The following is a 56,776-nucleotide window of genomic DNA, read 5'->3' as shown; positions in this document are numbered from 1 at the left end:
GGGCCAGCGATCTTCGGCGTCTCGCCGGTCACCGACATGCAGGGCAACCACGCCGGCAGCGTCGAGTTCGGCCTGGATTTCGGTCCGATGCTGGTGGCGATGAAAAGCGCCTACGGGCTGGAATTCACCTTCTTCGTCGAGGAAAAACCGCTGCGCGACTTCGCCTCCGGGGTCGACCCGGCGGTGTTCAGCGAGCAGAACCGTGTCGGCCGCTTCCTGCGGCTTGAGACGACCAACGGGGCGCTGATGAGCGATCTGGCCGGCGACGCCGACATATCGGTGGTCAACGAGCCGGTGACCTACGCGCGCGATTCCCAGGGCGTGCCCTACGGGGTGCTGCTGATCCCCTTGCGCGACCGTGCCGGCCAATCGCTGGGCGTGATCGCGGCGGCTCGCGACTTTTCCGGCTCGCGCGCCGCGGCGGGCCGTTCGCTGGTCTGGCAGGCCTGCCTCGCAATCTTCGCCATCGTCATCCTGGCCGGCGCCATCATCACCGTCATCCGCGGCTTCCTGCTGCGGCCGCTGCAGGTCGTGGTCGATCGTTTCGTCGGCCTGTCGAGCGGTGGACAATCCGGCCCGGTCGCCGGCTCGGAACGTTTTGCCGCCGAACTTCAGCCGCTGGTCGAATTGCACAACCGCGTGGCGGCCAAGCGCGCCGGAAAGCCGGCCGAATGAGAACGCTCCTCTTCGCGTTGGCCGCCTGGCTGCTGGCCTTGGCGGGACAGGCCGCCGCAGATGCCAGCCTGCCGATGGACAAGGGTCTGCCGGTGCGCGTCAAGGCGGCGATCGGCTATGTCGGGGTGTCGGGTTTCGACGAGAACGCCGCGAGTTTCAAAGGCGTGGTCGACATACGCCTGCGCTGGGAGGATCTGCGCCTGCGCCGTCCCGCCGCCGAGGCGAACGACCCGCCGCGTGTGCTGCGCGGCGACGAGGCGCTGGCCGAGGCGAAACGCATCTGGGTGCCGGACACGACGATCGCCAATCAGGTCGCGGAAGCCGCCCCTGCCGAGATCGGCCTGCGCATTTTCCCGGACGGACGGGTCGAGATGCTGAAGCGCGTCTCCGGCGAATTCTCCACCGACTACGACGTCTCGCGCTTCCCCTTCGGCAAGCAACAGTTGCAGGTGCGGCTGGCGCTGCGAGCCGAGACGGCCAATCAGGCGACGCTTGCCTTCGACCAGGACGATCTCGACTTCAGCCGGCCCTCGGCGGAAGCGAGACTCGACGGCTGGACGCTGCGCTTCGTCAACCTGGCGGTCAGCGCCGAGCCGGGCTGGTACGGCGCGGCACACGCCACCATGACCGCGTCGCTGGAGGCGGTACGCCATCCCGGTCCGGTCATCGCCTCGATCTTCATCCCGCTGCTCGCCTCGCTGCTGATCCCGTTGCTGGCGGTGTGGCTGAACCGGGTCGAGGACGGCGCCTTCCAGATCGAGACGTTCGAATTGGTCAACATCATCATCGGCGGGCTGTTCGCGGTGATCGCACTGAATTTCACGGTCAATTCGGTCTACGAGGTACTGGAATCCGGCGACAATCCGATCAACCGGCTGTTCGCGCTGAACTATGTGACGCTGGCGATCAGCCTCGCCGTCAACGTGCTCTTGTTCCGCTTCGGCGTCGTCGAGCGGGCCTTCGGCGCCTACGTGCAGGAGCAGTTCTATCTCTTCCTGGTCTGGGCGATCCCGCTGCTGGTGTTCACCACCGCCGCCTCGATCATCCTGGTGGCGCTGGCGTGACATCTGACATCCGGAGGACCGGCCGCGCAGCGAACGAGCCGGGCGGCGGCGGTCGAAGCCGTCACCGTCGGGTCAGGAGAACAGCGTCCTTTCGCGTTCGACCGCCTGGGCGATAAACCCCGCTACCGCCTGGATGCGCGACAGGCCGCGCATCTGCTCGTGATAGACCAGCCAATAGGCGCGGCGGATCGGCGCGATAGCGGCGACAGACACGAGTTCCGTCATGGCGCGGGCGACGAAGGTGTGCAGGATGCCGATGCCGGCGCCCGCGCGCACCGCCTCCGCCTGGCCGAGCGCCGACGAGATTTCGAAACCCGCGTTCCAGTCGCGACTGAACTCGGCGGCGTAGTCGAGCGTCGGGTTGATGACGAGGTCATGCACGTAGCCGACCAGCCGGTGGGCGGCGAGATCGGCGGTGTTTTGCGGCAAACCGTGCTTTTCCGCGTAGGTCTTCGCACAGAACAGGCCGAGCGTGTAGTCGACGAGTTTTGCTGCCACCAGCCTGCCCTCGCTCGGACGCTCGGTGGTGATGGCGATGTCGGCCTCGCGCCGCGACAGCGAGAACGAGCGCGGCACCGGCACGAGCTGAATCTTCAATTCCGGGTACAGTTCGGTGACGGCGCCCAGCCGCGGCGCCAGGAAGGCGACGCCGAACCCGTCTGGCGCGCCGATGCGCACCGTACCCGACACCGCGTCGCCCTCGCCGGCCACCTCGGCACGGGCAACGATCATCTCGGCTTCCATGCGCTCGGCGACTGCAAGAAAACGCTCGCCAGCCGGCGTCAACTCGCTGCCGGTGGTCAGCCGGCGGAAGAGTTTTGTCCTCAGCGCCTCCTCGAGCGCCGCGATCCGGCGCGACACGGTGGCGTGATTGAGTTCAAGCCGGCGCGCCGCGCCGAGGATCTGCCCGGCGCGGGCGACGGCCAGGAAGATGCGGACGTCATCCCAGTTCATGGGATGGTGTCGGATGGAAAGGATTGCGCTCCTTCGCACCCCCCTCTGTCCTGCCGGACATCTCCCCCTCCAGGGGGGAGATTGGCAGTTTCGCTCCCCCCGCCACTCCTGCAACGTTGACGACTGGCGAAACCAAAGTGGCAAGCCAATCTCCCCCCTTGAGGGGGAGATGTCCGGCAGGACAGAGGGGGGTGCGAAGGAGCGCAAGCATCAAATCCGCTATATGCGAAAATTCGCAACCGATCAAAGTGGTCTATTATTTCCTGCACAACGGCTGCGATTTCCCTCGCGTTGCCATTTGCCTGCCGAAGCGTGACAATGCGGCCATACCCCAGGGAGAGAAGCCATGATCGAATACGGGCATTTCATCGGCGGCAAGCATGTCGCCGGCACCAGCGGCCGCAGCCAAGACGTCATGCAGCCGATGGACGGCACGGTGCGCGGCACCGTCGCGCTGGCCTCCAAGGCTGAATTGCGCGCCGCCGTCGAGAACGCCAAGGCCGCGCAGCCGGCCTGGGCCGCCACCAATCCGCAGCGCCGCGTGCGCGTGCTGATGAAGTTTTTGGAGCTCGCCAACCGCGAGTACGATTCGCTGGCCGATATTCTGGCCCGCGAGCACGGGAAAACCATCGCCGACGCCAAGGGCGACATTCAGCGCGGGCTGGAAGTCGTCGAGGTCTGCATCGGCGCCCCGCACATGATGAAGGGCGAGTTCACCGACGGAGCCGGCCCCGGCATCGACGTCTATTCCATGCGGCAGGCGCTCGGCGTGGTCGCCGGCATCACCCCGTTCAACTTCCCCGCCATGATCCCGCTGTGGAAGATCGCCCCGGCCATCGCCTGCGGCAACGCCTTCATTCTGAAGCCTTCCGAGCGCGACCCCGGCGTGCCGCTCAGGATCGCCGAACTGTTCATCGAGGCCGGCCTGCCGGCGGGCATCTTGAACGTCGTCAACGGCGACAAGGAGGTGGTCGACGCGATCCTCGACGACCGCGACGTCAAGGCCGTCGGCTTCGTCGGCTCGACGCCGATCGCCGAATACATCTATTCACGCGGATGCGCGGCCGGAAAGCGCGTTCAGTGCTTCGGCGGCGCCAAGAATCACATGATCATCATGCCCGACGCCGACATGGACCAGACGGTCGACGCCCTCATCGGCGCCGGCTACGGCTCGGCCGGCGAGCGCTGCATGGCGATCTCGGTGGCGGTGCCGGTCGGCAAGGACACCGCCGATCGCCTGATGGAGAGGCTGATCCCGCGCGTCGAAAGCCTGAAGGTCGGTCCCTCGACCGACAGTTCCGCCGATTTCGGCCCGGTCGTCACCGCCCAGGCGCTGGAGCGCATCAAGGGTTATGTCGACACCGGCATCAAGGAAGGTGCCAAACTGGTCGTCGACGGCCGCAACTTCAAGATGCAGGGCTACGAGAACGGTTACTATATGGGCGGATGCCTGTTCGACGACGTGACCGCCGACATGCGCATCTACAAGGAAGAGATCTTTGGCCCCGTGCTGTCGGTGGTGCGCGCCAAGAATTACGAGGAAGCGCTGCGCCTGCCAAACGAACACGAGATGGGCAATGGCGTCGCCATCTTCACCCGCGACGGCGACGCGGCGCGCGACTTCGCTTCCAAGGTGCAGGTCGGCATGGTCGGCATCAACGTGCCGATCCCGGTGCCAATCGCCTATTACACCTTCGGCGGCTGGAAAGGCTCGGGCTTCGGCGACCTGAACCAGCACGGGCCGGACGCCTTCCGCTTCTACACCAAGACCAAGACCGTCACCTCGCGCTGGCCGTCGGGTGTGAAGGAAGGCGCGGAGTTCGTCATCCCGACGATGAACTGACCGGGTCATTTGACGGCTCGCCAACGAGTTGTTCCCGATACAAGCCACATTTTAATCGCCGGAGCCTCACCGCTCCGGCGTTTTCGTCTCGGACAGATCGCCGACGTTCACGCAAATGTGCTTGCGCGCATTTTCGCCGCATCCCATATATTGGACATAACGGGAACATAGAGTTCTCGCTATCGAGACAGAAAGCGCAGGGGAGAGCGCGATGACGATGTCTAAGCCGGCCCAAAACGCTTCGGCGGGGTGAGTTTCCTCCTTCCGCCGTGCGAGGGCGGCCAAAGGAGGTGCCTTATGGCACGGGTGGTCGGTTGGACGAAGGCGCTGCTTGCGGCAGCCTTTATCGCGGTAGGCACATATACGGCGGACGCGCAGTACGTGTTCTGCACCGGGCACGGCAACCTGGTCGCGCAACTCGGCGAAAAGTTCCAGGAAAAGCAGCTAGGTGTCGGGACAATCGGCCAGGTCGCGGTCATGGAGATTTTCGTCGCCGAAACCGGGACATGGACGATCGTCATCACCGATGTGACCGGCAGAAGCTGCATTGTCGCCGCGGGCGACAATTGGGAGAATTCGGTTGTCTTGTCCGGCGACGATGTTTGAAGTCAGGCGCACAGCGCCAACGGCGACGCACGTTTCGGTGAACAGCAGCGGATGCAGGCACTGAATTTGCCCTCCAGGCGTTTCGCCGATACGGCCGCGCAAGCCATCTTTGGTTTGTGGAAGCACCCCTTCGCCTCGTCGGATCATCAGTTTCCATCGACCGGTTCGGCTTGCCACACGCCCTTTCTCCCTTTGCGGGCCTCTTCCTCCTCGGCGCGGTAGCGGTCCTTGCCGGCAGGTGTCAGCGCATAGCCGGCGGCGGCAAGCGTCCCGCCGAGATCTTTCTCGTTGCGCACGCATTCGACCAGCATGAAGCCGTCCTTCTCGCCGAGCGGCGCGCAGCGGATCGGCTTGGCCCTCAGCAGCCGGCTGAGCGCCACGCGTGCCTTTAGCCCGCACGCCCAGCGCTGGCCATCCGGGTTCTTGCAGGTTTTTGCCGCGGGCACGGGTTCGAGTTCGGCGAGGCGGTACTTCTTGCCTTCCTGCACGAAGCTGACGCTGTCGACGACGATGTAGGGAAGCGTGCGTTTCAGACGCAGCGGATAGCGGGCAGCTTTGGCCTCCGCCTGCCGGGCATTGGTGTCGGGCAGGCGTTCGAACCGCTGACTGCCGCGGTCGATCCGCTTCGGCGCATCGGACCACAGCGGATCGGACGGATTGGCCGCGCTCTGCGCCACCGCCGGCGAGGACGCTGCGCCCAGGTACGCGGCGACAAGCAGCAGCCCGGCAAGATAGTGCGTGCGCGGTATCGGTTCGGGGCAATTCATGATGAACCCCATGACCGCGGTTGCGGGAGGATTTTTGCTCACAAGTTCGTCTTCCCGACTGTCGTTTTTTCGGGACGTGTTTTCGCCATGGTCGACCCGCTGGCAATGGGCGAACAATAGCAAACGACCGGCGCCGGAAGAAGGCGCGCCGAGGCGATCCGCGGCTTCAACTACGCCGAAACTTTGGCGGGCCGGAAATCCGTCGCTGACATCGCTTCCGATTTTCAAGAAAAATGCGTCGCTCTTGTCGCACTCATACGGCCAATCACGCCATTGCCCTCGCGGCATGATTTCGCTATGTGCCGGGGAGACCTTCGGAGGGACAGCATGGCCGACCAAACCCCGACCGGACCGCTCGAGCTGGGCGCCAAGATGGAATATGCCGAGCACGAAAAGACCTACAGGTTGTTCGTGCAACTGGCGAAATGGAGCACGATCGTCTGCGTCGCGCTGCTGGCGGCAATGGCCTTCGGCTTTTTTGCCGGCGGCGGCTTCTTCTCTTCGCTGCTCCTGTTCATCATTCTCGTGGGCGGCGGCGGATATGTGCTGCGCGACATGCCCGCGCATATCACCTGACAAACCCGTTCCCGCCTGACGATTTCGTCCGCGGCCGATCGTTTCCGCCGCATGGAGGGGCAACGTTCCAACCGGAGGGATTGAGGCGGTGGGACAAGTCATTTTCGTACCCAAGGAAGTCGACGCGGCGGAACCGCGTGTCGGAGCTTCGCCGGATACGGTGAAGCGGCTGACGGGATTTGGCTTCGAGGTGATCGTCGAGACCGGCGCGGGCCTGGGCTCGCGCATCCTCGACGCCGACTTCCAGGCTGCCGGCGCGGCCATTGGCAAGGCGGCCGACGTGGCCAAGGCCGACGTCGTGCTGAAGGTCCGCCGGCCGACGGCTGCCGAACTCAAGGGCTACAAGCCCGGCGCCGCCGTGCTGGCGATCATGGATCCCTACGGCAATGACGCTGCCCTTGCCGACATGGCCAAGGCCGGCGTGACCGGTTTCGCCATGGAGCTGATGCCGCGCATCACCCGCGCCCAGGTGATGGACGTGTTGTCCAGCCAGGCCAACCTCGCCGGCTACCAGGCGGTGATCGACGGCGCCGCCGAATACGACCGCGCCATGCCGATGATGATGACGGCGGCCGGCACCGTGCCGGCGGCGAAGGTCTTCGTCATGGGCGTCGGCGTCGCCGGTCTGCAGGCGATCGCCACGGCGCGCCGCCTCGGCGCCGTCGTGACGGCGACCGACGTGCGCCCTGCGGTCAAGGAGCAGGTGCAGTCGCTCGGCGCGAAATTCCTGGCGGTCGAGGACGAGGAGTTCAAGGCGGCCGAAACGGCGGGCGGTTACGCCAAGGAGATGTCGAAGGAATACCAGGCCAAGCAGGCGGCGCTGACGGCCGAGCACATCGCCAAGCAGGACATCGTCATCACCACGGCTCTCATTCCCGGCCGCCCGGCGCCGAAACTGGTCTCGGCGGCGATGGTCGCCTCGATGAAGGCCGGCTCGGTGATCGTCGACCTCGCGGTCGAGCGCGGCGGCAATGTCGAGGGAGCCAGCCCGGGCGAGGTGGTGACGACGCCGAACGGCGTGAAGATCGTCGGCCACCTCAACGTGCCGGGCCGGGTCGCGGCATCCGCCTCGCTGCTCTATGCGAAAAACCTGTTCGCCTTCCTGGAGACGATGATCGACAAGGCGAAGAAGGAGCTTGCCATCAAGCGCGACGACGAACTGGTGAAGGCGACCATGCTGACCGATGGCGGAAAGGTCGTGCATCCGAACTTCGTCAAGGCGGTAGAAGAGCCGCATGTCGAGCCGCCGGCGATCCCGGCGACGATTTTGGTCGCCGAGGCAAGCGACAAGCCGGCACGGGCGAAGAAAGCCGCGTCGAAAAAACCCGCCGCGCCCAGGAAGCCTAAGACCGGGGGGACCGCCTGATGGACGCCTTGCAGAAAGCCCTCGAACAACTCGATCAGGCAAGCGAGGCGGTGAAGCTTGCGGTTCAGGATCTCGCCAATGCGCCGGCGGCGGCCGATGCGGCTGGCGACGCGGCGCATGCGCTGTCGGGCGGGGCAATCGACCCCTTCGTCTTCCGCTTCGCCATCTTCGTGCTGGCGATCTTTGTCGGCTACTACGTCGTCTGGTCGGTGACGCCGGCCCTGCACACGCCACTGATGGCCGTCACCAACGCCATCTCCTCGGTGATCGTGGTCGGCGCGCTGCTGGCGGTCGGCATCTCGGCATCGGGGCTCGCCAGCGGTTTCGGCTTCGTCGCCCTGATGCTGGTGTCGGTCAACATCTTTGGCGGCTTCCTGGTCACCCAGCGCATGCTCGCCATGTACAAGAAGAAGGAGAAGTGACGTGAACGAGAACGTCGCCTCCTTCCTCTACCTCGTCTCCGGCATCCTGTTCATCCTGGCGCTGCGGGGCCTGTCGCATCCGACCACCAGCCGCCAAGGCAATCTTTACGGCATGGTCGGCATGACCATCGCGATTCTGACCACGCTGGCGCTGACCCTCGACACGCTGACCGCCGGCGGGGCCGGTCTGATCCTCGTCGGTCTCGTCATAGGCGGCGGTGCAGGCGCCTATATCGCCCGCCGCATCGCCATGACGGCGATGCCGCAACTGGTCGCCGCCTTCCACAGCCTCGTCGGTCTGGCCGCGGTCATGGTGGCTGCCGCCGCGATCTACTCGCCGACCAGTTTTGGCATCGGCGAGATCGACGACATCCATAGCCAAGCGCTGGTCGAGATGAGCCTCGGCGTCGCCATCGGCGCCATCACCTTCACCGGCTCGGTCATCGCCTTCCTGAAGCTCGACGGCCGCATGTCGGGCAAGCCGATCCTTTTGCCGGCGCGCCACGTCATCAACATCCTGCTCGGCGCGGCGCTGGTCGCCCTGATCGTGGCGCTGGTCGTTACCGAGAGCACGACCATCTTCTGGCTGATCGTGATCGCCTCGCTGGCGCTGGGCGTCCTTCTTATCATCCCGATCGGCGGCGCCGACATGCCGGTGGTAGTGTCGATGCTGAACAGCTATTCCGGCTGGGCGGCGGCCGCACTCGGCTTCACGCTGGGCAATCTGGCGCTGATCATCACCGGCGCGCTGGTCGGCTCGTCCGGCGCCATCCTGTCGTACATCATGTGCAAGGGCATGAACCGCTCCTTCATCTCCGTCATCCTCGGCGGGTTTGGCGGCGAGACGGCGGCTGCCGCCGACGACGGCATCGAGCGCACGGTCAAGCAGGGTTCGGCCGACGACGCCGCCTATCTGATGATGAACGCGCAGAAGGTGATCATCGTGCCCGGCTATGGCATGGCAGTCGCCCAGGCCCAGCATGCGCTGCGCGAGATGGCCGACAAGCTCAAGGCCGCCGGGGTCGAAGTGAAATACGCCATCCATCCGGTCGCCGGGCGCATGCCCGGCCACATGAACGTGCTGCTCGCCGAGGCCAACGTGCCTTATGACGAGGTGTTCGAGCTGGAGGATATCAACTCCGAGTTCGCGCAGGCCGACGTGGCCTACGTCATCGGCGCCAACGATGTGACCAACCCCTCGGCGCGCGACGACAAGTCCTCGCCGATCTACGGCATGCCCATCCTCGACGTCGACAAGGCTCGCACCTGCCTGTTCGTCAAGCGCTCGCTCGGCTCGGGCTACGCCGGCATCGACAACACGCTGTTCTACAAGGACGGCACCATGATGCTGCTCGGCGACGCCAAGAAGATGACGGAAGAGATCGTCAAGGCGATGGATCACTGACCGGCTGACAAGCCGAAATCTATCAAAACAGCCCGGCCACCGCGCCGGGCTTTTTGTTGTCATTGCGTGAGACCGGACAGCTTGTATATCCGCTATGGCGGATATACATTTCACGATCGTGTATCCAAGGAATTCGTCGCATGAAAGTCTCGCGATGGGGTAATAGCCTTGCGGTTCGCCTACCCGCCGCCGTAGCCGAGGCGCTCGACCTCAAAGAGGGTGATGAGATCAAGTTGTCGGTCATCGACGACCACGAACTCGGTGTAACGCGCAAGCCCCGCAAGGAGGAATTGCTGGAGCGCTTGCGCGCCTACCGCGGTTGGCTCCCTGCGGACTTCACGTTCGACCGTGAAGAGGCCAATGAGCGGTAGTTTTTTCGACACGAATGTTCTGCTTGGCTTAGCATTCCGGGAGGAGCGAGACGCGTCGAAAGTGCTCGGTCTCCTCGCCGGCGGCGGTTTGATCAGCGTTCAGGTTCTGAATGAGATCGCCAACGTTTCCCGCAAGAAGCATCGAAAACCCTGGCCTGAGATCATCGATTTTCTCGGGCTCGTTCGTGAGTTTCTGACTGTGGTGCCCGTAACCGTCCAGATACACGAACAAGGTCTCGAACTCGCCGAGAAGCACGGCTTTTCCACCTACGACGCCATGATCGTCGCAGCGGCGTTGACCAACGATTGCGATACACTGTGGTCCGAGGACATGCATCACGGGATGATGGTCGCGGGCAGGCTCCGGATATCCAATCCGTTCAAGGACTGATTGAGGCGCCTTTCTATCGCTGCGCCTCGGTCGCCATCCTGTAGGCCAGCCCGGCCAGCACCGTGCCCATCAGCCAGCGCTGCACCAGGATCCATAGCGGGTTCCTGGCCAGGAACAGCGCTATCGAGCCGGCCGCCAGCGCGATCATGGCGTTCACGGTCACGCTGATGACGATCTGCGTCGCGCCCAGCGCGAGAGACTGCAGGAACACGTTGCCCAGCGCTGGGTCGATGAACTGCGGCAGCAGCGACAGGTAGACCATGGCGATCTTCGGGTTGAGCAGGTTGGTGATAAAACCCATCATGAACAGCCTCTTCGCGCCGTCCCTGGGCAGGTCGCGGACCTGGAACGGCGAGCGGCCGCCGGGCCGGATCGCCTGCCAGGCCAACCACAGCAGGTAGGCCGCGCCGGCTAGCCGCAGGGCGTCGTAGGCATAGGGCACGGCGAACAGCAGCGCGGTGATGCCGAAGGCGGCCGCGAGCATGTAGAAGACGAAACCCAGCGCCACGCCGCAGAGCGAGATCAGGCCGGCCCTCGGCCCCTGGCTGATCGAGCGCGACACCAGATAGATCATGTTCGGGCCGGGCGTCAGCACCATACCGAGCGCGATCAGGGCGAATGCGACCAGGTTTGTCTGCTCGGGCATGAAAATCCTTTCAGGAAGCGGAGGTCGGCGGCAGCCGCCAGGCGGCGACGCACCCGACCACGCCGAGCGGCAGGAAGGCAAGGAACAACCATGAGGCCACGCTTGCCGCCGTCTCGCCGCTGAGGCCTTGCGAGAAGCCGGATGCGTTGGCGACGATGCCGCAGGTCGCGGCGCCGACGGCATAGCCGATGCGCTGCATGGTCGGTATGGCCGAGGAGGCGATCGTCTGCTCGGACGGCGGCGCGGAGGCAACGATGATGCGCGTCACGAACGGCCAGGCGATGCCAAAACCGCCGCCTTGCAGGATGGCGCAGGCGAGGATCAGCGGGATGTTGCCGGCCGGCACGGCGTAGGCGAAGCCGGCGACGCCGCCGGCGATCATCAGCGCGCCGGCCAGCACGATGCCGCGCTCGCGCTCAGGCGGGGCGTTGGCGACAAGGATCGACAGCACCGACCAGGAGATCGATTCGGCGGCGATGATGTAGCCCGTGGTCAGCACCGGTATGCCGTGCAGGCTGGTCAGGATCAGCGGCCCATAGACGCCGAAGGAGCAGGTGGCGACCGAAAACGCGGCGACCATGATCAGGCCGTTGCCGAGCGGCGTCTTCAGGTTGAACGGCCGCGACGGAAAAAGCCGAGCGGCAGGCAGCCTTGCGTCGAGCAGGAAGAACAGCGCAATGCCGCCTAGGCCCGCCCCAAGCAGCAGCGACGAGCGCAGCGGCTCGACCTTCACGCCCGCCAGGGCGATCAGCACGACGCTTGCCGCCATCACGGCAAGGGCCGCGACCGGGAAACGTGGCAATGCCATGCCGTCCGAGCGGCGACGCGTCGCCGCCGGGCCGCGCAGCACGACAAGGCTGGCGAGCGCGGCGACGAGGCCGCCGATGACGAACACGCCGAAAGCCCAGCGCCACGAAAGGTACTCGGAAAGCAGCGCGCCGAGCATCGGCCCGCTGAAGGCGGCGACACCCCAGATCGCGGAAATCACGCCGAAAAGCTGCGGCCAGATGTTTTTGGGGAACAGGCGCTCGACCGAGACGAAGGCCAGCGACACCAGCGCGCCGCCGCCCAGACCCTCGACCACACGGCCCGCGAGGAAGATGGGCATGGACGGCGAGGTCGCACAGATCAGCGCGCCGGCGGAATAGAGCAGCGCCGCGACGACCATGTTGGTGCGCAGCGAGACATAGCTGGTCATGCGCCCGGCCGCGGCGCCGGCGGTGATGGCGCCGATCTCGTAGACGGCGAGCGACCAGCCGACCAGTTCCACACCCGACAATTCGCCGACCATGGCCGGCATGACGGTCGCCACCATCGTCTCATTGGTGGCGTGAAGGAGAATGCCGAGGCAGATGAAGCAGAAGCGGGCAAGGTCGCCGCTCGCCCACAACACCCGCCAGTCGACTCGTACCGCCGTGCTCTCCGCCACGTCTTGCTCCCTGTCAGTGCGTCCCGCCGACGCAGTGACGGGCTGATAGGACCTCAACCGGAGTTGAGGTCAAGGGGCTGAAAACGGCTCTCGATTGTGGCAGGGCGGGCGGACCGATAACAGCGGCCGTCAAGGTCGGCCGCCCTATGGCGCCTTCGGATCCCCATCGAGGGATCGGAGCTCGAACGGCGCAAACGCCGGGGACAGTTTACTTAATTCCGCCTGCGCCAGTCTTGAAGCGCCGCGTCTTTCCGCGGAATTAAGTAAACTGTCCCCTGTATGCAGCCGCCTTCGCCGCCAGGCCACGAAAAAATCCGTGTTGGCCGTCAATCCTTCGCTTTTCACCTCCAGCAGGCGTCATTCAGGACGTGTCAGGCGATTCCAGCGCGTAGACGGCCAGCGCGTGGGCATGCGACAAAATTTCGTCGATCTCGCGGACGTTGCGGGGATGGACGGCAGTCGGATCGTAGCGGGACAGCCGGCCGCCAGGCGGACGCCCGCGCCGCAGCGGCGAGACGCGCCGGAACCGGACCGTGCCGGAAGCTTGTTTGTCTCCCGCGGCGCGGGTTTCCCTGTCCCGCGCACGTGCCGCCTCGTTGCGCGCCTTCCAGCGGGCGAACCGTTTGGCCTGGCCCGGCAGGTCGTCGAGAGCGAGGCCCAGCGCCTCCAGCCGCAGGGAGAGCCGCGCCGCGTCGACCGGGTCGTCGGGCGATGGCGGCGCAGGCAGCGGGCGGTACTGCGCGTCGAAATCCAGCGACATGATGCGCGGCACGCTGCGTGCCGGCACATGGCGGCGGCGGACACGAAACGGATTTTTGAGCGGATCGAGCAGCGACAGGTTTAGGACGCGCGGGCGGGCGGCGCGTTTGGCGGCGGCTCGCTTCGCCGCTTCGGCGCGAGCATGATCGGCATTCGACATGGTGACGGCGATGCCGAGGCTGCGCAGGATCGGCTCCACGGATTTGGACTTCGGTTTTCGCGGGCGAAACGGCGGCAGGGTCACGACGAGTCCCCGGGCCGCAGCGATGATCAGCCGTCGCGCCGCGGATTCGGCCGGACGCAGCAGTTTGAGGATGGCGCGGTGGAGATGGCGGGGCAGGCTAAGCGCCGGGTTAAATGCCGGGGACAGTTTACTTTTTTCCGCCTGTGCCTGGTTCTGAGCTCCCGCGTCCTTCTGCGGAAACAAAGTAAACTGTCCCCCAGCGCCCAGTCCAAAACCCAGTTCGGCCATGCCGACAAGCATGGCCAGCAAGCGCTTCAGCGCCTCCCAGTTCTTGTCGATTGCCGGACTTCTCTCCATTGCCGCCGCCTCCTTTCCTGCACACAGGCGACGGGAATTATGGCTCCGTCGGGAGGGAGGGAGGGGGGATAAGTCTTGGGAAAATAGTCTTGAAGGATGCTGACAATGGCCGCTCTGTCGAGCTTCAACAAGCGGTTGCCCCTCTCGCTCCCCAGGCGGACCGGACGTGTTTGCGCAAGCCGTCAGGCCGGTTGCGTGATCATGCAGGAACGTAGGTCAACCTGATCACGCCCTCGCCTAGGCGATCGCCGGCCACAAGGCGGAGGGACGGCCGGGAGCCGGCGAAGAATGGCTTGCCGCGACCAAGCACCACGGGGTGGAAGTAGAGTCGATACTCATCGACAAGGCCAAGCTCGGTCAGGCTTCGTGCGAGTTCCGGTCCGGAAACCGCAATCTCCCCGACGAGTTGAGCCTTCAGGCCACGGATCACCGCCACGATGTCATCCTCGACAAGTGTGGCGTTTGGGCCGACCGACTTCAACGAGCGCGACACGACCCACTTCGGTTGGCGACGCCACGCCGCCGCGAACTCGTGTTGTTCTGCACTCCACTCAGGGCGGTCCTCGTCCCAATAGCGCATGACCTCATACATGCGGCGGCCGTACACACTGCCCGCCAGGCCACGAACGTGCTCTATCCAGTGCCGAAAGAGCGTAGGATCAGGCGCAAATCCCTCGTGGTCGACATAGCCGTCCAGAGACTGGTTCATTCCGAAGACGATCTTCGCCATGCTGCAAAACCTCCATCCCAGATTCTTCAAAATAGCTTGAGCCGCTGTGACACGGAAAGGAGGCCGGCACAAACTGCGGCGCGAACAGTCGAAAAGCAGTCGCTGGTATCAGGGCTAGGCCGCGATTCAGCCGGCGCGAAAACCGGCTTCGATATTGTTGCCGTCGGGGTCGAGCACATAGGCGCCGTAGTAGTGCATCTCCTCCGGTCCGCGCGGGCCGGGAGCGCCGTTGTCGACGCCGCCATTCTCCAGCGCAGCCTTGTGGAAAGCATCGACAGTTGCCTTGTCCTTCGCCTTGAAAGCCAGGTGCAGCGGGCTGTTCGAGGTACGGTGGCCGGCCCGCCAGAAGGTGGGCTCGTCCGTGCCGATCCAGACGCACGGCGCAAAGCCGACAGACGCCCGGCAGGCGGCGGATTTGAGGCGGGTTCAGCCGGCGCGGACGCGGGCCAGGCCGTCGCGGGCAGGCGCGTAGTTGGGGTCGATCCTGACCGCCTCGGCGTAGGACTTCGCGGCCTTCTGCCTTTCGCCACGCTTTTCGTAGACCAGCGCCTGGTTGGCCCAGCTCTCGGCGATGCGGCCGTCGAGCTTGATCGAGGTGTTGAAGTCGGCGAAGGCGTTGGTGTCGTCGTTCATCGCCAGATAGGAAAGGCCGCGGCCGTTGTAGGGCTCGGGCGAATCGGGCGCCAGCGAGATGGCGGTCGAGAAGTCCTCGATGGCGAAGGCGTGCTGGCCCTGGCTCTGATAGATCAAGCCGCGATTGTGGTAGGCGCGCGGGTCGGTGGTGTCGAGCTGGATCGCCTTCTGGAAATCGTTGAAGGCCTGCTGGGTCTGCCCCGCCTTGCGGTAGAGATTGCCGCGGCCGATATAGGCGGCGTCGTAGTTCGGGTTGAGCTGGATGGCGCGGTTGTAGTCGCTCAGCGCCGCCGACTGGTCGCCGAGGAACCGCTGGATCAGCGCACGGTTGGAATAGGCCTGGTAGAAATTCGGGCGCAGCTCGATCGCCTTGTTGAAGTCCTGCAGCGCCTCGCGGTAGCGGCCGCCGCGGCCATAAGCGGAACCGCGCACATTATAGGCTTCCGGATCGTTGGGGTTGCGCTGGACGACGGCGCTGAGCGAGGAGATGTTCTGGCTGGAGCCTTGCGCCACATCGACGGCAGCGAGTTCGCCGCCCGGCACGGTGTCGCATCCGGCAAGCGCCACCGCCGAGAGCACGGCCAGCATGGCGGCGAGGCCGCGGGCCGAAATCAGTCGGTGGCCGGAGCGTTCATCCATCCCGAAAATTTCTCCGTTTTCCCATGCGGCCCGCAAGCGGGCAACACTCAAAGCAAAGGAGGCGGAAGCGATTCGCTCGCCCCACCTCCCGCTAGTTCCCGAAAGAGACGAAATATTGGCGGATCAGCGCGCCGGGCGGCCCGCACCGGCGCCACCCGGGCCAGCGGCAGGAGCCGGACGCGGCGTGGAGGGCAGCAGGCCTTCGCGCTGGGCGCGCTTGCGGGCCAGCTTGCGGGCGCGGCGCACCGCCTCGGCCTTCTCGCGGGCGCGCTTCTCGGAGGGCTTCTCGTAATGTCCGCGCATCTTCATCTCACGGAAGATGCCTTCACGCTGCATTTTCTTCTTCAGCGCACGAAGCGCCTGATCAACGTTGTTGTCGCGGACGAGTACCTGCACGTGCAATCCTGTCTTTCGGTTTGAATTCAACGGACAAGCGGAAATACCCTCTTGTCCTCGCGGCGGCATCCGTCGCGAATTGTGCCGGCTGATAGCAGAATCGGGCGGGCTTGTCCACAGGCCGGATCACGATAACCGAGCCGAACCAACACCGTAGCGGCGAAGTGAATGGCGGCCGGACGCATTTGCCCTGGCCGGCCCGGCAAAGCAAGCCGTATGCGCCGATTCCGGGTCGACAGGATGGCGCCTCTGGTGTAGCGGACCCCTCCCCGCGCGTGGCGGGAGAATCCAGCACAATCGAGGCATGCCATGAAGCCGGACTTCGGCGGGATCGATTTCGGCACTTCCAATTCCACTGCCGCGCTGTTCGAGAACGGCAAGCCGCGGCTGGTGGCGCTGGAGGGCGGGCACGTCACCATGCCCAGCGCGGTGTTCTTCAACTTCGAGGACGACCGCACCTATTTCGGGCGGCGCGCCATCGAGGATTACACGGCGAATTCGGAGGGCCGGCTGCTCAGGGCGCTGAAAAGCGTGCTCGGCACCTCGCTGATCCGCGAAAAGACGCGGATCAAGGCGCGGTCGATGGCCTTCACCGACATCATCGGCGGTTTCGTCGCCTATCTGAAGGAGAGGCTGGAAGAGGACGCCGGACGCGACATCGACAAAATCGTGCTGGGACGGCCGGTGCATTTCGTCGACGAGGACGAGGCGGCGGACGGCCAGGCACAGGCCGAACTGGAGAAGGCGGCGCGAGCCAAGGGATTTCGCCACATCTCTTTCCAGTTCGAGCCGATCGCGGCGGCGCTGGACTATGAACAAGGCGTGCAGAAAGAAGAGCTTGCGCTGATCGTCGATATCGGCGGCGGCACATCCGACTTTTCCATCGTGCGGGTGTCGCCTGAGCGTGCGAAGGCGGCGGACCGCAAGGACGACATCCTGGCCAATGCCGGCGTGCATGTCGGCGGCACGGATTTCGACCGGCTGCTGTCGATCGCCGCGGTGATGCCGGAACTCGGCTACGGGACGCAGACCAAGGACGGCAAGCGCAACCTGCCGGTCGGCTATTTCTTCGACCTCGCCACCTGGCAGCGCATCAATCTGCTCTACACGTCCAAGGCGATGAGCGATTTGCGCCAGATCCGCTACGAGGCGGCGCGGCCCGACCTGGTCGAGCGGATGATCGACATCGTGCGGCACCGACAAGGCCACGCGCTGGCGGCAAAGGTGGAAATGGCGAAAATCGCGCTGACCGACGAGGCGGTGACGCGCATCGAACTCGACATGCTGGACGAAAAGCTCAGCCTGCCGGTTTCGGCCGCTGACCTGGCGCGGGCTATCGCCAATGCAGTGCAGCGAATTGCCGATACGGTGACGCGGACGCTGCGCGATGCCGGCGTCGGCGCGGAACGCATCGACACGCTGTTCCTGACCGGCGGATCGACCGCGATCCCGCAGGTGCGCGAGGGAATTCTCGCTATGTTTCCGAAGGCTTCGGTGGTGCAGGGCGACATGTTCGGCAGCGTCGGACTGGGGCTGGCGATCGACGCGCGGCGCAAGTTCGGGTGACGTGCGCAAGCCGCGTGAAGTCCGGAAGTTCTTTGATTTTCCGAGGCTTACCGGGAATGGTCGTGCGGAAAGCTGCAATCGGCTTGATTCGGACCCTCAAAAACCGGGTTTTTGACTGTTCCTTCCGGCAATGAGTGTGGCGGCAGGGCGCGCGTTGTTGCGGGATTTTGAAGCAATGCGCACCACTCCATCGGACTGTCCGCGCCGCCCCTGATATGCCTTCCGACCCTTCTCGCGTGAAACGGGCAGAAGGACGATCGCACTACTCCGCCGCGTCGCGCTGGGTTTCGTCCGGTGCGTCGGGGTCGCCGGGTGCGGTCTCGCAGCCAAGGTCGGGGAAGGCGAGTACACGCTTGCCGTGGAAATCGGTTCGCGCCACCAGCAGGCCGCGCTCCTCGAAATAGGCGAGCAGGCGCCGGGCCCGGCGCGGCGAGTGGCTGCCATAGGCGCGGGCCAGCGTGGCGTCGGAGGGGCAGGCGTCGCGATTGGTCGCGGCGCGCGCCACCATCAGGAACACGCCCTGCAGATCGTCCGGCAGCGCTTCGGACAGGCTGAGCGCGGTCGCCCAGGCCTCGCCGTCCGGCGCGCGCTGGTCGACGCCGGCCCGCGCCACCGCCAGCCGTCGGCGAAAACCGGAGAGCGGCAGCGGTTCGCCGGGCACGCGGCGGATGCGGCAGCGGACGAGGAAATCCTGATAAAGCACGGCATCCGATCGGAAGGCGGCGTCGGGGTCTTCCAAAATCTCGCGCAGCACCGTGTCGATGCCGGCTTCGCGCTCCGCCTCGTCGATTATGGCGAAGACCGGCTGCTCCATAGGCATCGGCGCCGGCTTCGGCCGCGCGAGTTGCGCCAGTAGGTCGGCGGTCGGCACCGGCGGTGGCGGCGGTTTTCGCACCACGGGCCGCACTTCTTCCGGACCGGGTGTAAAGATCAGGTCGCGGGCATCTTCCGGCGCGTCGGGCAAGGGCGTCAATTTCGGGCTGGTCGAGCGTGCCGACGTCTCGACCGAGCCGATGGTGATCGGCAGCGGCCGCCGCGACAGGGCCGGTCCAAGCGCGACGAAATGCCCGCGCGCCAGGTCGCGGAACATTTCCGCCTGCCGCCGGTCCATGCCGAGCAGGTCGGCGGCGCGCGCCATGTCGATGTCGAGAAAGGTGCGGCCCATCAGGAAGTTGGAGGCCTCCGCCGCGACGTTTTTTGCCAGCTTGGCCAGCCGCTGGGTGGCGATGACGCCCGCCAGCCCGCGCTTGCGGCCGCGGCACATCAGGTTGGTCATGGCGCCAAGCGACAGTTTTCGCGCCTCGTCGGAAACCTCGCCGGCGGCCGCGGGCGCGAAAAGCTGCGCCTCGTCGACCACCACCAGCACCGGATACCAATGGTCGCGCTCGGCGTCGAACATGCCGCCGAGGAAGGCTGCCGCCGCGCGCATCTGCTGCTCGACGTCGAGCCCCTCGAGATTGAGCACGACCGAGACGCGGTGCTGGCGCACCCGGCCGGCGATGCGGGTGAGTTCCGATTCGGTGCGGGCGGCGTCGACCACCTGATGGCCGAATTTGTCGGCCAGCGTGACGAAGTCGCCCTCGGGATCGACGATGCATTGCTGCACCCAGGGCGCGCTCTGTTCCAGCAGGCGGCGCAACAGATGCGACTTGCCGGACCCGGAATTGCCCTGCACCAGCAGGCGGGTCGCCAGCAGTTCCTCCAGATCAAGATCGGCCGGCTTCCCGGGGGAAGCCAGTCCCATGTCGATATTGACCTTCATCCGGCGCCCTTGGTCATGATGCTGTCCTTAGCATCCGGCGCAGCGCGGCGCGAAGCGCGGGCGGCGAGATTCCCACAGGCGCGATGACGCGGGCTGCCTCCCGCCGGCGCCCCCTCACCCGCCCTCCGCTTCGCTCGGGCGACCTCTCCCCGCCGGGGAGAGGAGGTTTTCAGCGCCGGCGCCAGCCTTGTGGCTTCAAACGGGAAGGCGAAGGCGGTTGACGATCTCCTCTCCCCAGTGGGGAGAGGTCGCCCAAGCGAAGCGGAGGGCGGGTGAGGGGGAGGAGATTTCAGTGCGATACCGCCCCGTTACGTCCGGTTGATCGACACGCCGCCGTCGGCGAACAGCGCCGCGCCGGTGGTGAAGCTCGCCGCATCGGAGGCGAGATAGAGCGCCGAGGCGGCGATTTCTTCCGGCCTGGCGATGCGCTTCAGCGCGTGCAGATTTTCCACGAAGGCGCGCTCTTCCGGCGTCTTGAAGGTGGCGGCAGGCGTGTCGGTGCCGCCCGGCAGCAGCGCGTTGACGCGGATTTTTCGCGGTCCGTATTCGGCCGCCAGCACCTGCGTGAGGCCGACCAGGCCGGCCTTTGCCGCGGCATAGGCCGCCATGCTGGGCATGCCGGCGGTGACGCCGACAAAACTTCCGGTGAAGATCAACGAACCGCCGCCGCGCCTGAGCATCGCCGGGATCTGGTGTTTGGCGGCAAGGAAGGCGCTGGTCAGATTGGTGTCCAGCGTGTCGCGCCAGCCTTGCGGCGAGACCGTCGCCGTCTCGCTGATCTCGCCGGTCCAGCCGGCATTGTTGAAGGCGACGTCGAGCCCGCCGAAGCGGGTTTCGGCCAACTCTACCAGCGCCTTTGCATGGGCTTCGTCGCGCACGTCGCCGGCAAGCGCCGTGGCCGCGCCGCCGTCGTGTTCGATCTCGGCGACGAGTTTTTCCAGTTCGTCGGCCCGGCGGCCGGAGGCGACGACAAGCGCGCCGTGCTCCGCGAAGAGTTTTGCCGCCGCGCGGCCGATGCCGGACGACGCGCCGGTGACGATCGTTACCTTATCGGTGAGGTCGAACATTTTTTGCTTTCCTTCCTGCCTGGCGTTTGATGCGCCTCATGTCGCAAGAGGAAGCTGGTCCGGCCACCCGAAACCGGCATGGTCGTTGAGGACTGTCATTGCAGAATCCTCCTGGTCTCGCCGGCGATCCGCGCTCCCACATTTTTTCGGCTGCGGGGGGTGGAGAAGGGCGCGGAGCGAAGCCGTGGCGCAAAGCGGCAAGGCCCGTCGCAATCAGTGCAAGGGTGACAGCGGGTTTTCGCTAGTGGTACATCTCGCGCGCCGGGCGCATGAAAGCCTGGCGCGCAGCTCCATCCGATGGTCATTGCGGGCTCTGGAACGTGAAAAAATACTCGGTATTCGCCATCGCCCGCGAGGCCATGCGCGGCCACAGGGGCTGGCCGGAGCAATGGTCTTCTCCGGAGCCGCGCTCCGAATACGACGTCATCATCGTCGGCGCCGGCGGGCACGGATTGGCGACCGCCTATTATCTCGCCAAGGAGCACGGCGTCACCAATGTCGCCGTGCTGGAAAAAGGCTGGCTGGGCGGCGGCAATACCGGCCGCAACACCACCATCATCCGCTCCAACTATTTGTATGACGAAAGCGCCGGCATCTACGACCACGCGGTGAAACTGTGGGACGGGCTTTCGCAAGATCTCAACTACAACGTCATGTATTCGGCGCGCGGCGTGATGATGCTGGCGCACAATGTGCACGACGTGCAGGTGTTCAAGCGCCACATCCATGCCAACCGGCTGAACGGCATCGACAATGAATGGCTGACGCCGGAACAGGCCAAGGATTTCTGCCCGCCGCTGAACATTTCGCGGGAGGCGCGTTATCCGGTGGTGGGCGCGGCGCTGCAGCGGCGCGGCGGGACGGCGCGCCACGACGCGGTGGCCTGGGGATATGCGCGCGGCGCCAATGCGCGCGGCGTCCACATCATCCAGAATTGCGAGGTCACCGGCATCCGCCGCGCCCCGGACGGCCGCGTAACCGGCGTCGACACCTCCAAGGGTTTCATCGGGGCGAAGAAGGTCGGCGTGGTGGCGGCTGGGCATACGTCGGTGCTGATGGACATGGCCGGCGTGCGCATGCCGCTGGAAAGCTATCCGCTGCAGGCGCTGGTATCGGAGCCGGTGAAGCCTGTGTTCCCCTGCGTGGTGATGTCCAACACCGTGCACGCCTATATCTCGCAGTCCGACAAGGGCGAACTGGTGATCGGCGCCGGCACCGACCAGTATACTTCTTACTCACAGACTGGTGGGCTCCATATCCTCAACCACACGCTCGACGCCATCTGCGAGATGTTCCCGATGTTTTCGCGCATGAAGATGCTGCGTTCGTGGGGCGGCATCGTCGACGTGACGCCCGACCGTTCGCCGATCCTGGCGAAGACGCCGGTGAAGGGGCTTTACGTCAATTGCGGCTGGGGAACGGGCGGCTTCAAGGCGACGCCGGGGTCGGGCCATGTCTTCGCCCATACCATCGCCCGCGACGAGCCGCACAGAATCAACGCGCCGTTCACGCTGGAGCGGTTCAGGACGGGCCGGCTGATCGATGAGGCGGCCGCGGCGGCGGTGGCGCATTGATGATGACCACCATCCGCCTTCAAAACAGTCCGTTTGCCGGCTTCCGAGAAGCCGTTGTGCTGGACGTCGAGACGACGGGGCTCAATCCGCGCGTGGACCGGATCGTGTCGATCGCCGCGCTGCGGGTCGATTTCCATCTCTATGCGTCGCCGACCGGCTGCGAGGCGGTCACGTTCAAGGCGCGGGTCAATCCCGGCATCAGTATTCCGCCCGGGGCGAGCCGCATCCACGGCATTCGCGACCGCGACGTCATCGGCGAGGAGCGGTTCGACGGCATCGGCAAACAACTGCTCGATTTCGTCGGCGACCTGCCGATCATCGCCCACAATTGCGAATTCGACGCGCGTTTCGTCGATGCGGAATTGCGCCGCCACAAGGTGGGCTCGCTGGAGGGGCGGACGCTGTTCTGCACCATGCGGCGGGTCTGCCATCACGAAACCCGGCAGGGCCGCTACCGCACCCGCATCTCGCTTGCGGACGCCAGCTTGCTCTACAAGACCACGCTGAAGCGCGGCCGGCATCACGACGCCTTCGACGATGCTTTCGCCGCCATGCAACTGGCGGGCGTGCTCTACAAACTCGACAACGGGATCGCCTGATGCGCGTCCCCGCAACCCGATCGCCCAAAGGCTGACATGCTTCTCATCCACTGCCCGTATTGCGAGGAAGAGCGTCCGGAACTCGAATTCCGGCACGCCGGCGAGGCGCATGTCGCCCGCTCGCCGGACATCGCTGCGATTTCCGACGAGGATTTTGAAAAATTCTTCTTTATCCGTTCGAATCCGAAGGGGATCGTGTTCGAGCGCTGGCGGCACGTGCATGGCTGCGGCCGCTTCTTCAACGCGGCGCGCAACACGGTGACTGACAGGTTTTTGACGACCTACAGAGCGGGCGAGACGAAGCCTGAGATTTCGGTCGCGGAGACGGGGCCGGCTGCATGGGCGAATCGGGAACCGGCGGAACTGAACGAGAAGACGGCGGCAGGGGCAAAAGAATGATGGCGCACTCCGTCCCACCCCCCTCTGTCCTGCCGGACATCTCCCCCTCAAGGGGGGAGATTGGCAGCTTTGGCGATGCCACTCTTCCGGCGACGTCTGCGATTGGCGAAACCGATGCGGTCGGAGCAATCTCCGCCCTTGAGGGGGAGATGTCCGGCAGGACAGAGGGGGGTGGGACGGAGTGCTGTCCGAACCATATTTTCATGGGTGCCGCATGACCCAGCCCTTCCGCATCGCCGGCGCCGGGCGGCTGACGCCGGCCAAGACCGCGCGCTTCACCTTCGACGGCAAGCATTTTTCGGGACTGGCCGGCGATACGCTGGCCTCGGCGCTGCTTGCCAACGGCGTGCATCTCACCGGCCGCTCGTTCAAGTACCACCGGCCGCGCGGCATTCTCTCGGCCGGCGCGGAGGAGCCGAACGCGCTGGTCGGCATCGAGCGCGACGCGGCGCGCAAGACGCCGAATGTGCGCGCAACCGTGCAGGAGCTCTATGACGGGCTGGCGGCGGTCTCGCAGAACCGCTGGCCGTCGCTGAACTTCGATGTCGGGGCGGTGAACGATTTTGCATCGCCGCTGTTTTCGGCGGGTTTCTATTACAAGACCTTCATGTGGCCGAAGGCGGCGTGGAAGAGCTTTTATGAGCCGAAGATCCGTGCCGCCGCCGGGTTGGGCGTCGCGCCGGACCAGCCTGATCCGGACCATTATGCTTCGCGTTTCGCCCATTGCGAGGTGCTGGTGCTGGGCGGCGGCGCGGCGGGCCTGGCGGCGGCGCTCGCGGCGGCCGAGAGCGGGGTGCGCGTCATCCTTGCCGACGAACAGGCGGAGTTCGGCGGCGCCCTGCGATACGAGGTGGGCGCGAAAGTCGACGGAATGGACGGCTGGGCCTGGGCGCAAGGCGCGGTCGCGAAATTGGCCGCGATGGACAATGTGCGGCTTTTGCCGCGCACGACGGCTTTCGGTTATTACGCGCAGAATTTCGTCGGGCTCACCGAGCGGGTCACCGACCATCTGGCGCGGCCGGACAGGCATGCGCCGCGCGAAAGACTGTGGCAGGTGCGCGCCAGGCGCGTGGTACTGGCCACCGGCGCGATCGAGCGGCACATGGTGTTCGCCGACAACGACCGGCCGGGCGTGATGCTGGCTAGCGCCGCGCGCGCTTATCTCAACCATTACGGCGTCACCGTCGGCAGACAAGTCGGCGTCTATACGGCCAACGATTCCGCCTATTACGCGGCCATCGACCTGAAGAAGGCGGGCGTGAGCATCGCCGGCATCGTCGACCTGCGCGACAATCCGGGCGGTCCGGCGGTGGACGAGGCTCGGGCGCTCGGCATCGAGGTCAACCATGGCCGCGCCGTGACGAAGGTGGGAGGAAAACTGCGCGTTTCCTCCATGACCATCGAGCCGAAGAACGGCGGCGGCGGACGCACGGTGGCCATCGACGCGCTGCTGACCTCGTCGGGATGGACGCCTTCGATACACCTGTTCTCGCAGTCGCGTGGAAAGGTGGCGTTCGACGAGGCGACGAAACGTTTCCTGCCGGGAACCTACGCGCAGGAGTGCGTGTCGGTCGGCGCCTGCAACGGCACGGACGGGCTGGAGGCGACCGTCGCCGAGGCTTTTGTGGCCGGCGAGAAGGCGGCGAAAGAGTCTGGCGCCAAGAGGTTCAAGGCGCAGAAGATAAAAGTGGATGCAGGCGAGACCTGGGCCGGATCGATGCTGGGCAGCGGGCCGGGCGCCGGAGCCGGCACGACGGTAAAAGCCTTCATCGACTTCCAGAACGACGTGACGGCAAAAGATATCCGCCAGGCGGTGCATGAAGGCATGCGCTCGATAGAGCATGTGAAGCGCTTCACCACCAACGGCATGGCGACCGACCAGGGCAAGACCTCCAACATGCACGGCCTGGCGATCGCAGCGGAGACGCTGGGAAAGCCGATCCCGGAAGTCGGGCTGACGACGTTCCGCGCACCCTATACGCCGGTGACGTTCGGCTCGATCGTCGGACATGCCAAGGGCAAGCTGTTCGACCCGACGCGGCGCACGGCGATCCACCCCTGGGCGGAAAAGCATGGCGCGGTGTTCGAGGATGTCGGGCAGTGGAAGCGCGCCTGGTATTTTCCTAGGGCCGGCGAGGACATGCACGCCGCCGTCAACCGCGAATGCGTGACGGTGCGACAAGCCGCCGGCCTGTTCGACGCCTCGACGCTGGGCAAGATCGAGGTGGTCGGGCCGGACGCGGCGAAATTCATGGAACTGCTCTACACCAACCCGTGGGAGAAGCTGGACGCCGGCCGCTGCCGCTACGGCATCATGCTGCGCGAGGACGGTTTTATTTACGACGACGGCGTGGTCGGCAGGCTGGCGCCGGACCGTTTCCACGTGACGACGACCACTGGCGGCGCCGCGCGCGTGATGAACATGATGGAGGACTATCTCCAGACGGAATTCCCGCATCTGAACGTCTGGCTGACCTCGATCTCCGAACAGTGGGCGGTCATCGCCGTGCAGGGGCCGAAGAGCCGGGACATCATCGCGCCGCTGGTCGAGGGCATCGATATGTCCGACGAGGCGATGCCGCACATGTCGGTGCGCGAGGGAAAGATCTGCGGCGTGCCGACAAGGCTGTTCCGCATGTCGTTCACCGGCGACCGCGGTTTCGAGGTCAACGTGCCGGCTGATTATGGCGAGGCGGTGTGGGAAGCGCTGTGGGCGGAGGGTCGAAAGCACGGCGCCTGCGCCTACGGCACCGAGGCGATGCACGTGCTGCGCGCCGAAAAAGGCTACATTATCGTCGGCCAGGACACCGACGGCACGGTGACGCCGGCCGACGCCAGCGTCGATTGGGCGATCGGCAAGAAGAAGAAGGATTTTGTCGGCATACGCGGGTTGACGCGGCCCGATCTGTTGGCGCCGGGCCGAAAACAGCTCGTCGGGCTGAAGACGCGCGACCCGAAGATCGTTCTGGAGGAAGGCGCACAGATCGTCGCCGATCCCAAGCAGAAGGTGCCGATGACGATGATCGGCCATGTCACGTCGAGCTATTGGTCGGAGAATTGCGGCCATTCGATCGCGCTCGCGCTAGTCGTCGACGGCAAGTCCCGCCACGGCGAAACGCTTTATGTGCCGATGCCGGACAGGACGATCGAGGTCGAGGTGACGGGCATGGTGTTCTACGATCCGAAGGGGGAGCGCCTCAATGGCTAAGGCTGCCGCCAAGGTTTCTTCCGGCGGGGCGGCGCGAAAATCCGCTCTGGCCGGGCGCGAGTTCCACACCGGCGCGGTGCGGCTTGCCGTGCTGCCGCCGGCCGAACGCATCTCGCTGCGCGCGCCGGCCGGTTCCGTCGCTGCGCTGTCGAAGGCGCTGGGGCTAGACCTGCCGACGAAGCCGAAGGCTTCGGCGTCAAACGGCGGCCGCACGGCGCTGTGGCTGGGGCCGGACGAATGGCTGGTGATCGACCAGACCGGCGACCCTCTGGCGAATTGCTCCGAGGTGAAGGACCTGCATTCGGCGGTGGGCGTATCGCATCGCAACGTCGCCTTTTCGGTCTCGGGAGCCGGCGCGGAAGCGACGCTGAATGCCGGCTGTCCGCAGGATCTTTCGCTGGAAGCCTTTCCGGTCGGAGCATGCTCGCGCACCATTTTGGGCAAGGTCGAGATCGTGCTGCTGAGGACCGGCGAGGATGCGTTCCGGGTCGAGTGCTGGCGGTCGTTCTCCGACTATGTGCATGATTTTCTGGTTGAAGCGGCGGCGGACACGGGCGGCTGATCGCCAGCTTCACCGTCATGCTCCGCCCGTTGCCCAGGTAACGGGTTCAAGGCTACTGGACAAGCTTGCTGCCGCGATCGACGGAGATGCCATCTTCCGCATCCGACGCCAGGCCGGAGGCACCGATCCGCGCTTCGGGGCCATGCAGCAGTTGCAGCATGCTTCCTTTCCTGAGCGACGCGGCATAGGGGCCACTCCATCTGACCTTCGACAGATCGGCTTGGTAGATGTCGGCGCTGATCGCTACGAGGCCGTCGCCTGACGACTCATAGCTCCCGACAAAGCTGTCAAGGCGGGCGCGCTGGTCTATCGCTACCTTGGTTCCGGCGGGAACGGATGACGGCAACGGCGTTGTGACCAGGTAGGCGGCGCCGTTCTGGATCAGGGCTCGCGATTGAACGGTCAATCGCGATCCAACGCGGATCGTGTTGCCGACGAAGACGTCCGTGGCCGCGCCTTTGTTTGTGGCGTCGAACGGCATGATCGGAATGATCGTGTCTCCCGCCTTCGCGTCCGCCGACGTGGTCGTTTCGAGCATCCTGCCTACCACCGACACAGCGCGCGCTTCGCCGGATACTCTCGTTGACGATTCCAGTATGCGCCCGCCTTGTGAAAATTCATGCAGCAGCGCGCCATCCCCATCGACGTAGGAATAAAGGAGATCGCAATTGCTGTATTCGTTTTCGACGGCTCTTGGTGCGCCAAAGGTCGAAACCTTGCCCAGATCGACCCTACCCAGGCAGCTTTGCACCCATATGCCGCGTTGGGCGGGTGGCGCCGTCCTGCCGGAGAATTCGAGGCGAAAACCTTCGCATTGCACGTCCCAGATCAATTGCCGCGAGACCTGGATGTCGGTCCCGTCATATTGATCGATCGATGATTTGCTTTCGCCTCGTCCCTTGACAAAAAACCCGCAAAAGCTCGCCGCTTTCGTCGGATTGCAATCCGTCCCCGTTGCGAAACCGATCCTTATTCCCTGACCGACCGCGCCTTTCTGCCACTTGATGGTATAGGCGTCGCATACGTCGCCGCACGTAACCCATCCAACCGACGGCAGGCCTTTCGTCTTGACCGGCCCGACGGTCGTCCTTCCCGTGGACGCGATCTCATAGGGCCTCTGGAAATTCCATCCATCGGCGTTGTCGAACTCGGTCAGGAACGAGATATCGAGATCAAGTCCGTGATAGGTTTCCAGGATCGTGGCGCTCGTCCTGTCCAGTTGCCCGCGGTCGATGGAAGCGGGGTCGTATCGCGCTCCCCAGTGAACCAGCACCGCCATCAGCGAGCTGACATTTGTCTTTCCGTGGACGCCAACGGCGATCCTGCAGTCCTCCACGTGGCCCACGTAGGACATCATGATCGAGGGATGCGAGCGTTGCTTGCGCGCGATGTTCGCGGCCCGGCATATCAGAACCTCGGTGTCCACGCCGGAAATCAGCGGCTGCCGCTCCTTCGTGTAATAGTCTCCGACGGTAATCGCATTGCCGAGTTGTCCGTTGCCGCTCGGCTTGAGGCCTACGGCATCATACTGCGCGATCACCTTGACGCCGATCAGACCGGAGGCGGAGGAGTTGAAGCGGATTCCGGATTCCAGCAGTCCGTATCTCAGCCAGATGCACGAGCTGAACTTCTCCCTGCCGATGATCCTGGCTGTCGCGCGGAACTCGCCATCGATAAAATACTGGCCGTCGACAAAAATGACACCCGCGCCTGACGCGGCGGCGTATTCGTCAGCCAATTGAAAGGCCGGCAAGTCATTCGTGCCGGCTGTCCGGACAAATCCTTGCCCGACACCGCCACCCTTGGTCTTCACGTCCTCGAGCTTAAACCGCAAGTCACCCAGAGCACCGAAATGTTCAACGTGAACATCGCCGTGAGGCAGAAGACCGGGAAGGTCGGGCAGAACGGTCGCGCCTGGCGATCCGACATACGGATAGCCGCCAGCGACATGAATTTCGCCGGATGATGGTTTGAGGCCAGCGCGGACCGCGGCAACGAGCTCCTGGCGGCCATCGTAGGAAGACTCAGGCGTAGACTTGGCCAAGGCCGGGTGGAGTGCCGGCCCATTGAGCGCTATCGCCCCAAAGGCAAGGAGAACCGTCCGGCGGTTGGGACCCCTGACCGGTTCAGACGCGACGCGAGGCCCAGGCGATTGCTTCGGATCGAATTGATTGTCCAGCACAGGTCGGCTCCTTCGCCCACTTCCAGCGAATGACGATGTCATGTGCCTGCACGGCAAGAAGGTAAGCTATCCCCGGCGCTTATTCCTCTTCCGGCTGGATGAACGCCAGCGTCAGCCAGCGCGCCGTGAGTGCCGGCTTCAGCGATCCCTCGATCTCGATGGTCACGTCATGCTCGATCTCGATCCAGCCGGAAGGACGCGCCTTCAGTTTCGCCAGCACGAAGCGGGTGCGAATGCGCGCCCCGGTCTTGACCGGGGTGACGAAACGCAGCGTGTCAAAACCCTGGTTGATGCCAATGTCGGCGCCCTCGATGCGCGGCACCGTCTCGAACGCCATGGCCGAGAGCAGCGACAGCGTCAGGAAGCCATGCGCGATGGTGCCGCCGAAACTGGTTTCCCTGGCCGCCCGTTCGGGGTCGCAGTGGATAAACTGATGGTCGTCGGTGGCGTCGGCGAACTGGTCGATCATCTCCTGCGTGACGACGCGCCACGGCGACACGCCGGCCTCCTGGCCGACGCCCGCCTTGGCCTGTTCGAGGGTGATTGGGTTCACGACACTTCCTTCCGGAAACAAAATTGCCGCCGAGCGGTGGCCACACTGATACGTGAAGGAAAAGTTGTTGTCATTAGGGTTGCTGGGTCAAAGGAACGGAGACGACTACCTGACCTAAGTGCTTTCAGTCTGCCGTTTTTAGGTGATAGGTTTGATGATTGGCGAATGACAAATATCTCAGCGATGCTGTTCAACTATCGCATCTTCACATCTGAATATTACCTTATTTTGTCAGCACAGCTTAACGCCTGTCACGGCGCTCGCATTGCCAATTGCCTCTTCCCAGAGAAGGGCGGCAGATCGAGAGTCTAATCCAGATTGACTCTATGAACCGTAGCTAACAACGATAGTATCTCGTCGACGCTTCGTCGGTTCAAATGTGCCGTCAGCGATGCCTGCTTCGATGTAGACATCGAAGATCGTTGTACCGTCATCGAAATACGTTCGACCGGCTTCGATGTCAAACATCGTATACTCCAGGTCGATGCTTTTGCCTCGTCTAGCTAGAACTACCGCCGGTGTTTTCATGAGTCGTACTCCGCTCTACGCAAAACATAAGGAGTGGTGACGAAAACTCTGGTATCCCTTCCCGTTGCATTTTTCTTGTAACGGCTTTGCTATCTCCACCTTCGAGGCTTAGGATTCTAGCATCCTTTGCTCTGATTCGCTCGCTTGCGGGACGGCAAATGACAACAGTTTTTGGTGTCCCCGCTAGCAGCACCCCTACTCCGCCGGCTCGGCGGCGATGTAGGCGGCTTCCTGAAGCTCTCGCTTCAGGCGCGCCTCTTCATGCACCTTCGGCGTGATGAAGCGGCCGAGCAGCAGGTAGGCAACGGGCGTCAGGAACAGCGTCGAGACAGTGGCGAGGCCCAGCCCGCCGACGATGACCCAGCCCAGCGCGATGCGCGCCTCGGCGCCGGCGCCGCTGGCCAGAACCAGCGGCACGCCGCCGAGCACGGTACAGATCATCGTCATCATCACCGGGCGCAGCCTTATGTTGGAGGCCTGCTCGATGGCTTCCCGCACCGAGGCGCCGCGGTCGCGCAACTGGTTGGCGAATTCGACGATCAGGATGCCGTTCTTGGCCATGACGCCGACCAGCAGCACCAGGCCGATCTGGCTGTAGGCGTTGAGGCTGGTACCGGTGAGGATCAGCGCGAAGATGGCGCAGGCGAGCCCCAGCGGCACGGTCGCCATGATGATGATGGCGCTCATGAAACTCTCGAACTGCGCCGCCAGCACCAGGAGAACGATGACCAGCGCGAAGCCGAAGATGGTGATCATGCCGCTATTGGTCTCGCCCAGCGTCGCGGCCTCGGCCAGCGGCACGATGCGGCTGCCGGGCGGCAGCAGCGGCTCGGCGATTTCCTCAGCAGCGTGCAGGGCGTCGCCCAGCGCAAAATCCGGGCTCAGATTGGAGGTGATGGCGACGGAAGGCTGCTGCTGCTCGCGCGTCAACTGCGGCGGCACGGCGCGCTCGGTCAGCGTCGCGATGGTCGAGACCGGCACGTAGCGCCCGTCGCCGGTCTTCAGGAAGACGTTCTCGAGGTCGGTCGGGTCGTTGATCGGATTGGTGGTGGAGACCAGCTTCACGCCATAGGCGCGGTCGCCGATATAGACGTCGCCGATGTCGTTGCCGTCCAGCATGGCCTGCTGGGTGTCGGCCAGGCCGGTGATGTCGATGCCGAGGTCGGAGGCGCGCTCGCGGTCGATGGCGACGGCGAGCTGCGGCTGGGTCGGGTCGACGGACAGGCGCGGCTGCACGAAACGGGAATCCTGCTGCATCCTGTCGATGATCTGGACTGCCGCCTCGCTCAATTTCTGGCGGTCGTTGCCGACCAGCGCGAATTGCAGCCCGTTGCCGGCGCCGCGGATGCCGAGGCTGTTGGGCTGCACCGGGAAGACGCGCACGCTCGGCACCTGGCGGACGAGGCGCGACACGTCGGCCATGATCTCCTGCTGGCTGCGCTCGCGCTGGTCCCAGGGGGCGAGCGTCATCACCATGAAGCCTGAATTGTACTGGCCGTTCTGGCCCGCATTCTCGAAGGTGCTGATGATCTCGCCGGAATCGCGCAACGGCTGGATCAATTCCTCGATGCGGCGCATCTGCTGGCTGGTGTAATCAAGGCTGACGCCCTGCGGCGCGCTGATGCGCAAGAGCACGGCGGAGCGGTCCTCGCTCGGCGTCAACTCCTGGCGGATGCTGCCGAACAGCGAGAAGGCGACGCCCGCGAACAGCACGGCCACCAGCACGACGATCAGCGGCGCTTCGAGGCAGGCATGCAGGCAGCGGCGGTAGAGCGTACCCAGCGCCGAGCCGATGCGGCCGCCGATGCCGCCCGGGCCGTCATGGTGCAGCGAATGGGCGGTGAGCATGCGCGACGCCAGCATCGGGCAGAGCGTGAGGGCCACCACGCAGGACAGCAGCACCGACATGGCGAGCACGAAGCCGAACTCGCGGAACAGGCCGCCGGCCTGGCCGGGCAGGAAGGAGATCGGCACGAACACGGCGACGAGCGTCGCCGTGGTGGCGATGACGGCGAAAAACACCTCCTGCGTGCCGAGCACCGCGGCGGCGCGGGGCCCGAGGCCCATGTTGCGGCGGCGCACGATGTTTTCCAGGACGACGATGGCGTCGTCGACGACGAGGCCGGTGGCGAGCACCAGCGCCAGCAGCGTCAGGATGTTGATGGAGAAGCCGGCCAGATAGATGGTGGCGATGGTGCCGATCATGGCGACCGGCATGGACAGCGCCGGGATGAGGGTGGCGCGCCAGTCGAGCAGGAAGACGTAGATGACTATCAGCACGATCGACACGGACAGGGCGAGCGCGATCTCCACCTCGTGAACGGCGCCCTGGACGAAAACGGCGTCGTCGCTGGTGATCTTGATGTTCATGCCCTCCGGCAGGCCCTTCTGGATCTGGGCGACGGCGGCCTTCACGCCTTCGGAAATGTCAAGCGTGTTGGATTCGGCCTGACGCACGATGCCCATGCCGATGCCGGTCTTGCCGTCGGAACGCAGCGACGACTGGCCGATGTCGGGCCCAAGCGTGACGGTCGCCACGTCGCGGACATGGGTGTCGCCGCCAATCACGATCGCCTCGAACTCCTCCGGCGTGGTGACGTCGGCGGTGGTGCGGACGATCAGGTCCTGGTTGTTGGTGGTGATGGAGCCGGAGGGGCTGTCGAAAGCGACGGAGGCGAGCGAGCGCCGCAGGTCGGCCACGGTGTAGCCCTGGCTCGCCAGCTTGCTCTGGTCGACGTCGATACGAAAAATCTTGTCACGGTCGCCATAGACCTGCACGTCGGCGACGCCGGGCACGGCGGCCAGCGTATCCTCGATCTGGTCCTGCACGAAGACGGTCATGTCCTGGATGGACATGGTGTCGGAAGTGACGGCGAGCCGCATGACGGCGTCGGAATTGGCGTCGGCCTTGACGATGCGCGGCGGATCGGCCTTGTCCGGCATGGCGTTGGCGACGCGACCGACCGCATCGCGCACGTCGGAGGCGGCGACGTTCAGGTCGACGCCGTCGTTGAACTCGATGGTGACGCGACTGCGGCCGAAGGAGGAGGTGGACGAGATCGACTTGACGCCGGAGACGCGCCCGACCGCGCCTTCGACGACGTCGGTGAGTTCACGGTCGACGGTCTCGGCGGCGGCGCCGTCGAAATCGGTGGTGACGGTGATGACGGCGCGGTCGACGTCGGGCAGCTCGCGGATCTCGACGCCATAGAAGGCGGCGAGGCCGGCGACGGCGATCAGAACGTTCAGCACGAAGGCCAGCACCGGCCGGCGGATGAACAGGGCGGTAAAGCTGTCGTCGGCCTTGTTGCTGTCGACTTCGGTCATGCGGCGCTCCCCGTCAGGTGCCGCTGGCGTCGGCGGCGCGCGGCGGCTCGTCCTCGCCGGCGATGCGCACCGCGCCGCCTTCGCGCACGCTCTGCACACCTTCGGTGACGACCATCTCGCCAGCCTTCAGCGGGGCCTCGACGAGAACGGTCTCGGTGTTGCGCTGGACGATGCGCACCGGCATGCGCTCGACCTTGCCGTCCCTGACGGTCCAGACGAAGGCGCCGTCGGTGCCCCACAGCACGGCCAGCGGACTGACGGCGGGATAGGTGTCGCCGGGGAAGCGCATGGAGACCTGGAAGGACATGCCGGCGCGCAGCGAATCGGCCGGATTGGCGATGCGCGCCTGCACCCAGAGTGTGCGGCTCTTGTCGTCGATGCGGTTGTCGACGGCCGAGACCGCGCCCTTGTAGCTTTGCTTGGGATTGGCGAGCGGTGTGGCCGAGATTTCCGCGCCGACCTTGACGGCGGCGGCGAAACGCTCCGGCACCCAGAAGTCGACGAGGATCGAGGAACGGTCGTCGACTGTGGCGATGGCCGACTGGCTGGTGACGTAGTTGCCGGCCTCGATCGGCAAAATGCCGACCACGCCGGCGATCGGCGAGATCACCGAGCGGCGGTCGAGCGCCAGTTGTGCGTCATGAACGGCGAGGTCCCCGTTGCGAAGCGCCAGTTGCGCCTCGGTGAGTTGCACGGCGGTGGCGGCGTTGGATTTGCGCAACGCCTCCATGCGCGTGACCCTGGCAGCGGCGTCATCGCGGGCGATCTTGGCGCGCTCCAGCGCGATCTCCTCGGTTTCGGAATCGAGGGTGGCGATGACCTGGCCCTTCTCGATATGGGCGCCGGATTCGACCAGGAAGGCGGTAAGCCGGCCGGAGGTATAGGGGTTCACCGTGACGGTGGCGTTGGCGCGGCCGGTGCCGATCGCCTGCAGGCGGTCATTGATGGTGGCGGCGCCGACCGGCTCCGCGCCCACCAGCATGCGCCCGCCGGATCTCTGGCCCTCTCCCTGGCGGGCGGCGTCCGGCTCGGGCTTCGCCACCGCGGCCACGGCCCAGTCCATACCCCAGGAGGCGAGTACCCGGTCCGAACCTGGGAAAAATTTCACCCACGCCGCGGCGGCGGCCACCAGGACCACCAGCGAAAGGGCAAGCTGTTTCCAGACGGACATTCGTTACCCCGGACCCGAGCGCGGCAGCGCCGGACGTATCCCGAAAATACACCGGCGCCGCCCAAATGCGAAATCAACCAAACGACAGCACACAAGTGGCGCCGATTTGCGGCTGTTTGCCAGATCGCGGCGGCAGATTGACATTAAATTTGTGTAAGGTAGGCGGCAAAGTGTTGGAGCGCCGGGCTTTTTTGCATCGCAATATCGCGATGCTCGCAGCGATCGGACCGTTAGGGCTGACGCAGACCTTCCATGTCGCGGATGCGCCGGGCGCTCTCCGCCTCCAGCGCCCGCGTCAGGCCGCCGATCAGCGTCTCGGCCACCACCATCAGCGCGGCCGACGAATCCCAGGGCGAGGGCACACCGGTGCGCCCCGGCACGACATGGCGGGCGAAGCGCGAGATCGGCGACAGCCACTGATCGGTGAACAGCACGATCTGCACGCCGCGCTGGTGCGCCTTCTCGGCGAAGCGCACAAGGCTATCCTGATAGCGGCGGATGTCGAAGACCAGCAGCACGTCGCGCTTGCCCATGTCGATCAGGCGGTCGCGCCAGTTGCTCTCCTGCCCGGCGAGATGGAAGACGTTGGGGCGGATGATCGCCAGATGCGCCGCCATGTAGCGGGCAATCGGATCGGTGAAGCGGCCGCCGACCAGATAGGCGCCGGCGCGGCGGTTGGAGAGCAGGGCGACGATGTCGTCAAGTTGACGCGCCGGGATGTGGCGAAAGGTTTCGCGGATGTTGTCAAGCGTGGCCTCGACCATCGGCGAGGCGCCGCCGGCGTCGGCGCGGGCGGGACCGCCGGCGCGGGAGGCCGGCGACTGCAATTGCTCGGCGAGTTCGTCCTGGAGAGCAGCCTGGAACTCCGGATAGTTCTGGAAGCCGAGGCGGGCGACGAAACGCAGGATCGTCGGCGAGCTCACCCCGGCTGTCGCCGAAAAATCGGCGACCGTCTTCAACCCGATCACCGGATAGCTGCCGATCAGCGTCTGCGCGGCCCGCCTTTCGCCCGCCGGCATGTCGCCGATCCGGTCCGCGATCAGCTCGGCGACGCTGCTGCGCATGCTCGACCCCTCCCCTCACAGCGCGGCGGAGGCCAAACCCGCGCGCCCGGCAAAAGCCGTTTGACAAAGCCCCCCGGATGCGTATCAAATCATCCATAGGAGCGAAATGAAATACAGAAAGTAATTTTAGATACACCGCTCCGGGGGACTGCCGACGAATGGGACAGGCGAGCGCAACAGCCGCGCCGAGGCAGCCGGTGGATGTGTTCAACGGCGGTGGCCGGGGGCGCATCGTGCTTGCGTGCGACCATGCCTCCAACTTCATTCCGGCCGACTACGGCACGCTGGGTCTCGAAGCCGCCGAACTCGAACGGCACATCGCCTGGGATCCGGGCGCACTGCCGGTGGCGCGGCGCATGGCCGAACTGCTCGACGCGCCTATGGTGGCCTCATGCATTTCGCGGCTGGTGATCGACTGCAACCGGCCGGTAGACGCGCCGGACCTCATTCCAGAGACCAGCGAGACAACAAAAATTCCCGGCAATGCCGATCTCGACGCCGCAGAGCGCCGCCGCCGCATCGCGGTGGCGCACCAGCCGTTCCATGCGGCGATCGACGCGCTGCTCGACCGGCGCGAGCGCGCAGGGCTGGAAAGCTGGCTGGTCTCCGTGCATTCGTTCACACCGGTCTACAAGGGAATGCCGCGGCCGTGGGAGATCGGCATCATCCATGACGAGGACGAGCGGCTGGCGGCGCCTTTCATTGAGAGGCTGCGGGCGGTTCCCGGCCTGACCGTCGGCGTCAACGAACCCTATTCGCCGGCCGATCGCGTCTACTACACGCTGGAGCGCCATGCGCGTGCGCGAGGCCTTCCATGCGCCATGATCGAGATCCGCAACGACGAGGTAAACGACGAAAGAAAGCAGCGGAAATGGGCGAAAATGCTCTCGGGTATACTTTCTGGGCTCGTCGTCGCCGGCGATCAGGCGGCGATTGCCGGAACCCGCACCACCGGACGTGACGTTTCAACAAAAATGGGGACACTCACATGACAGGGCCTGGAAAAATGGATGCCGAGAGAAGCGAGGACGTAAAGATCCTCCACTCGATGGGCTATGCCCAGGAATTGGCGCGCCGCATGAGCGGCTTCTCCAACTTCGCAATCTCGTTCTCGATCATCTGCATTCTTGCCGGCGGCATCACTTCCTTCCCGCTGGCAATGGCCACCGGCGGCGGCTTCCAGGCGACCATTGGTTGGATCGTCGGCGGCGTATTCGCACTTATCGTGGCGGCTTCACTCGGCCAGATCGGCTCGGCTTATCCGACGGCCGGCGGCCTCTACCACTGGTCGTCGATCCTCGGCGGGCGCGGCTGGGGCTGGGCGACGGCCTGGATCAACCTGCTCGGCCTGATCTTCGTCGTCGCCTCGGTGAATGTCGGCGTCTTCCTGCTTTTCCGCGACCTGGTCTGGTCCGGTGTGTTCGGCAACGACGTGTCCGCCTGGGGTTTTCAGCAGCAGGTGATCGGCGTCGTCATCATCACGGTGACGCAGGCGCTGTTCAACCATTTCGGCATCAAGATCACCACGGCGCTCACCGACTTTTCCGGATACCTGATCCTTGTGGTCGCGGTGGTCCTGACCTTGATGTTCCTGGTCTGGGGCGCAAGCTGGGATTTTTCGCGGCTGACGACATTCGTGAACAACACCGGCGAGCCGGGCGGCGGCTATGTCCCGGAGGCGCGCACCGCGCTGGTCGCGTTTCTGATCGGCCTGCTCTATCCGCTCTACACCATCACCGGTTTCGACGCGTCGGCGCACACGTCGGAGGAGACCCACAATGCGCGGGTCGCGGTGCCGCGCGGCATGATCCATTCCGTCCTGTGGTCGCTGGTCTTCGGCTTTGCCATGGCGGTCTCCTTCATTCTCGCCAGCCCGGATCTGGCGGCAACGGCCAAGGATGGCGGCGCCGCCTGGTTCAACCTCTTCAACAATCTGCCGGCTCCCATCTGGCTGAAGAGCATCATCGCGATTGCCATCGTGCTGGCGAACTACATTTGCGCTCTCGCCGGCCTGACCTCCACCTCGCGCATGATCTTCGCCTTCGCGCGTGACGGCGGACTGCCGGGCTCGTCCGTATGGAAGACGGTCAGCCCGACGTGGCGCACGCCGGTGGCGGCGATCTGGCTGGGCGCGGTGCTTTCCATCGCGGCGACGCTTTATTCGCCGGCCTTCGCCGCCCTGGCGGCAGGTTGCGCGCTTTTCCTCTATGTTTCCTACGCGATGCCGGTGGCTGCCGGCCTTCTGGCGGAGGGCAAGACCTGGACCGACTTCGGGCCGTTCAGGCTGGGCGTATGGTCCAAGCCTTTCGCCGTCATCACCGTCCTTGGCGTTCTGGTTCTCATGTATGCTGGTATCCAGCCGCCCTTCGACATCCTGATCAACTATGCGATAGGCTTGATCGTTCTGTTGCTGGTGCTTTGGTTCGGCATCGAATCCCGGCGCTTCAAGGGGCCGCCGATCGGCGCCGACATCGCCCGTCGTCAGGCGGAGATCGCCGCCGCGGAACACGCCGTCGGCGAAACCGGCGCCTGAGCCAAAGGCCTCAAATGCCGTGGCCGGTTCTGCCGGCCACGGTTTCGTTCGATAGAAATCCCAACCCTGTTCAGTCGGAGTGCGCAAAGAATGGCCGGAAATCTCAGCTTCGATCAGCTTAAGAAAGCAGTTGCCGACGGCGAAATCGACACCGTGCTCGCGGCTGCCGTCGACATGCAGGGCCGGCTGATCGGAAAACGGTTCCTGGCAAAATATTTCGTCGAGTCCGCCTACGACGAGACGCATGGCTGCAACTATTTGCTCGCCAACGACATCGATATGGAGCCGGTGCCAGGCTACAAGGCGGCAAGCTGGTCGAAGGGCTATGGCGACTTCGTCATGAAGCCCGACCTTTCGACACTGCGGAAGATCCCTTGGCTGGAAAAGACGGCGCTGGTCCTCAACGACCTCAAGGACCACCATACGCACGAGGACCTGCCGCACTCGCCGCGCGCCATCCTGCGCAAGCAGGTCAAGCGGCTGCAGGATCGCGGCTATCTCGCCTATTTCGCATCCGAGCTCGAGTTCTACCTCTTTTCCGAAAGCTACGATTCGGCGCGGGCAAAGCACTGGCAGAACCTCGAGACCGCCTCGCCCTATATCGGCGACTATCTTATCGGCGTCACCACCAAGGAAGAGGGCGTGATGCGCCGGCTCAGGAACGAGATGGAGGCGGCCGGCATCCCGATCGAGAACTCCAAGGGCGAATGGGGGCCGGGCCAGGAGGAGATCAACGTCCGCTACGCCGAAGTGCTGGAGATGGCTGACCGGCACGTCATCCTGAAGAACGGCGCCAAGGAGATCGCCAGCCAGATGGGCAAGTCGATCTCGTTCATGGCGAAGTACAATTACGGGCTGGCCGGCAATTCCAGCCACATCCACAATTCGCTGTGGAGCGCCGACGGCAAGACGCCGCTGTTCTTCGACAAAAAGGGCGCCTACGGGCTGACCGAGCTTGGCCATCAGTGGTCGGCCGGCCAGCTCAAATACGCCAAGGAATTCACCTGGTTCCTGGCGCCCTACATCAACTCCTACAAGCGCTTTCAGTCCGGCACCTTCGCGCCGACCAAGATCATGTGGAGCGAGGACAACCGCACCGCCGGCTTCCGCTTGTGCGGCGAGGGCACCAAGGGCGTGCGCATGGAGTGCCGCATCGGCGGCGCCGATCTGAACCCGTATCTCGCCTTCGCGGCGCTGATCGCGGCGGGGCTGGCCGGCATCGACGAGAAGCTGGAGCTGCAGAAACCTTTCGTCGGCGATGCCTACCAGGCCTCGCGCCTGCCCGAGATCCCGAAGACGCTACGCGATGCGACCGAGACCATGGCGAAGTCGAAGATGCTGAAGGAGGCGTTCGGCGAGGACGTGATCGAACATTATGTCCACACCGCCCGCTGGGAACAGTTCGAATACGACCGCCGCATCACGGACTGGGAACTGCATCGGGGATTCGAACGGTACTAAAGCTGTAATCCGTATTGTTGCCAAGCAGATAAAGCTGTAATGGTGGCTGCTTTACGGAGGCCAAAGATGGGCAAGTATTCACCGTTGCGCACGTTTCTGGAAACACAAGGCGAGGACCGGATCGCAATGTCGTTCGATGAGATCGAACGGCTGCTCGGCGAAACGTTGCCGGCCTCGAAGAAATATCCGGCGTGGTGGAGCAACAACCCCAGCAACAATCCAATGACAAAGGAATGGCTCGCGGCGGGTTTCGAGACCGGGGACGTTGACGTGGCGGGCGAGACGGTCACGTTCCGCCGCGCGGAACGCGCGATTGCCATTGACGGCTTTGCGGAGAACCCACAAGCGGAATATTCCGAGGCGGCGGTCAAGCACCCGCTGTGGGGGCGTCTCAAGGGTGTGATCAAGATACCGCCCGGGGTCGATCTGACGGAGCCGACATTCCCTGATTGGGATGAATATCTGGACCGAAAATACGGGAAGGAAGCCCGCGAGGATGAATAGAAACATTCTTCTCGATACTTGCGCCGCGATGTGGATCGCGGATGGCGCCCGGCTGGAACCGGAAGCCGTGCAAGCGTTGAATGAGAGCGCTGCGCAACGAGTGTCCGTCATGATCTCACCAATCACCGCCTTGGAGGTTGGGCGCCTTGTCTCGCGAGGACGCTATCCAACCACCATGACGGTGAAGGGCTGGTTCGACAGCCTCGTCGTGCCGCCTTACTCCGCGCTTGCCGAATTGACATCCAACGTTCTCATCGATTCGTCGTTCATGCCGGGAACGCCACCGAACGACCCGGCCGACCGGATCATCATCGCGACGGCACGCGAGCACGGCTACCGCATCATGACACGCGACCGCAAAATCCTCGACTACGCCGAACAGGGCCATGTGCAGGCGATACCCTGCTAACAAAAACAACCGGAGACGCCAATCGTGGAAACCATCAAACTCAAATCCCCCATCGACGGCTCGATCTATGCGGAGCGGCCGGTCGCTACCGACCAGGCGGTGAACGCCGTCGTCGAGAGGGCGAAAGCGGCGCAGGTCGGCTGGGCGCAGACGTCGATCGCCGAGCGCTGCGGCTACATGCTGAAGATGCTGGAGGCGTTGGTCGCAATGACCGACGAGATCGTGCCGGAACTCGCGTGGCAGATGGGCCGCCCGACCCGCTACGGCGGCGAGTTCGGCGGGGTGAAGGAACGCGTCGCCTACATGGTCGAGATCGCCGAGCAGGCGCTGGCGCCGGTGATGGCGTCTAACCCCAAGGAGGGTTTTCGCCGCTATGTGAAAAAAGACCCGCTCGGCGTCGTCATGGTGATCGCGCCGTGGAACTATCCGTATCTGACGGCGGTCAACACCATCGTGCCGGCGCTGATCGCCGGCTCGACGGTGATTTTGAAGCATGCGGCGCAGACCTTGCTGGTCGGCGAGCGTTTTGCGAAAGCGTTCGAGGCGGCGGGGCTGCCGAAGCATGTTTTCCAGAACGTCGTGCTGAACCATGCCCAGACGGAAAGGCTGCTTGGGTCCGGCAAGATCGATCATGTGAATTTCACAGGTTCGGTGGCCGGCGGGCGGGCGATCGAGAAGGCCGCGGCCGGCACCTTCATGACGCTCGGGCTGGAACTCGGCGGCAAGGACCCGGCCTATGTACTGCCAGACGCCAAACTCGACCACGCGGTGGCCAATCTGGTCGATGGCGCGTTCTACAATTCCGGGCAGTGCTGCTGCGGCATCGAGCGCGTCTATGTGCACGAGAAGGTCTATGACGAATTCGTCGAGGGTTTTGTCGCCGAGACGAAGAACTATGTCGTCGGCAATCCGCTCGACGCCGGCACCACGCTGGGCCCGATGGCGCAGGCGCGCTTCGCCGACCTGATCCGCGAGCAGAAGGCCGAGGCGCTGCGCAAGGGGGCGACCGCGCATATCAATATGAAGGTCGACAAGGATGTCGCAAGCTCGCCCTATCTGGCGCCGGAAGTGCTAACCAATGTCGACCACCAGATGTCGGTCATGCGCGAGGAGAGTTTTGGCCCCATCGTCGGCATCATGAAGGTGCGCAATGACGAGGAGGCCATCGCGCTGATGAACGACAGCCCCTACGGCCTGACCGCTTCGATCTGGACTGTTGACACCGACCATGCGGCGGCAATCGGCGACCGCGTCGAGACCGGCACGGTGTTCATGAACCGCTGCGATTATCTCGACCCGGCACTGGTGTGGACGGGCGTGAAGGACACCGGCAAGGGCGCGGCGCTGTCGGCCATCGGCTATGACAATCTGACGAGGCCGAAGAGTTTTCACCTGAGAGAGGCCACCGCGCCGATACCTGAATGACAATCGCCCCGCCCCAAGTGCCAATAGACGAGCCCAAAGGTCTTGGGGGCTGGCTGATTCTGGTTATGATCGGGTTGATGACCGCGCCGCTGACCGGCCTCGCTCATCTCGATGTGTTCGTCGCCTTCATGAAGGAGATCCTGCCGAAGTCGCATATCGACTTTCTCGGGGCTGAATTCACGGCATATGTCATCACGTCAATTCTGTTTCCGACCGGCCTTTTGATCCTGATGTTCACAAAGGATCGATCCTTTCCGGCTTTTTATGTGGTTTGGGCGGCCATCAACATCGTTGTCATTGTCGTACACGTGATCGCCGCCAAGGTCCTTTTCGGAGACCTGCTTCACACGAGAGCGATGTCACTGTTCGGTGTCGTGTTGAACGGTGTTTGGCGAGCCGTCGGGCTCTTCGGCATTGGAATCCTGTACATGCTAAAATCCAAGCGCGTTCGTAATACCTTCATCAACTAACGAGAAAAGAAGTGACCAACCTCGTCTCCAAATGGAACTACCCGACCACCGTCCGCTTCGGCGCCGGACGCATCAAGGAATTACCGGAGGTGCTGGCCGCCGCCGGCATCAAAAAACCGCTGTTCGTCACCGATCCGGGGCTGGCAAAGCTGCCGGTGGTGGCGAGTACGCTTAAGATCCTCAACGATGCGAAGGTGCCGTATGCTGTGTTTTCGGACGTCAAGCCGAACCCGGTGGAAGCCAACCTCACTGCTGGCATCGCGGCCTTCAAGGCGGGAAAACATGACGGCGTGATCGCCTTCGGGGGTGGCTCGGGGCTCGATCTCGGAAAACTGATCGCCTTCCAGGCGGGGCAGACGCGGCCGGTCTGGGATTTCGAGGACATCGGCGACTGGTGGACGCGCGCGAACTCGGACGCCATCGCCCCGATCATCGCCGTGCCGACCACGGCCGGCACGGGGTCGGAAGTCGGCCGCGCCGGCGTGCTGACCGACGAGAAGACTCATACAAAGAAGATCATCTTCCATCCGAAGCTGTTGCCGGCGATCGTGATCGCCGATCCGGAACTGACCACCGGCATGCCGCCCTTCATCACCGTCGGCACCGGCATGGACGCGCTGGCGCATTGCCTGGAGGCCTATTGCGCGCCCGGCTACCATCCGATGGCCGACGGCATCGCGCTGGAAGGCATCCGGCTGGTGCTGGAAAACCTGCCGAAGGCCTACAAGGACGGCAACGACCTGACGGCGAGGGCGCATATGATGGCGGCCGCCGCGATGGGCGCCACGGCGTTTCAGAAGGGGCTCGGCGCCATCCACTCGCTGTCGCATCCGATCGGCGCGCTCTACGACACCCATCACGGCATGACCAACGGCGTGTTCATGCCTTACGTGCTGGCCTTCAACCGGCCGGCGGTGGAGGAACGGCTCGCCCGGCTCGCCGCCTATCTCGGCATCGACGGCGGGTTCGACGGGTTCGCGAAAGCCATCCTCAAGCTGCGCGAGGAGCTCAAAGTGCCGCACACGCTGCCGAACCTGATCAAGGGGCTCGACATGGATGCCGAGCGGAAGGACTTCATCGCGGTGTCGGCGGTGGCCGATCCCAGCACCGGTAGCAACCCGGTGCCGTTTACCAAGGAGGCAGCGCTCGCGATTCTCGACGCATCGATCAAGGGGACGCTCTGAGAGATATCGGCCGGCGCGGGACCGGCTGTAACCAAGCTGACAGGGAGGGTGTTGTTTAGCCGGAAAAACATCATGGCAACGATTGCTAGCGCAATACAAAAGTAGTTAGGTTTTTGCGCCTCGGAGGGGTTGGGCAGTCGGGCTTCATCCGACTGTCATACGACAAGAATAACCGCAGCAGGGGCGTCGAACGGCGTCAACTCAACGGAGAAAATCATGTTCAAGTTCACGGGAAAGGTACTTTCCCTCGCGGCCGCGTCGCTGATGGTGACGACGGCGATCGTGTCGGCCGAGCCGTCGGCCGAGCTGGTCGCGGCGGCCAAGGCCGAAGGCAAGCTGACCACGATCGCGCTGCCCCATAGCTGGTGCGGCTACGGCGACGTGATCGCTGGCTTCAAGGCGAAATATCCTGAGATCGCCATCAACGAACTTAATCCCGACGCCGGCTCCGCCGACGAAGTGGAGGCGATTCGCGCCAACAAGGACAACAAGGGCCCGCAGGCTCCGGACGTCATCGACGTGGGCCTGTCGTTCGGTCCCGCCGCGAAGTCCGAGGGTCTGCTTCAGCCGCACAAGGTCGAGACGTGGGATTCCATTCCCGCCGACGCCAAGGACGCAGACGGCCACTGGTACGGTGACTACTACGGCGTGATGGCGTTCCTGGTGAACAAGGACCTGGTTCCGAACCCGCCCAAATCCTTCGCCGATCTCCTGAAGCCGGAATATGCCGGCCAGATCGCACTCGCCGGTGACCCGCGCACCTCGAACCAGGCCATCCTCGGCGTGCTCGCCGCCGGCATGGCGCAGGGAGCCGAGCCGGGCGCTGCGGCCGCACAGGCGGGTCTCGAATTCTTCAAGAAGCTGAACGAGGCCGGCAACTTCGTCCCGGTCGTTGGCAAGGCGGGCACGCTCGCCCAAGGTACCACGCCGATCATCATCGCGTGGGACTACAATGCGCTGTCGTGGCGGGACACGCTCAACGGCAATCCGCCGGTTGACGTTATCGTTCCCTCGGACGCGGCTCTCGCGGGCGTCTACGTCCAGGCGATCAGCGCCTACGCGCCGCAGCCGAACGCGGCGAAGCTCTGGATGGAATATCTCTACAGCGACGAAGGACAGCTCGGCTGGCTCAAGGGTTATTGCCACCCGATCCGCTTCAACGACCTGGTTTCCAAGGAAGCCGTTCCCGCGGAGCTGCTCGCCAAGCTGCCGCCGGCGGAAGCCTACGAGAAGGCGGTGTTCCCGAGCCTCGACGCCGTCAACGCCAACTCAGCCGCCGTGAAGGAAGGCTGGGACAAGGTCGTCGGCGCCGATGTCGTGAAGTAGCCATCGACCGACGGATGCGGGCCGCCTAGGCGGCCCGCATCCGTCCTCCTGCGGGGTCACGGAACGCATGTCGCAAGCCACGTCTCTCTCGCGCCGCCTGCCAACGCAGTGGCTTGGCGTAGTGCCGTTTTTCCTGTTTGCCCTGCTGTTTCTCATCTTGCCCGCGCTTTCGATCGTAATTGGCGCATTCCGGGGTCCAGATGGCGGCTTTACGCTGGCTAATATCGTCGGTCTCAACACGCCGACGATCCGCAACGCCTATTGGGTATCCATCTACGTAAGCTTCTGGTCGGCGCTGCTTGGATGCGCGATTGGTTTCGCGATGGCAGCCGCGACCGTTCTTGGGGGACTGCCGCGCTTCATCCGCTCGCCGCTGCTGACCTTCTCGGGCGTGGCGTCGAATTTCGCCGGCCTTCCGCTCGCTTTCGCCTTCATAGCTACGGTCGGTCCGGCGGGCCTGATCACCGTCTGGCTGCGCACGGAATTCGGCATCAACCTGCGCGCGGCGACCGGGTTCAACCTGTTCAGCACGACGGGCCTGATTGCGACTTACCTGTTCTTCCAGGTGCCGCTGATGATCCTGATCATCACGCCGGCGCTCGACGCCTTGCGGCGAGAATGGCGCGAAGCGGCGGAAATCCTGGGTGCGACGGGCGCGCAGTATTGGCGCATGGTGGCGTTCCCGATCCTGCTGCCTTCCCTGCTCGGAACATTCGCACTGCTCTTCGCCAACTCATTTGGCGCGGTCGCCACCGCCTTCGCGCTGGCGGGTCCACAGCTCAACATCGCGCCGATCCTGCTGTTTTCCCAGATACGCGGCGACGTGCTCGGCAGTCCGGGGCTCGGATATGCGCTGGCATTCGGCATGATCGTCATCACCGGGCTCGCCAACGCGCTCTATCTGTGGCTGCGCGCCCGCACCGAGCGGTGGCAGAAATGAAGCGCGCGATCGCATGGACCGCGTTCCTGCTGGGATCGCTGATCTTCATCCTGCCGCTGGTCGGCATGACAGAGTTCTCGCTGTCGATGCGGCGCGGCGTCTATTCCTTCGATGCCTACGCTTCGGTCCTTGCGGACCCGCAGTTCCGCGAGACCTTCACCTATTCGGTGGTCATGGCGCTGTTCACGATCGTTTTCGGCGTGCTGCTCGTCGTGCCGACGGCCTATTGGGTCCGGCTCAAGATGCCTGCTCTTCGGCCGGTGGTGGAGTTCATCACCCTGATGCCGCTGGTGATACCGGCCATTGTCATCGTCTTCGGCTATATCCGCCTCTACAACACGTCGAGCTGGCTGCCCTTGACGGGGACCGCGATGGGCACAAACGTGCTGCTGATGTTCGGCTACACGGCGCTGGCCCTGCCTTACATGTACCGGGCGGTGGATACCGGCTTGCGGGCCATCGACATCGCCACGCTGACCGAGGCGGCGCAGTCGCTCGGCGCCGGCTGGACAACCATTTTCGCCAAGGTCATCCTGCCGAACGTGTTCGTCGCGGTGCTGTCCGGCGCGTTCCTCACCTTCGCGATCGTCATCGGGGAGTTCACGCTCGCCGCGCTGCTCAACCGGCCCGCCTTCGGCCCCTATCTCCAGCTTGTCGGCGCCAACAAGGCCTACGAGCCGTCGGCGCTGGCGGTGATCTCCTTCGGCATCACCTGGCTCTGCATGGGCCTCATCCAGATCGTGGCGCGGCTGGCACCCAAGCCTCCGGCGCAATCGCACTGATTTCCGGGACCGAAAATGACAGATCCCTTTCTCCAGATCGAACACGTCCGCAAGAGCTTCGGCCCGACGACCGTCGTCGAGGATTTCAACCTCGATGTCGGACGCGGCGAGTTCGTGTCCTTCCTCGGCCCGTCGGGCTGCGGTAAGACCACCGTTCTGCGCATGGTCGCAGGTTTCGAGGAGCCGAGCTCGGGGCGCATCGTCATCGGCGGCAAGGACGTGACGCATCTCAAGCCCAACCAGCGCAACATCGGCATGGTGTTCCAGGCCTACGCGCTGTTTCCCAACCTGACCGTTGCGCAGAACGTGGCATTCGGGCTGAAGGTGGCCGGCGTTCCAAAACCGGAGACCGAAAGGCGCGTCGCCGAAATGCTCAACCTGATAAAACTGCCGGAATTCGGCGGCCGCTATCCCTACCAGCTCTCCGGCGGCCAGCAGCAGCGCGTGGCGTTGGCCCGCGCGCTGGCGCCGAAGCCGAAACTGCTGCTGCTCGACGAACCGCTGTCGGCGCTCGACGCCAAGGTGCGCGTGTCGCTGCGCGACGAGATCCGTTCGATCCAGAAGGAACTCGGCATAACCACCATCTTCGTCACCCACGACCAGGAGGAGGCGCTGTCGATCTCCGACCGCATCGTGGTGATGTATGGCGGCAAGGCCGAGCAGGTCGGCACGCCCTTCGAGATCTACAACCGCCCGGCGACGAAATTCGTGGCGAATTTCGTCGGCACGCTGAACGTGCTGGAGGGCGTGGTCAGCGACGCCGCCTCCGGCAAGGTGCGCATCGACAGCCAGGAGCTTTCGCTGAAGGGAAAACTCAACGGCTCGAAGGCCGGCGACCGGCTGTCGCTGGCGCTCAGGCCGGAGACAATCGCGCTGGGGCCGAAGCCCGGTCACGACGCCAGCCTGCAAGGGCAGATCGCCGACGTGCATTTCCTGGGCTCGGTGATCCGCGTGCGGGTCGGGCTGGGCGGCGGCGTGGTGTCGCTCGACACCTTCAACAATTCGAGCACGCCGCCGCCGACCGTCGGTGAGCGCGCGGAGATCAGCTTTTCGTCCAACGACCTGCTCGTGCTGCACTGAGAGTTTTGCGGGACGCTACCCCCCTCACCCGCCCTCCGCTTCGCTCGGGCGACCTCTCCCCAAAGGGAGAGGAGATCGTCAAGGTCGGCGCTCCGATTTTCATCGGTGCAAGGATTTGCGCAGCTGCGGCAAACCTCCTCTCCCCTTGGGGAGAGGTCGCCCGAGGCAAGCGGAGGCGGGTGAGGGGGAGCCAGATCGTAGACGATCCAAGTCGGGCGGCGCGCCGCTTGCGCGGCCGCACGCGGCTGTGCAGAGTGCCATCATGGAACAGCGCGACGTCGAGAAGATAGCCGCGTGGCTTGCGGCCAAGGGACTGGAAGGCGAGACGGAGGTCGCGCTGCTGCACGGCTTCTGTGAGCGCTGCCAGGCCGCCGGCATGGCGATAGGCCGCGCCATCGTGATCATCGACACGCTGCATCCGGTCTATGAAGGCCGAGGCTTCCGCTGGCGTGAGGACGAGGTTGACGAAAACCCACTGCTCGAGTTCAAGCGCGAGACGGACGGCGCCACCTCCGAGGGTTGGATCAACAGCCCGTTCCACCACCTGCTCCAGAAGGGCGGCGGCGAGTTGCGCTGCCGGCTGCATGAAGGCGAGACCGCGGGTTTTTCCGCGATCGAGGATGTCCGTGCCGAGGGGCAGACGGACTACTTTGCGACGGTGCACATGTTCGCACCGGACGCCGTGCTGGGCGAGATGGACAATATCGGCTCCCGCTGGACGACCGCGAAGCCAGACGGCTTCAGCGATTCCGAGATCGCGGCGCTTCGTTTCCTGACGCCGCTGCTCGGTCTGGCGATCAAGTCGGCCTCGCTGGTGCGCGTATCGCAGGCGCTGGTGGAGGCCTATCTCGGCCGCGACCCCGGCCAGCGCGTGCTGAAGGGCAAGATCGGCCGCGGTCAGGTCGACAAGATCAACGCGGTGCTGTGGTTCTCCGATCTGAAAAGCTTCACCACCCATTCCGAGACGATGGAGTCCGGGCAGATCATCCCGTTCCTCAACGACCATGCCGACGTCGTCATCTCGGCGATCCAGGCGGCCGGTGGCGACGTGCTGAAACTGATCGGCGATGGCATCCTGGCGATCTTCGGCGGCGTGAAGCCGACCGACGCGGCGATGGCCGCCCTGCGCGCCGAGGCGGACATGCGCGTGCGCCTGGCTGAACTGCACCAGCGGCGGATGGCCGAAGGTGTGCCGGTCGCCGACGTCTATCTCGGCCTGCATATCGGCGACGTGTTCTACGGCAATATCGGCAGCGCCGAGCGCCTGGACTTTACCGTGGTGGGACGGGCGGTGAACGAGGTGAGCCGCATCGCCTCGATGTGCGGCTCGGTCGACCAGCCCGTGCTATTCTCGACCGCCTTCCACGAGACGCTGCCGATGGAAGAACGGGCAAAGCTGGTGTCGGTCGGCCGCTATGCGCTGCGCGGCGTCGGCCGTGCACAGGAACTGTTCACGCTTGATCCGGAACTGGTGGCAGGGCGGTGGGCGGGCGGTTGAATTTCTTGATGCTGATGCCCGCCAGTCGCTGACCGATATCTGGTATCTGGCGGCTGAGCGTGGCCCCGTGACTACCGGGATGCCGACAACGGGAAATGCGTCAATCGTTGTCCCCGAATTCGTTCTCCCAGTCCATGCCGCCGTAGAATACGCGCAAGATCACCACGCGTTCAGGCTCCACCATGAATGCTACGCTTATCCGACGCTCGAAGCCGACGACACGAAGCCCCGGCCGCAACTCGTCGCGCCGGGTGCCCCGCTCGGAGCCGTATTCGAGCTTTTCGCAGAATGCTCGGACGCGCTGTACATAGTTGAAGGCGATCCTTGTGCCGCCAACTTCGGCGACGGTGCCATAGATCCAAGCGAAATCCCGATTGGCGCGCAGTGAGTAATCAACGGTCCTTCGTCTCACGCTTCCCTCTTGAGGCGGATGGCATGGAGTTGGCGGATGTTTTCAAGCAACTGCTCTCCTGAAATCACCCTGTCCGGGTGGGCCTTGATTTCGTCATAGGTCGGTACGACTTCTTCGCGCAGCCAGCGTTCCACTGCCGCGTCGCGTTCCTGCAACGCGCGCAGGCCAGCGCGGATCACCTCGCTGCTGGTCGCGTAGGCTCCGGATTCGACGAGACGGTCGATGAAGGCAGCCTGCTCGGCGGGCAGGCTGAAGGTGCGCTTTTCGGTGGCGGACATGATTCCTCCTGCTAAGATCAGTGTGAAATTATCATACCTAGATCGGAATAGCATCGGATTCCGTCAGCGGGGCGGCCCGAGCAACATGCGCAGGGAGATGACTATCTGGTCACTGCAGGCGCCGGCGCCATGGGGTGATCCTTCCGTCCTCAGCAATTGGGGTCAAAGCCCGGAAACAGGCCAAAAATCTTTCCACTTGACTTGTCTCATCCCTTCAATCATTTCTGGTCAATCGGTCAGACCAATTTACCGGAGAGGGAGCCGGGTCTGACATCGGAGGACACGGCAGCCATGCCGATCGAGACAATCGTGCCGCGCCGGCTCTACCGGCAGGTCGCCGAGCAACTGCGCCAGCTTTTCGACAGCGGCGAGTTCGCGGTCGGCGACCGCCTGCCGCCGGAGCGCGAGCTTGCCGAGCGCATGGGCATCTCGCGGCCGACAATCCGCGAGGCGCTGATCGCGCTGGAGGTCGAAGGCCGCGTGCGTATCCGCGTCGGGTCCGGCATCTACGTCACCGAGCCGTCGCGCATCCCCCCCAATCCGACCACCGACGAGGGACCGTTCGAACTCTTGCGGGCGCGCGAATTCGTCGAGGGCGCGGTGGCAGAGGCGGCTGCGCGGCTGGCAGCACCGGCAGACATCGCGGCGCTGGACGACATTCTGGGCCGCATGGAAGGCAAGGCGCATCCCAACCACACCACCCTGTCGCTCGACCGCGCCTTCCACACCACCGTCGCCTCGATCCTCGGCAATGCTGTGCTGGTACGCGTCATCGGCGACCTGTTCGACCAGCGCATGAATCCGTTCTTCGAGCGGCTTTCGAGCTATTTCGAGGACCCGACGACCTGGGACGCGGCGCTGCGGGAGCATCGGCTGGTGCGCGACGCCATCGCCGCCCGCGACCCCAAGGGTGCGAAGCAGGCGATGCAGGACCACCTGCGAAAATCGCAGGAACGGTTCTCGATCAGTTTCCGGGACATGGCGCCGGTCGCGCCCGCGTCGGAGAGCAAAGAGGCGGCGTCCGGCCACGCCATCTGACCGGCCGGTATTTTCGCAGATCAACTTCAGGAGGAGAGAAGTAATGAAATTCCGTCTTGCAGCAGCCCTCGGCGCGGTCGCCGCGCTGGCGCTCTCGGCTTCCGCGGCGCTCGCCCAGGAAACGCTGAAATGGGCGCATGTCTACGAGACCTCGGAGCCGTTCCACACCGAGTCCGTGTGGGCGGCCGAAGAGATCGCCAAGCGCACCAACGGGCGCTACAAGGTCGACGTATTCCCGGCCTCGCAGCTCGGCAAGGAGGCCGACATCAACCAGGGCCTGACGCTGGGCACCGTCGACGTCATCATCTCCGGCTCGTCCTTCGCGGCACGCGAGTACAAGCCGATCGGCGTCACCTATTTCCCCTTCATCTTCCGCGACGCCGACCATTTGCTCAAATACACCAAGAGCGACACCTACAAGGCGCTCACCAAGGGTTATGAGGACGTCTCCGGCCATCACATCACCGCCACCACCTATTACGGCACGCGCCACACCACCTCGAACCGGCCGATCGAAAAATGCGCCGACATGGCCGGCCTGAAGATGCGCGTGCCCGACGTGCCGGCCTATCTCGCCATGCCGCGCGCCTGCGGCGCCAACACCGCGCCAATCGCCTTCGCCGAGGTCTACCTGGCACTGCAGAACGGCACGGTCGAGGCGCAGGAGAACCCGCTGACCACCATCGATGCGAAAAAGTTCTTCGAGGTGCAGAAGCACATCGTGCTCACCGGCCACATCGTCGACCACCTCAACACCATCGTTTCGCAGTCGCGCTGGGCCTCGCTCTCCGACGAGGACAAGCAGATCTTCACCGAAGTCATGCAGGAGGCGGCCGCCCGCGCCACGGAAAAGATCGTCGCCCGCGAGAAGGAACTTGTGCAGGTGTTCAAGGATCGCGGCCTCACCGTCACCGAGGTCGACCGCGCCGACTTCGAGAAGAACGTCATGGAAAAGGTGACCTTCGAGGAGTTCGGCTACAACAAGGCCGACTGGGAAGCGATTCGCGCCATCCAGTAATCTTTCCCTGGCCCGGCGCCCTTCTGGCGCCGGGCCATCTTCATCCGCACAATCCGTCAATCGCCAGCTTTCGGAGTGCCAGCCGATGGCCGAGGAACATCACACGCAGATCACCGCCGAGGAGATCGCGCATGCCTTCGAGGAGGAGGCTGCGCCGGTCGACCTCTCGCATCACGGTTTCGAGGACTGGATCACGCTTGCCATGTTCTGGGGCATGGTGGTCTGCGTTTTCCTGCAGTTCTTCACCCGCTATGCGCTGAACAACAGCCTGGCCTGGACGGAAGAGATCGCCATCAACGCGCTGGTGGTGGTGGTCTTCCTCGGCTCGGCCATGTGCGTGCGCCTGTCGCGGCACATCCATGTCGACGTGCTCTACCATTACCTGCCGGAGCGGGCCGGGCGGGTTCTGGCGCTTTCCGTCGACGTCATCCGTATCGGCTTCTTCGCCTATGCGAGCTGGCTGATGTGGCGCTACGTGGCGATCGTGGCGCGCGAGCGCATGGTCACGGTCGACCTGCCGCGCCATTGGTTCTTCTATCTCGTCCTGGCCGGTTTCGTGCTGATGCTCATCCGCTCGATCCAGGTCGCCATCGGCAATTACAAACGCGGCTATTCGGTGCTGGAGCGTCCCGGCGCCTTCGAAACGGTCGGGGAGAATTGAACCATGCTGCTTCTCGTCGGAGGCTTCCTTGTCCTGATGTTGATCGGCGTGCCGGTCGCCGTGTCGATGGCGGTCGCATCGGTGCTTTACCTCGTCATCTATGGTGTCGCACCCGACATCATCGCCGCGCAGCGCATGATCGCCGGCGTCGAAAGCTTTCCGCTGCTGGCCGTGCCGTTCTTCATCCTGGCCGGCAACCTGATGAACATCGCCGGCGTCACCGGCCGCATCTACACCTTCGCGCTCGCCCTAGTCGGCTGGATGAAGGGCGGCCTGGCGCAGGTGAACATTATCGGCTCGGTGATCTTTTCCGGCATGTCGGGCACCGCGCTGGCCGATGCCGCCGGCATCGGCACCATCGAGATCAAGGCGATGAAGGACCACGGCTATCCGGTCGAGGCGGCCGTCGGCGTCACCGCCGCCTCGGCGACGCTCGGGCCGATCTTCCCGCCGTCGTTGCCCTTCGTCATCTACGGCATGATGGCCAATGTCTCGATCGGCGCGCTGTTCATGGCCGGCGTTTTGCCCGGCGTGGTCATGACGCTGCTGATGATGATCACCGTCGCCATCTTCGCCTACAAGCGCGGCTGGGGTTCCGATACGCCTTTCTCCATCCGCAAGCTCGGCGAGGCCGGGCTCGAGATCGTCGTGGTGCTCGCCTTCCCGCTGGCGGTCTACCTCTTGGTGCTGGCCGGCCTGTCGATCAATGTCGCTGTCGGCATCGCGCTGGTGATCCTGGTCGCCCTCGACTGGTTTTTCGACTTCTCCGCGGTGATGGCGCTGATGACCCCGGTGATCTTGATCGGCGGCATGACCATGGGTTGGTTCACGCCGACTGAGGCCGCCATGGCCGCCGTCATCTGGTCGCTGTTCCTCGGCCTGGTGCGCTATCGCACCATGACGCTGCGGGCGCTCGCCAAGGCCAGTTTCGACACCATCGAAACCACCGCCTCGGTGCTGTTTATCGTCACCGCCGCCTCGATCTTCGCCTGGCTGCTGACGGTGAGCCAGGCCGCGCAGGTGTTCTCGACCTTCATCTTCGCGCTGACCGAGAACAAATGGGTGTTCCTGATCCTGGTCAACATCCTGATGCTGGTGGTTGGCTGCTTCCTCGACACCATCGCGGCGATCACCATCCTGGTGCCGATCCTCTTGCCTGTTGCCGCGCAATACGGCGTCGATCCGGTGCATTTCGGGCTGATCATGACCCTCAACCTGATGATCGGGCTCTTGCATCCGCCGCTCGGCATGGTGCTGTTCGTGCTGTCGCGCGTGGCAAAGCTGTCGGTCGAGCGCACCACCATGGCGATCCTGCCCTGGCTGGTGCCGCTGCTGGTGGCGCTGCTGCTGATCACCTTCGTGCCCGCCATCGCACTGTGGCTGCCAACCGAAATGGGCCTGATCCGATGAGTGCGACCGCAATCGCCGCCACCCTGTTCGCGCCGGAGGACCTGCGCGTCGTCGAGCGCGACCTCGGACAGCTTTCGCCGGGCATGGTGCGGGTGAAATTCGGCGCCGGCGGCATATGCGGCTCCGACATGCATTATTTCCGCCACGCCCGAACCGGCGACTTCATCGTGACCTCGCCGCTTATCCTCGGGCATGAAGTCGCCGGCGAGATCGTCGAGATCGCCGGCGATGCGCCCGGCCTTTCGGTTGGCGACCACGTTGCCGTCAATCCGTCGCGCTGGTGCGGACACTGCAAGCGCTGCCGCGAGGGTCGGCCGAACCTCTGCGAAAACATCTACTTCATGGGCTCGGCGTCGAAGACGCCACACATGCAGGGCGGTTTCGCCAGCCTGTTCGACGCCATCCCCGCGCAATGCGTGAAGGTCCCGAAAACTCTTGCCCTGTCGTCCGCAGCACTTGCCGAGCCGCTTGCGGTTGGGCTGCATGCGGTGGCGCGCGCCGGCGATATAGCTGGCCGTCACGTGGCGCTGTTCGGCGCCGGGCCGATCGGCCTGCTGGTCATGCTGGCCGCCAGGCTGGCGGGCGCCGGCCGCATCACCATGATCGACATCGCCGCCGCGCCGCTCGCCTTCGCCAAGGCGCTCGGCGCCGACCGCGTCGTCGACATCAGCGGCGGCACGGCCCCTCTCGACGAGGTGACGGCGGCCGATCCGGTCGACGTCGCCTTCGAGATCTCCGGCACGCCGGCCGGCCTCGGCTCGGCGATCCGCACGGCGCGGCGCGGCGGCACGGTGGTGCTGGTCGGCAACCTGCCGGGCGGCGACGTGCCGGCCCCGGCCAATGCGATGATGGCGAAGGAACTCGATGTCAAAGGAACCTTCCGCTTCGGCGAGGAGTTTTCGCGGGCGGTCGAACTGATTGTGTCGGGCGCTGTCGATGTCGAACGGCTGGTCACGGCCAGACGGCCGCTACACGATGCGCCAGACGCTTTCCGGCTGGCGCTCGACCGCAGCCGCAGCGTAAAGGTCGTGCTCACGGCGGACTGACTGGAGCCCGTCATGTGTTTTGGACGGGCTGCCTCATCTTGAATTCTTCTCCCACCGGCAACGCGGCGGCACGTCTCGGCATCGCGATGATGATCGCTGGCATCCTGCTGTTTGCGCTCAACGACGTGCTCGGCAAATGGCTGGTCGCGACTTATTCCGTGGGACAGCTCCTGCTGATCCGCAGCGTGGCCGCGCTGCTGGTGCTGGCGCCTTTTCTGTGGCGGAACGGCCTGCGGCCGATCGTCAGGGTCGAGCAGCCGGGGCTGCAGACGATGCGGGTCCTGCTGTCCTCCGCCGAAGTCTACGCCTTCTACTTCGCCGTCATGTACATGCCGCTCGCCGACGCCATGACCTATTGGCTCGCGGCGCCGATCTACGTCGCGGCGCTGTCGCCGTTCCTGCTCGGCGAAAAAGTGGGCTGGCGGCGCTGGACGGCCATCTTTGTCGGTTTCTGCGGTGTGCTGATTGCGCTGGAACCGTCGGCCGCGACGTTGACCGCGCCCGCCTTGATCTCGATCTGCGGCAGCCTTGCCTTCGCCTTCATGATGATCAGCGGGCGGGCGCTGCGCGGCACGCCGGACATCACGCTGGTGTTCTGGCAGATGGCGGGCGCCGGCCTGCTCGGACTGGTCACCGCGCCGTTCGGCTGGGTTACGCCTACCGGTTTCGATCTCTTCCTGCTGGCCTTCCTCGGCGTAGTGGCGATGGTCGCGCATGTCTGCGTCAACCGCTCGCTCAAGCTTGCCGACGCCGCGACCGTGGTTCCGTTCCAGTACACGTTGCTGTTCTGGGCCGTCCTTTTCGGCTGGCTGGTCTTCGACGACGTGCCGCGCCTGAACATGCTGATCGGCGCAGCCGTGATCATCGCCGCAGGCCTGTTCATTTTCTTCCGCGAGCAGAAGCTGAAGCGGCCTGCGACGGACGTCATGGAGGTCTAGGTGTGGGCTTTCAGAAGGTTGTCCATTCGGACCTGACCGAGGAGACTGGAGTTACCACGCTTCAGATTCGTCGGAGGGTCCGAATGAACATTCATAAGAATGCCCGTCTCACGCCGCTGCGTCGAGAGGAGATGGCGCTTGCGGTCATAGAAGGCGACCTTTCCCAAGCCCAGGCAGCGTTGCAATTCGCGGTGACGGTGAAGATCGTGAAGCGTTGGGTGGAGCGCTACAAGGCGGAAGGCCGTGCCGGCATGGCCGACCGCCCGTCGCGGCCGAAGTTCAGTCCAAGGCAGACCAAGGCAGAGATTGCGGACGAGATCGCGACGCTGCGGCGCCAGCGCTTCACGGGCAAGCACATCGCCAGTGTGGTCGCCGTGTCGCCGGCAACGGTGAGCCGCGTGCTGAAGCGCGCTGGCCTGTCGCGGCTGAAGGACCTTGAGCCTGCCGAGCCGGTGCGTCGCTACGAGCACGACGCGCCGGGCGACATGATCCACATCGACATCAAGAAGCTCGGCCGGTTCGACCGCGTCGGCCATCGCATCACCGGCGATCGGCGCCAGGGTGAGACCCGCGGCGCCGGCTGGGAGT

Annotated in this window: 54 protein-coding genes (1 of these 54 cut by a window edge); 36 read left to right on the top strand and 18 right to left on the bottom strand. The window is 64.6% G+C overall.

Annotation, left to right across the window (positions count from 1 at the left end; all coding sequences use genetic code 11):
* On the top strand, positions 1–675 hold the 3' portion of the coding sequence (locus RB623_RS00275; RefSeq protein ID WP_308054731.1) for a cache domain-containing protein. Its footprint begins 459 nt before the window's first position; only the last 675 of its 1,134 coding nucleotides appear in the window; its start codon lies off the left edge, out of view; it ends in the stop codon at positions 673–675.
* Positions 672–1,739 (top strand): hypothetical protein, encoded by a 1,068-nt coding sequence (locus RB623_RS00270; protein WP_308054730.1) that lies wholly within the window; start codon positions 672–674, stop codon positions 1,737–1,739. The genes RB623_RS00275 and RB623_RS00270 overlap by 4 nt, the downstream gene beginning before the upstream one ends.
* Positions 1,740–1,811: 72 nt before the next feature.
* On the opposite strand, the gene RB623_RS00265 is transcribed toward RB623_RS00270, so the two are convergent.
* Positions 1,812–2,693 (bottom strand): LysR family transcriptional regulator, encoded by an 882-nt coding sequence (locus RB623_RS00265; protein WP_308054729.1) that lies wholly within the window; start codon positions 2,691–2,693, stop codon positions 1,812–1,814.
* 346 nt (positions 2,694–3,039) lie between these two features.
* Between RB623_RS00265 and RB623_RS00260 the strand changes: the two genes are divergently transcribed.
* Both RB623_RS00260 and RB623_RS00255 read left to right on the top strand, forming a co-directional pair.
* Positions 3,040–4,536 carry a CoA-acylating methylmalonate-semialdehyde dehydrogenase gene (locus tag RB623_RS00260; protein WP_308054728.1) on the top strand — a complete coding sequence of 499 codons (1,497 nt, stop codon included), beginning with the start codon at positions 3,040–3,042 and terminating at the stop codon, positions 4,534–4,536.
* A gap of 297 nt (positions 4,537–4,833) precedes the next feature.
* Complete coding sequence (locus RB623_RS00255; RefSeq protein WP_308054727.1) at positions 4,834–5,142, top strand: hypothetical protein; 309 nt, start codon at positions 4,834–4,836, stop codon at positions 5,140–5,142.
* Positions 5,143–5,288: 146 nt separating this feature from the next.
* On the opposite strand, the gene RB623_RS00250 is transcribed toward RB623_RS00255, so the two are convergent.
* On the bottom strand, positions 5,289–6,197 hold the full coding sequence (locus RB623_RS00250; protein WP_308054726.1) for a thermonuclease family protein: 909 nt from the start codon (positions 6,195–6,197) through the stop codon (positions 5,289–5,291).
* Positions 6,198–6,236: 39 nt separating this feature from the next.
* Between RB623_RS00250 and RB623_RS00245 the strand changes: the two genes are divergently transcribed.
* The 6 genes from RB623_RS00245 to RB623_RS00220 all read left to right on the top strand — a co-directional run bounded on the left by RB623_RS00245 (position 6,237) and on the right by RB623_RS00220 (position 10,440).
* Positions 6,237–6,485, top strand: coding sequence for an aa3-type cytochrome c oxidase subunit IV (locus tag RB623_RS00245; RefSeq protein ID WP_308054725.1), 249 nt, complete (start codon positions 6,237–6,239; stop codon positions 6,483–6,485).
* 88 nt (positions 6,486–6,573) lie between these two features.
* Positions 6,574–7,851: a Re/Si-specific NAD(P)(+) transhydrogenase subunit alpha gene (locus RB623_RS00240; RefSeq protein WP_308054724.1), complete on the top strand. Its 1,278-nt coding sequence runs from the start codon at positions 6,574–6,576 to the stop codon at positions 7,849–7,851.
* A complete protein-coding gene (locus RB623_RS00235) occupies positions 7,851–8,273 on the top strand; it encodes a proton-translocating transhydrogenase family protein (protein ID WP_308054723.1) in 423 nt (140 codons plus the stop codon). Before RB623_RS00240 ends, RB623_RS00235 begins: the two co-directional genes overlap by 1 nt.
* Position 8,274: 1 nt before the next feature.
* Positions 8,275–9,678 (top strand): NAD(P)(+) transhydrogenase (Re/Si-specific) subunit beta, encoded by a 1,404-nt coding sequence (locus RB623_RS00230; protein WP_308054722.1) that lies wholly within the window; start codon positions 8,275–8,277, stop codon positions 9,676–9,678.
* A gap of 140 nt (positions 9,679–9,818) precedes the next feature.
* The gene (locus RB623_RS00225) at positions 9,819–10,049 is read left to right on the top strand and encodes an AbrB/MazE/SpoVT family DNA-binding domain-containing protein (RefSeq protein WP_308054721.1); all 231 of its coding nucleotides are present in this window, start codon (positions 9,819–9,821) and stop codon (positions 10,047–10,049) included.
* The gene (locus RB623_RS00220) at positions 10,039–10,440 is read left to right on the top strand and encodes a PIN domain-containing protein (RefSeq protein ID WP_308054720.1); all 402 of its coding nucleotides are present in this window, start codon (positions 10,039–10,041) and stop codon (positions 10,438–10,440) included. The genes RB623_RS00225 and RB623_RS00220 overlap by 11 nt, the downstream gene beginning before the upstream one ends.
* Positions 10,441–10,453: 13 nt before the next feature.
* Here the strand turns inward: RB623_RS00220 and RB623_RS00215 are convergent, their stop codons facing one another.
* The 6 genes from RB623_RS00215 to rpsU all read right to left on the bottom strand — a co-directional run bounded on the left by RB623_RS00215 (position 10,454) and on the right by rpsU (position 16,213).
* On the bottom strand, positions 10,454–11,086 hold the full coding sequence (locus RB623_RS00215) for a LysE family translocator (protein ID WP_308054719.1): 633 nt from the start codon (positions 11,084–11,086) through the stop codon (positions 10,454–10,456).
* Positions 11,087–11,096: 10 nt separating this feature from the next.
* The gene (locus RB623_RS00210; RefSeq protein WP_308054718.1) at positions 11,097–12,515 is read right to left on the bottom strand and encodes an MFS transporter; all 1,419 of its coding nucleotides are present in this window, start codon (positions 12,513–12,515) and stop codon (positions 11,097–11,099) included.
* A 361-nt stretch (positions 12,516–12,876) separates the two neighbouring features.
* The gene (locus RB623_RS00205) at positions 12,877–13,815 is read right to left on the bottom strand and encodes a hypothetical protein (RefSeq protein ID WP_308054717.1); all 939 of its coding nucleotides are present in this window, start codon (positions 13,813–13,815) and stop codon (positions 12,877–12,879) included.
* Between the two features lie 199 nt (positions 13,816–14,014).
* Positions 14,015–14,545 carry a dihydrofolate reductase family protein gene (locus RB623_RS00200; protein WP_308054716.1) on the bottom strand — a complete coding sequence of 177 codons (531 nt, stop codon included), beginning with the start codon at positions 14,543–14,545 and terminating at the stop codon, positions 14,015–14,017.
* 426 nt (positions 14,546–14,971) lie between these two features.
* Positions 14,972–15,817, bottom strand: coding sequence for a tetratricopeptide repeat protein (locus RB623_RS00190; protein ID WP_308054715.1), 846 nt, complete (start codon positions 15,815–15,817; stop codon positions 14,972–14,974).
* 123 nt (positions 15,818–15,940) lie between these two features.
* A complete protein-coding gene (rpsU, locus tag RB623_RS00185; RefSeq protein WP_308054714.1) occupies positions 15,941–16,213 on the bottom strand; it encodes a 30S ribosomal protein S21 in 273 nt (90 codons plus the stop codon).
* A gap of 309 nt (positions 16,214–16,522) precedes the next feature.
* Here rpsU and RB623_RS00180 point away from each other — a divergent pair, with 309 nt between their 5' ends.
* A complete protein-coding gene (locus RB623_RS00180) occupies positions 16,523–17,779 on the top strand; it encodes an Hsp70 family protein (RefSeq protein ID WP_308054713.1) in 1,257 nt (418 codons plus the stop codon).
* Between the two features lie 262 nt (positions 17,780–18,041).
* Here the strand turns inward: RB623_RS00180 and RB623_RS00175 are convergent, their stop codons facing one another.
* Both RB623_RS00175 and RB623_RS00170 read right to left on the bottom strand, forming a co-directional pair.
* Positions 18,042–19,541 (bottom strand): ATP-binding protein, encoded by a 1,500-nt coding sequence (locus RB623_RS00175; protein WP_308054712.1) that lies wholly within the window; start codon positions 19,539–19,541, stop codon positions 18,042–18,044.
* A 308-nt stretch (positions 19,542–19,849) separates the two neighbouring features.
* The gene (locus RB623_RS00170; protein WP_308054711.1) at positions 19,850–20,608 is read right to left on the bottom strand and encodes an SDR family oxidoreductase; all 759 of its coding nucleotides are present in this window, start codon (positions 20,606–20,608) and stop codon (positions 19,850–19,852) included.
* A gap of 320 nt (positions 20,609–20,928) precedes the next feature.
* Between RB623_RS00170 and RB623_RS00165 the strand changes: the two genes are divergently transcribed.
* The 5 genes from RB623_RS00165 to RB623_RS00145 all read left to right on the top strand — a co-directional run bounded on the left by RB623_RS00165 (position 20,929) and on the right by RB623_RS00145 (position 26,950).
* A complete protein-coding gene (locus RB623_RS00165; protein ID WP_308054710.1) occupies positions 20,929–22,182 on the top strand; it encodes a sarcosine oxidase subunit beta in 1,254 nt (417 codons plus the stop codon).
* On the top strand, positions 22,182–22,781 hold the full coding sequence (locus RB623_RS00160) for a 3'-5' exonuclease (protein ID WP_308054709.1): 600 nt from the start codon (positions 22,182–22,184) through the stop codon (positions 22,779–22,781). Before RB623_RS00165 ends, RB623_RS00160 begins: the two co-directional genes overlap by 1 nt.
* 36 nt (positions 22,782–22,817) lie before the next feature.
* Positions 22,818–23,180: a sarcosine oxidase subunit delta gene (locus tag RB623_RS00155; protein WP_308054708.1), complete on the top strand. Its 363-nt coding sequence runs from the start codon at positions 22,818–22,820 to the stop codon at positions 23,178–23,180.
* A gap of 214 nt (positions 23,181–23,394) precedes the next feature.
* Positions 23,395–26,388, top strand: a complete 2,994-nt coding sequence (locus tag RB623_RS00150) for a sarcosine oxidase subunit alpha (RefSeq protein ID WP_308054707.1) — start codon at positions 23,395–23,397, stop codon at positions 26,386–26,388.
* Complete coding sequence (locus RB623_RS00145) at positions 26,381–26,950, top strand: sarcosine oxidase subunit gamma (protein WP_308054706.1); 570 nt, start codon at positions 26,381–26,383, stop codon at positions 26,948–26,950. Before RB623_RS00150 ends, RB623_RS00145 begins: the two co-directional genes overlap by 8 nt.
* Before the next feature lie 52 nt (positions 26,951–27,002).
* Here RB623_RS00145 and RB623_RS00140 read toward each other — a convergent pair whose 3' ends face one another.
* From RB623_RS00140 to RB623_RS00115, 6 genes are all read right to left on the bottom strand, one after another.
* Positions 27,003–29,132, bottom strand: a complete 2,130-nt coding sequence (locus tag RB623_RS00140; protein ID WP_308054705.1) for a hypothetical protein — start codon at positions 29,130–29,132, stop codon at positions 27,003–27,005.
* Positions 29,133–29,211: 79 nt separating this feature from the next.
* Positions 29,212–29,685 carry a MaoC family dehydratase gene (locus RB623_RS00135; RefSeq protein ID WP_308054704.1) on the bottom strand — a complete coding sequence of 158 codons (474 nt, stop codon included), beginning with the start codon at positions 29,683–29,685 and terminating at the stop codon, positions 29,212–29,214.
* 324 nt (positions 29,686–30,009) lie between these two features.
* Entirely contained in the window at positions 30,010–30,153 is a 144-nt protein-coding gene (locus tag RB623_RS00130) for a hypothetical protein (protein ID WP_308054703.1), read from the bottom strand.
* Positions 30,154–30,408: 255 nt separating this feature from the next.
* The gene (locus RB623_RS00125; RefSeq protein WP_308054702.1) at positions 30,409–33,540 is read right to left on the bottom strand and encodes an efflux RND transporter permease subunit; all 3,132 of its coding nucleotides are present in this window, start codon (positions 33,538–33,540) and stop codon (positions 30,409–30,411) included.
* Positions 33,541–33,553: 13 nt separating this feature from the next.
* Positions 33,554–34,711 carry an efflux RND transporter periplasmic adaptor subunit gene (locus RB623_RS00120; protein ID WP_308054701.1) on the bottom strand — a complete coding sequence of 386 codons (1,158 nt, stop codon included), beginning with the start codon at positions 34,709–34,711 and terminating at the stop codon, positions 33,554–33,556.
* Positions 34,712–34,941: 230 nt separating this feature from the next.
* On the bottom strand, positions 34,942–35,775 hold the full coding sequence (locus RB623_RS00115) for a MurR/RpiR family transcriptional regulator (protein ID WP_308054700.1): 834 nt from the start codon (positions 35,773–35,775) through the stop codon (positions 34,942–34,944).
* A gap of 158 nt (positions 35,776–35,933) precedes the next feature.
* On the opposite strand from RB623_RS00115, the gene RB623_RS00110 reads away from it, so the two are divergent.
* The 13 genes from RB623_RS00110 (at position 35,934) to RB623_RS00050 (ending at position 49,387) form a co-directional block, all read left to right on the top strand.
* Positions 35,934–36,767, top strand: coding sequence for an N-formylglutamate amidohydrolase (locus tag RB623_RS00110; RefSeq protein ID WP_308054699.1), 834 nt, complete (start codon positions 35,934–35,936; stop codon positions 36,765–36,767).
* Positions 36,764–38,308: an amino acid permease gene (locus RB623_RS00105; RefSeq protein ID WP_308054698.1), complete on the top strand. Its 1,545-nt coding sequence runs from the start codon at positions 36,764–36,766 to the stop codon at positions 38,306–38,308. The genes RB623_RS00110 and RB623_RS00105 overlap by 4 nt, the downstream gene beginning before the upstream one ends.
* 90 nt (positions 38,309–38,398) lie before the next feature.
* Positions 38,399–39,769: a glutamine synthetase family protein gene (locus RB623_RS00100; RefSeq protein ID WP_308054697.1), complete on the top strand. Its 1,371-nt coding sequence runs from the start codon at positions 38,399–38,401 to the stop codon at positions 39,767–39,769.
* 66 nt (positions 39,770–39,835) lie between these two features.
* Positions 39,836–40,273: a hypothetical protein gene (locus RB623_RS00095; RefSeq protein ID WP_308054696.1), complete on the top strand. Its 438-nt coding sequence runs from the start codon at positions 39,836–39,838 to the stop codon at positions 40,271–40,273.
* Positions 40,266–40,682 carry a type II toxin-antitoxin system VapC family toxin gene (locus RB623_RS00090; protein WP_308054695.1) on the top strand — a complete coding sequence of 139 codons (417 nt, stop codon included), beginning with the start codon at positions 40,266–40,268 and terminating at the stop codon, positions 40,680–40,682. Before RB623_RS00095 ends, RB623_RS00090 begins: the two co-directional genes overlap by 8 nt.
* 21 nt (positions 40,683–40,703) lie before the next feature.
* Positions 40,704–42,107, top strand: a complete 1,404-nt coding sequence (locus RB623_RS00085; protein ID WP_308055093.1) for an aldehyde dehydrogenase family protein — start codon at positions 40,704–40,706, stop codon at positions 42,105–42,107.
* Positions 42,104–42,577 (top strand): DUF2569 family protein, encoded by a 474-nt coding sequence (locus RB623_RS00080; RefSeq protein WP_308054694.1) that lies wholly within the window; start codon positions 42,104–42,106, stop codon positions 42,575–42,577. Before RB623_RS00085 ends, RB623_RS00080 begins: the two co-directional genes overlap by 4 nt.
* 11 nt (positions 42,578–42,588) lie before the next feature.
* On the top strand, positions 42,589–43,761 hold the full coding sequence (locus RB623_RS00075) for an iron-containing alcohol dehydrogenase (RefSeq protein ID WP_308054693.1): 1,173 nt from the start codon (positions 42,589–42,591) through the stop codon (positions 43,759–43,761).
* Between the two features lie 216 nt (positions 43,762–43,977).
* Positions 43,978–45,087 (top strand): ABC transporter substrate-binding protein, encoded by a 1,110-nt coding sequence (locus RB623_RS00070; protein WP_308054692.1) that lies wholly within the window; start codon positions 43,978–43,980, stop codon positions 45,085–45,087.
* Positions 45,088–45,154: 67 nt separating this feature from the next.
* A complete protein-coding gene (locus tag RB623_RS00065) occupies positions 45,155–46,027 on the top strand; it encodes an ABC transporter permease subunit (protein ID WP_308054691.1) in 873 nt (290 codons plus the stop codon).
* The gene (locus tag RB623_RS00060; protein ID WP_308054690.1) at positions 46,024–46,809 is read left to right on the top strand and encodes an ABC transporter permease; all 786 of its coding nucleotides are present in this window, start codon (positions 46,024–46,026) and stop codon (positions 46,807–46,809) included. Before RB623_RS00065 ends, RB623_RS00060 begins: the two co-directional genes overlap by 4 nt.
* A gap of 15 nt (positions 46,810–46,824) precedes the next feature.
* The gene (locus RB623_RS00055) at positions 46,825–47,889 is read left to right on the top strand and encodes an ABC transporter ATP-binding protein (protein ID WP_308054689.1); all 1,065 of its coding nucleotides are present in this window, start codon (positions 46,825–46,827) and stop codon (positions 47,887–47,889) included.
* A gap of 262 nt (positions 47,890–48,151) precedes the next feature.
* Positions 48,152–49,387 (top strand): adenylate/guanylate cyclase domain-containing protein, encoded by a 1,236-nt coding sequence (locus RB623_RS00050; RefSeq protein ID WP_308054688.1) that lies wholly within the window; start codon positions 48,152–48,154, stop codon positions 49,385–49,387.
* A gap of 100 nt (positions 49,388–49,487) precedes the next feature.
* On the opposite strand, the gene RB623_RS00045 is transcribed toward RB623_RS00050, so the two are convergent.
* Both RB623_RS00045 and RB623_RS00040 read right to left on the bottom strand, forming a co-directional pair.
* Positions 49,488–49,799, bottom strand: coding sequence for a type II toxin-antitoxin system RelE/ParE family toxin (locus RB623_RS00045; protein ID WP_308054687.1), 312 nt, complete (start codon positions 49,797–49,799; stop codon positions 49,488–49,490).
* Positions 49,796–50,077 carry a type II toxin-antitoxin system ParD family antitoxin gene (locus RB623_RS00040; protein WP_308054685.1) on the bottom strand — a complete coding sequence of 94 codons (282 nt, stop codon included), beginning with the start codon at positions 50,075–50,077 and terminating at the stop codon, positions 49,796–49,798. The genes RB623_RS00045 and RB623_RS00040 overlap by 4 nt, the downstream gene beginning before the upstream one ends.
* 291 nt (positions 50,078–50,368) lie before the next feature.
* On the opposite strand from RB623_RS00040, the gene RB623_RS00035 reads away from it, so the two are divergent.
* The 7 genes from RB623_RS00035 to RB623_RS00005 all read left to right on the top strand — a co-directional run.
* Positions 50,369–51,115, top strand: coding sequence for a FadR/GntR family transcriptional regulator (locus RB623_RS00035; RefSeq protein ID WP_308054684.1), 747 nt, complete (start codon positions 50,369–50,371; stop codon positions 51,113–51,115).
* Positions 51,116–51,158: 43 nt separating this feature from the next.
* The gene (locus RB623_RS00030; protein WP_308054683.1) at positions 51,159–52,133 is read left to right on the top strand and encodes a sialic acid TRAP transporter substrate-binding protein SiaP; all 975 of its coding nucleotides are present in this window, start codon (positions 51,159–51,161) and stop codon (positions 52,131–52,133) included.
* A gap of 85 nt (positions 52,134–52,218) precedes the next feature.
* The gene (locus RB623_RS00025; RefSeq protein WP_308054682.1) at positions 52,219–52,794 is read left to right on the top strand and encodes a TRAP transporter small permease; all 576 of its coding nucleotides are present in this window, start codon (positions 52,219–52,221) and stop codon (positions 52,792–52,794) included.
* A 3-nt stretch (positions 52,795–52,797) separates the two neighbouring features.
* The gene (locus RB623_RS00020) at positions 52,798–54,204 is read left to right on the top strand and encodes a TRAP transporter large permease (RefSeq protein ID WP_308054681.1); all 1,407 of its coding nucleotides are present in this window, start codon (positions 52,798–52,800) and stop codon (positions 54,202–54,204) included.
* The gene (locus RB623_RS00015; RefSeq protein ID WP_308054680.1) at positions 54,201–55,250 is read left to right on the top strand and encodes an L-idonate 5-dehydrogenase; all 1,050 of its coding nucleotides are present in this window, start codon (positions 54,201–54,203) and stop codon (positions 55,248–55,250) included. The genes RB623_RS00020 and RB623_RS00015 overlap by 4 nt, the downstream gene beginning before the upstream one ends.
* A gap of 86 nt (positions 55,251–55,336) precedes the next feature.
* Positions 55,337–56,188: a DMT family transporter gene (locus tag RB623_RS00010; protein ID WP_308055092.1), complete on the top strand. Its 852-nt coding sequence runs from the start codon at positions 55,337–55,339 to the stop codon at positions 56,186–56,188.
* Between the two features lie 83 nt (positions 56,189–56,271).
* Positions 56,272–56,776 (top strand): helix-turn-helix domain-containing protein (locus tag RB623_RS00005; RefSeq protein ID WP_308054679.1); only part of this gene is annotated, 505 nt, incomplete at its 3' end.

The sequence above is a fragment of the Mesorhizobium sp. LHD-90 genome, from assembly GCF_030929505.1.
In the GTDB taxonomy this organism is placed as follows: Bacteria; Pseudomonadota; Alphaproteobacteria; order Rhizobiales; family Rhizobiaceae; genus Kumtagia.
The sequence above is the reverse complement of the archived record's forward strand: the minus strand, read 5'-3'. Positions and strand labels throughout refer to the sequence as shown.

What these genes read in the sequence shown, in the direction of transcription:
- RB623_RS00110 (WP_308054699.1), top strand. Translation starts at nt 35,934, where the DNA reads ATGGGACAGGCGAGCGCAACAGCCGCGCCGAGGCAGCCGGTGGATGTG.
- RB623_RS00070 (WP_308054692.1), top strand. Translation starts at nt 43,978, where the DNA reads ATGTTCAAGTTCACGGGAAAGGTACTTTCCCTCGCGGCCGCGTCGCTG.
- RB623_RS00080 (WP_308054694.1), top strand. Translation starts at nt 42,104, where the DNA reads ATGACAATCGCCCCGCCCCAAGTGCCAATAGACGAGCCCAAAGGTCTT.
- RB623_RS00235 (WP_308054723.1), top strand. Translation starts at nt 7,851, where the DNA reads ATGGACGCCTTGCAGAAAGCCCTCGAACAACTCGATCAGGCAAGCGAG.
- RB623_RS00175 (WP_308054712.1), bottom strand. Translation starts at nt 19,541, where the DNA reads ATGAAGGTCAATATCGACATGGGACTGGCTTCCCCCGGGAAGCCGGCC.
- RB623_RS00260 (WP_308054728.1), top strand. Translation starts at nt 3,040, where the DNA reads ATGATCGAATACGGGCATTTCATCGGCGGCAAGCATGTCGCCGGCACC.
- RB623_RS00105 (WP_308054698.1), top strand. Translation starts at nt 36,764, where the DNA reads ATGACAGGGCCTGGAAAAATGGATGCCGAGAGAAGCGAGGACGTAAAG.
- RB623_RS00025 (WP_308054682.1), top strand. Translation starts at nt 52,219, where the DNA reads ATGGCCGAGGAACATCACACGCAGATCACCGCCGAGGAGATCGCGCAT.
- RB623_RS00040 (WP_308054685.1), bottom strand. Translation starts at nt 50,077, where the DNA reads ATGTCCGCCACCGAAAAGCGCACCTTCAGCCTGCCCGCCGAGCAGGCT.
- RB623_RS00100 (WP_308054697.1), top strand. Translation starts at nt 38,399, where the DNA reads ATGGCCGGAAATCTCAGCTTCGATCAGCTTAAGAAAGCAGTTGCCGAC.
- RB623_RS00170 (WP_308054711.1), bottom strand. Translation starts at nt 20,608, where the DNA reads ATGTTCGACCTCACCGATAAGGTAACGATCGTCACCGGCGCGTCGTCC.
- RB623_RS00095 (WP_308054696.1), top strand. Translation starts at nt 39,836, where the DNA reads ATGGGCAAGTATTCACCGTTGCGCACGTTTCTGGAAACACAAGGCGAG.
- RB623_RS00065 (WP_308054691.1), top strand. Translation starts at nt 45,155, where the DNA reads ATGTCGCAAGCCACGTCTCTCTCGCGCCGCCTGCCAACGCAGTGGCTT.
- RB623_RS00155 (WP_308054708.1), top strand. Translation starts at nt 22,818, where the DNA reads ATGCTTCTCATCCACTGCCCGTATTGCGAGGAAGAGCGTCCGGAACTC.
- RB623_RS00190 (WP_308054715.1), bottom strand. Translation starts at nt 15,817, where the DNA reads ATGGATGAACGCTCCGGCCACCGACTGATTTCGGCCCGCGGCCTCGCC.
- RB623_RS00120 (WP_308054701.1), bottom strand. Translation starts at nt 34,711, where the DNA reads ATGTCCGTCTGGAAACAGCTTGCCCTTTCGCTGGTGGTCCTGGTGGCC.
- RB623_RS00255 (WP_308054727.1), top strand. Translation starts at nt 4,834, where the DNA reads ATGGCACGGGTGGTCGGTTGGACGAAGGCGCTGCTTGCGGCAGCCTTT.
- RB623_RS00050 (WP_308054688.1), top strand. Translation starts at nt 48,152, where the DNA reads ATGGAACAGCGCGACGTCGAGAAGATAGCCGCGTGGCTTGCGGCCAAG.
- RB623_RS00145 (WP_308054706.1), top strand. Translation starts at nt 26,381, where the DNA reads ATGGCTAAGGCTGCCGCCAAGGTTTCTTCCGGCGGGGCGGCGCGAAAA.
- RB623_RS00225 (WP_308054721.1), top strand. Translation starts at nt 9,819, where the DNA reads ATGAAAGTCTCGCGATGGGGTAATAGCCTTGCGGTTCGCCTACCCGCC.
- RB623_RS00015 (WP_308054680.1), top strand. Translation starts at nt 54,201, where the DNA reads ATGAGTGCGACCGCAATCGCCGCCACCCTGTTCGCGCCGGAGGACCTG.
- RB623_RS00150 (WP_308054707.1), top strand. Translation starts at nt 23,395, where the DNA reads ATGACCCAGCCCTTCCGCATCGCCGGCGCCGGGCGGCTGACGCCGGCC.
- RB623_RS00125 (WP_308054702.1), bottom strand. Translation starts at nt 33,540, where the DNA reads ATGACCGAAGTCGACAGCAACAAGGCCGACGACAGCTTTACCGCCCTG.
- RB623_RS00200 (WP_308054716.1), bottom strand. Translation starts at nt 14,545, where the DNA reads ATGGCGAAGATCGTCTTCGGAATGAACCAGTCTCTGGACGGCTATGTC.
- RB623_RS00265 (WP_308054729.1), bottom strand. Translation starts at nt 2,693, where the DNA reads ATGAACTGGGATGACGTCCGCATCTTCCTGGCCGTCGCCCGCGCCGGG.
- RB623_RS00205 (WP_308054717.1), bottom strand. Translation starts at nt 13,815, where the DNA reads ATGGAGAGAAGTCCGGCAATCGACAAGAACTGGGAGGCGCTGAAGCGC.
- RB623_RS00250 (WP_308054726.1), bottom strand. Translation starts at nt 6,197, where the DNA reads ATGCCGCGAGGGCAATGGCGTGATTGGCCGTATGAGTGCGACAAGAGC.
- RB623_RS00010 (WP_308055092.1), top strand. Translation starts at nt 55,337, where the DNA reads ATGATGATCGCTGGCATCCTGCTGTTTGCGCTCAACGACGTGCTCGGC.
- RB623_RS00035 (WP_308054684.1), top strand. Translation starts at nt 50,369, where the DNA reads ATGCCGATCGAGACAATCGTGCCGCGCCGGCTCTACCGGCAGGTCGCC.
- RB623_RS00020 (WP_308054681.1), top strand. Translation starts at nt 52,798, where the DNA reads ATGCTGCTTCTCGTCGGAGGCTTCCTTGTCCTGATGTTGATCGGCGTG.
- RB623_RS00220 (WP_308054720.1), top strand. Translation starts at nt 10,039, where the DNA reads ATGAGCGGTAGTTTTTTCGACACGAATGTTCTGCTTGGCTTAGCATTC.
- RB623_RS00130 (WP_308054703.1), bottom strand. Translation starts at nt 30,153, where the DNA reads ATGTTTGACATCGAAGCCGGTCGAACGTATTTCGATGACGGTACAACG.
- RB623_RS00270 (WP_308054730.1), top strand. Translation starts at nt 672, where the DNA reads ATGAGAACGCTCCTCTTCGCGTTGGCCGCCTGGCTGCTGGCCTTGGCG.
- RB623_RS00180 (WP_308054713.1), top strand. Translation starts at nt 16,523, where the DNA reads ATGAAGCCGGACTTCGGCGGGATCGATTTCGGCACTTCCAATTCCACT.
- RB623_RS00090 (WP_308054695.1), top strand. Translation starts at nt 40,266, where the DNA reads ATGAATAGAAACATTCTTCTCGATACTTGCGCCGCGATGTGGATCGCG.
- RB623_RS00160 (WP_308054709.1), top strand. Translation starts at nt 22,182, where the DNA reads ATGATGACCACCATCCGCCTTCAAAACAGTCCGTTTGCCGGCTTCCGA.
- RB623_RS00215 (WP_308054719.1), bottom strand. Translation starts at nt 11,086, where the DNA reads ATGCCCGAGCAGACAAACCTGGTCGCATTCGCCCTGATCGCGCTCGGT.
- RB623_RS00030 (WP_308054683.1), top strand. Translation starts at nt 51,159, where the DNA reads ATGAAATTCCGTCTTGCAGCAGCCCTCGGCGCGGTCGCCGCGCTGGCG.
- RB623_RS00115 (WP_308054700.1), bottom strand. Translation starts at nt 35,775, where the DNA reads ATGCGCAGCAGCGTCGCCGAGCTGATCGCGGACCGGATCGGCGACATG.
- RB623_RS00055 (WP_308054689.1), top strand. Translation starts at nt 46,825, where the DNA reads ATGACAGATCCCTTTCTCCAGATCGAACACGTCCGCAAGAGCTTCGGC.
- RB623_RS00060 (WP_308054690.1), top strand. Translation starts at nt 46,024, where the DNA reads ATGAAGCGCGCGATCGCATGGACCGCGTTCCTGCTGGGATCGCTGATC.
- RB623_RS00245 (WP_308054725.1), top strand. Translation starts at nt 6,237, where the DNA reads ATGGCCGACCAAACCCCGACCGGACCGCTCGAGCTGGGCGCCAAGATG.